Here is a 57671-nt window from a genome sequence, read left to right as displayed (position 1 = left end):
GAAAGTATATACAACTTCCAACGGTTTGTTGGGAGATCAGTTTAACTATCGATCGAGTTTTGAGACGGAGGATGGAACGATCTATTTAGGAAGTATTGATGGCTTTGTAGCGTTTAATCCGAAGACTTTTTCGGAGAACAAGTCTCTTCCTTCTGTTGTGATTACGGATTTTCTGTTGTTTGGTAAGGAAGTGTTTGTGGGTGATCCGGGAGCTCCGTTGGAGAAAAGTATCACGTTCTCTGATGAAATCGTACTTCGGGCCAATCAGAATTCTTTCTCTTTTCGGGTAACTGCATTGGACTTTCAGGCTCCGAAAATGAGTAAGATCATGTATAAGTTGGATGGTTTTGATACAGATTGGTTGACGGTCGGTGAAAGTCCTATCGTTACTTATTCCAATTTGCGTTATGGCAATTATATATTTAAGGTTAAGGTGTCTAATAGTGATGGGGTATGGAATGAAGAAGGAGTATCATTAAAGGTACAGATATTACCTCCTTTTTATCTTTCAATTTGTGCTTATTTCATATATGCTTTGTTGATAATAGGTTGCTCTCTGTATGCGGTTATGTATTTCAAGAGACGTAGTAATTACAAACATCGTCGGCAGATGGAGAAGTTTGAACAGGAAAAGGAGCGTGAGGTATATCATGCAAAGATTGACTTCTTTACGAATGTGGCCCACGAGATACGCACTCCGTTGACATTGATAAAAGGTCCGTTGGAAAATATTATATTAAAGAAACAGGTGGATGCAGAAACTCGGGAAGATTTGAATGTCATGAAACAGAATACGGAACGGCTGCTGAATCTGGTTAATCAATTACTTGATTTCCGTAAAACGGAAAGTCAGGGGTTCCGCTTGAACTTTACTGAATGCAATGTTACGGAAATCTTGAAAGAAACTCATAAACGCTTTACCTCTTTGGCAAAGCAGAAAGGGTTGAATTTTGTTTTGAATGTACCTGAACAGGATTTTTATGCACATATCAATCAGGAAGCATTTACGAAAATTATCAGTAACTTGTTGAATAATGCAGTGAAATATGCGGAAAGTTACGTGCATATATCGCTGGAAGTGCCGGATACAGATGATGATAAATCTTTCCGTATTCGTACAGATAATGATGGTGTGATTATCCCAGACGAGATGAAAGAGAAGATCTTTAAACCTTTTGCCCGCTTTAATGAGAAAGAAGATGGAAAGGTGACTACTGGAACGGGGATCGGACTGGCTCTTTCCCGTTCATTAGCTGAATTGCACCAGGGAACTCTTGCTATGGAAAAAGGGGAGAAAAGTAATATTTTCTGCCTGACTTTACCAATTATACAGGATATGACCATTACATTGACACCGGAAGTCGAAATGGATAAAATGAAAGAAGCTCCTGCAGAACATATTGACAAAAAAGATAATAGACCAACTATATTAGTCGTAGAGGACAATCCGGATATGCTTTCCTTTGTTGTACGCCAATTGTCAAAAGAATATATGGTATTGACAGCTACCAATGGGATGGAAGGATTGCAGCTACTGGATGGCAACTATGTGAATTTGGTGGTTAGTGATGTAGTAATGCCAGTTATGGATGGTTTTGAACTGTGTAAGACGATTAAGTCGGATTTGAATTATAGCCATATTCCAATTATTTTGTTGACAGCGAAGACAAATATTCAGTCTAAGATAGAAGGGATGGAGTTGGGAGCCGACGCATATATCGAAAAACCGTTCTCAGTGGAGTATTTGCAGGCTTGTGCTTCCAATCTTATTCAGAATCGGGAAAAATTGCGTCGGACTTTTGCGAAATCTCCTTTTGTGGCTGCTAATACAATGGCATTGACAAAAGCGGATGAAGAATTTATAAAGAAACTAAATGAGGTCATCCAAATCAATTATACTAATCCGGAGTTCAGTATGGATGATATGGCAGATAATCTAAATATGAGTCGTTCTAATTTTTATCGGAAAATAAAAGGAGTACTAGATTTGAGTCCGAATGAATATCTTCGTTTGGAACGTTTGAAGAGGGCTGCTCAATTGTTGAAAGATGGTGAGAATAGGATAAGTGAGATTTGTTATATGGTTGGATTTAATTCTCCTTCTTATTTCGCCAAATGTTTTCAAAAACAATTCGGGGTATCTCCCAAAGACTTTGCTAGCTAATGCCTGTTATTTGGCTCATTTCTTCGAGGGAAAACATTGATGCGGCTATAGCACATAGTGTGGTTCCTTATGTGGGATTGTTACCGTGTATTGCTTCATCACCACCATACATACCTTGTGATTGCCCGTGGAATTGCCGGACGGCACCTAAATCTAATAGAAAAGAATCTCCAGTCAGATTATAAAGCCAGTAGACAATTTGTAAATTTTTACAAGCACGATATTTTGTCTAGAAGGCCTAGTTTCCTAGCGGCTGACTGGGAAGAGTCTGCAGTTGATAGCGAAAATAGCGTGTCATAAAATTTATAACTCGTTTGTCTTTAGTTGCCGAATAATATTTTTTAGGAACTTTAAAAACAACCATTCTAGGCCACCGTTGTAGTCCTTTTTCGGGGGATAACTGCTAGAAGGGCTGAAAAAAATATCGGAGTGTTGGCTTTGTAAGGCCCATTTCACCCATGATTGGACTTTCTGCTTTAGAAGGCTATTATCCATAATGTAGGTCAATGGCAATATTCCATCGATCCAGTAAGGACCACGTTAAAATAGTGAATCTTATATTGGTTGATATATTCATGGTGACGTTGAGTGAGATAATTTATAATATTGCTTATTCTACATAATCGATCCAAACTTTCATCTTGCCGGGAAAACGGTTATCCCATGCATAATAGGGGATGAATTGATAGCTTGTACTGTCTGCAGCAGTAGCTGTTATACTTATGATACCGTTTAATAATTGGGGGGTGAAAGTTGCTTTATAGTCCATCGATGGGGATATGGTAGCTTTATTATATAACGGGTTGTCGACTTCCTCCATACAATACACTAATGGACCTCGTTGTAGACAACGTTTGCCGATGTTGGCTTTTACACGTGGGTTTGCTGACATTACTTTTATAGGCATTGGCATATCAAATGTGATACTATCGTTGGCATTCCAGCTTCGTTCTATTAACAAATACCCCCTTTCTTGCTTTGCTCTATATTCTTTCCCGTTGACAGCTAATGTGTACTTATCACACCATCCGGGTAATCGTAGTTTGATAGTGAAAGTTTGGTTTTGTGAGGGATTTACGCGTAATGTAACTTTGCCTTTCCATGGGTAGTCGGTCGTTTGGCTTATGTCTACGGGTATATTGTTAATATTAACGGTTGTTGTGCTACCAATATATAAGTTTATCCACAGGGCATTGGATGAAGTTGCATAAATATAATTACCGACAGAAGGCAGGAAACGTGAGATTTGGCTTGGGCAGCAGGCTGTACCGTACCAGGCTTTGCGGTGATGCGATCCGTCGGATTCGAGCGGATTAACATAAAAGAAGTGATCTGCGGACAGAGAGATGCCTGCTAAAGCTCCATTGTACATAGATTTTTCTAGTATATCAATATATTTACTGTCTCCTTTCAACATATTCATTCGTTGATTCCAGAATACCATGCCGACGGATGCGCAAGTCTCGCAATAAGCTTCGGCATTGGGCAGATCGTAATCTTCCGTAAAACCTTCATTCTTGCGAGAGGAACCAATACCTCCTGTTATGTACATTTTAGTGTTAACAACGTCATCCCAAAGACGATCTAATGCTTGTATGTAAGTTGTATCTTCGGTAATAGAAGCCAAGTCAGCCATTCCTGTAAACATATACATAGCTCGTACTGCATGGCCATTAATCTTGGATAGTTGAGCTACTGGCTTTAAGTCTTGATAATAATCCTTGTTTTCCCAGTCTCCTAGATTCTGTCCGCGTTGTTCAAGTAGCCAGTGGGAAAGATGCAGATACCGTTGATCTTTAGTCGCACGGTAAAGTTTTACCAATGCTAGTTCAATTTCTTGATGGCCAGGTACCCATTTCTTTTTCTGTTCTCCGAAGGTTTTATCTATATGGTCAGCATATTTGATTGCAATGTCCAATAAAGTTTTTTTGCCCGTAGCGTTATAATAGGCTATGGCAGCTTCTATTAAGTGTCCACAACAGTACATTTCATGTTTATCCATATTTGTCCAGCGTTGGTTTAGATCATTTAGAATAAAATAAGTCATTAGATAACCGTCTTTCTGCTGCGCAGAAGCTATTTTGGCGATAATCTCATCTAACTTCTCTTCTAGTCCATTGTTTGGGTGATTCATTAGAGAATAGGCACATCCTTCTATCATTTTATAGAGGTCCGAATCATCGTATACCAGCCCTTTAAATTCTCCTGTTTCTAGTCCTCCTGCAATAGCAAAGTTTTTAATTCGTTGTGTTTCTATTTCGCATTGGCGAATACATGCAGGTAATGTCGTTTCTGCATGTTTATTGATTCTCGGAAGCCAAAAACTGTCTTTTATTTTTACTTTTGAAAAATCTACTGGTTCATTCTTTTGAAAAGGAATTTCTGTTTGTGATGTATTGCATGAGAATATTCCTAATGCAAATATTGGTAAGAAAACTAATTGCTTTATTTTTTTCATGATGTTCCTTTTATTATTTAGTAAATAAGAATTATAGGTTTGTGGCAGATGATGGTGGATATATTTTTATTACTTTGGTAGTATATTTATCTTTTGTCTTAGCAAAGGTTATCCTGAAAGTATGCACTCCTTCTGTCGTGGTCTTAATTTCCTCATCTACTCCTTCAATGTATTTGTATCCTATTGGTAAATAAAGCTCAATAGAAGAGGTCGTTCCGGGAATTCCTTCTACGATAATTTCTAGAGCTTTATTGGTTAGTTTTTGACTTAATATTCTGATACCTTTTGATATTTCACCATATTGTGGAAGTTGGTAGGCAGGCAGAGCAGACATTCCTTCATGAAGTAAAACTTCCACTTGAGTTGTTTTATCTAAAAAGATTTCTGTGCTAATATTCATATATTCTCCATTATCCAGTAAATCGAAAACAACTTCTTTCCCATTTACAGATACTCGTTCAACTCGGCTTCCTGGTGCAAATGATGGGCTAAAGGTAGCTTGGATTGGTTGAGTAGATGAGAAAACATACAGGATTTTACCTGGTTCCTTTTTCATGTTGAAGGAAATTGAAGTGTCTGCTATCCGGAGTTTTTCTACTTGCAGGGTATTCCAATGAAAAGGGAGACGTGGAGCTAGCTTTAATCGTTTACGTGGGGCATCAGGAGCAAATCCTAACATTCCCTCTACGATGGGCTGTAATACCATTGTTTCTGACCAACATTGGTGAAGGGTTACACCGGAGGGCTTATACACAACGCCGTTAATAACCTCGGGAATTCTGCCATGGGATATTTCACGGTAATTTTGTAGATTGGCCATTATATGTGAGAAGCCTTGAATATAACGTCCGACTTCATATTCAGCTAATGCAGTCCACCCTGTGAATAAAGGCCATACGCTACCAAAATGATAAGCTGTAGGGTTAAAAATAGGGTGGCTGTCATTAATCATACGGACCCCCCAGTCAGTGGAGAAGTGGCTGGAAGCGAATTTTTCCATCATGTGTTCCGAGCGTTTTTTATCGGTTACGCCCATATAAACAGGAACGGTAACTAGCACAATACATTCATCTGTATAACTGCCATCTTTGTGTTTGCCATAATTATAGTAACCTTTTTCGTTCCAGAAGTTTTTGTTTATTATCTCATTTACTATATTAGCATCAGACTTATATTTGGCTTTGTTGACAGTATCTCCAACTAAAGAAGCTATATAAACTGCATCGTTCAGAGCGGCATTCCATAGTCCAGCGAGATAGAATTCGGTGTGTGAACCATATAGGTCTCCGCCTTCTAACCATCCATGTCCAACATTGCTGATTTCTATTAAATGGTCTCCATCCGTATCGGTAGAATAGCAATAATTGATTGCTTTTGTAATAGCAGGCATATGCTTTTTTACGAACTCAAAGTCTCCGCTTGCTCGTAGATAGCGAGCGATCAGATTTATAAATAGGGGAGTTGCATCTGACGCGTCGAAATGAACAGAACCACTGGTTGTTAGTTCATGATATATTTTTCCATCTATTTGTTGATAACGTATCAATGTTTCCAAGACTTTGCGGACAGTGGTAAAATCACCTATGTCAGTTAATGCAAATGCTGACCAAATTGCATCACGACCAAAGTACCAGGCATATCCGGGGCGTCCACTTATCTTGTGTGCTCCTCTCCAACCGCGGCGAGAAGATGAGTAGCCTGCCATTAAGGAAGTTCCTATACCGGGAGTATCGACGATAAATTGTGCTGAACTGATTGTTGCCCAACGAAAACCTTCATTAAATAAAGAGTCTGGCGTTGTGATCGACAGGTTATTATCTAAATATTCTTTATAATGATTGATACTTGTGTTAAAAACCGATTGTGGATTTTCGATCACTTGTGCGTAACTATTGAAAACCTTGGATAGTCCTTCATTACTGGCTATCATGAAAATATCCATTGTTTGACTTTGTTCTACATTATAACTTACTGAGCATCCAACTTGATGCTTGTCTGTCACAATTCCTTGTGGCTTTTTATTTGGATAGATAAAGTCATCAAAACGTCCGCTTAATAAAGGAGTTCCCGGTAGATTTGCCCCTATTAATGAAACAAATTCTTTATTACTGTCGTGGATAATAAAAGCATTGGCTTCTGAGGACCAATGATAGAATATGGTTCCTAACGCATATTCGTCATATGGCCACATAAAACGTAAGTTACTTTTATAATCAGTTATGATCCGATGGATGTTGTTACCTTTCCACTCATAGTGAGCTATTGTCACGGCATTGTCTATTTGTGAGGTCAGAACTTCCTTTAAATAAAAATCGTGGTCTTGATATGTACGTATGATAGCATTGGGGCGTAATTCAACGGTTGCATTATAGGAATCAAGGGAGACTAAGGTGTCACGTCCGCTTATATCCAGCCAAATCCGATAGTCACGGAGAGATAGAAACGGATGAACCCATATTTCTTCAATTCCGCTTTTCTCTTTAGCAATCAATACTGCTTTTTGGGAAGGTAAATCTATTGTGGTATTAGTTGCTTTCCAGCATATTTTCTCTTGAGTTTTCGGAATATGCCATTGAATTGGTTGAGATATTGCAATTTGGGGAGTTGTTGTTTTTTCTTCTTTGATATCTAATGGCTTTTTTTCCCAATAAAAAGTTTTGCTTCTCATCGGTTGGCCACTTAGATAACGAATGCAGTTATGGGTGAATTGATTTAATATTTCTGTATGAAAATTTTCTTTATTATAATACAGAAAGCCGCCAATAGCTAAAATAGAACCTTTGCCTAATTGCGTTTCCCATAGAATTTTATCTTCTGGATGATAATAGATGTACTCCCATAGTGTTCCTATTACTTTCGCTGTTGAGGCCATTGGCTTATTTTCTCCGAAAAAACCAAGTACACGACATTGATTATCGATTGTCCCATGCCAAGTGTATGCACCGCCGAATAGTTGGTCGAATAGTGGGTGTTCACGATAAGCATGAAAACCTACTTTGCGTCCAAAACCTTTATCTGTGGCATCAAAGATCTTATTTTTTATAGGTTCTGGTTCGATTTGCCATGTATTTAGTAAACGGACGGCTTCCATTGATAATATCAATTTACCTCCATTAGTGGTGTATTTTGTCAAAATGGGTCCCGTTTGTTTTTCTTGCTCTGAAATAGGCATACTGTCTATCCGATGATACCATACAACATCATAGTGAGATAAATCGGTAAGAGTGTCTATTGGAAGATATTCATAAGTAATATCTTTTTCTGAATCCAATAAATGACCTAAAGCAGTCAATTCCGATGTTTGTTGTTCTGTACCACCATCGGTCAATAGGGCTACTTTTAATGTGTGATCGTGACATGCTGTAAAAAGTAGAAGTAAGCAAAGTATATTTATGATATGTTTATCGAATATTTTCATAATACATATATTTTAATGTGGATGATTTTCTGACATATAAAATTCCAATAGTCCTCCATTCATAATCATTTTGTGAGTGATAAATGGTCTTGGTAGTTTTTTACCATTGTACGAGACAGATTCTACATAGATGTTCGTTTCTGATTGGTTGTGTATTAGAATTTCAAATTGTTTGCCATTGTTAAGATGGATAATTACTTTATCTAATACAGGAGAACCTAATGCATATTCTCCTGATGCTGGATTTACTGGATAAAAGCCCATCATAGAAAAAGCTAGCCATGCGCTAGTTTGTCCCATATCGTCATTTCCGCTGATTCCGTTATATGAATCGTTGTATTGCTCATTAATGATTTGCCGTATCAATCGTTGCGTTTTCCATGGTTTATCTACATAATTATAAAGATAGGCATTATGATGAGATGGCTCATTGCCATGTGCATATTGCCCGATGAATCCTGATGCATTTTCATTGATTTCATTTGTCGGGGAGATTGTAGTAAATAATTTATCTAAACGTTTTTCCATTCCCTCTTTACCGTTCATTAGTTGCATTAAACCTTTTATGTCATGTTGTACAGAAAATAAATATTGCCATGCATTTGCTTCACAATAATATCGTTTGTATCCGTCACCATCATAGCGGAATGGATCGAATGGTTCAGCCCAGGAACCATTACTCATGCGAGGACGGAAGAAACCAGTTTGTTTGTCGTAGATATTCCGGTAAGTCATACTTCGTTTTAGGAAAAAGTCTGCATCTTTTTCCTTTCCCATTTTTTTAGCCATAATTGAAGCACACCAATCGTTATATGAATTTTCCAGATGTATAGAGGCTACTTCATAACCCAGGTCATGTGGATAGAATCCATATTGTTCGACTTGAGAGAAGAAAGAACTATTGGCATGATCACGGGTAAGTGTTTTTTTGATAATTTCATAGGCTCTGTTCCAGTCAATGCCATGTAATCCTTTTATATATGCTTCGACAATGACGGAAACGGCATGATTTCCTATCATACAATAGTTATCTACTCCCCATAGCCCCCAAATTGGCAGATAGCCGTATACTTCTCCTTGTCTGATTAAAGAATTGATGATAGCTGGCATTCGTTCTTGTTGGGTAAGTAATAGTAAAGGATGAGTAGCTCTGTATGTATCCCATAAGGAGAGGTTTGAATAATATGAGTTGCCTTTACCGAGATTGTCTTCGGTATAATTGGGGAGGAGTATATCCCCGTTGGTATCCGCCATATCATTAGGATGCAAATAATTTCGATAGATGGCAGAATAGAACATTCTTTTATATTTGTTACTTCCTTCTATTGTTATTTTGGAAAGTTCTCGTTCCCAGTCTGCGTCGGCTTTATTTTGAATTTCATTGAAAGTTTTGTTTTCAGCCTGAGATTTCATGTTTTCACGGGCGTTTTGAGTGCTGACTGCAGATATGCCTACTTGAATTTCTAATGGTTCTTTGCTCTCTTCAAATGATAGAACAGCTAGGGGAGATTTATTATCTACTCCACAAATCAGATCGGTTGAAGGGTAGTAACGTTTATCGCGGAACATCCAATAGTCTGCTATTGGGCGAGAAAACTTGATTGTAAAATAGATCTTCCGTAAACGGGCCCATCCTGTCACTATGCGATATCCTTCAAGTGTATGAGGACCTACAACTTTAAGCTGGGCATCAATCATTTTGAATGGTAGCCATTTTCTCCTTTTAGAGAGGGAATGATCTAAGTCTACAAGGACTCGTGGAATAGCGTTGGGTTGATAAGTATATCGATGGAAGCCTACATTTCTTGTGGCAGTTAGCTCGACATTTATTTGTTTATTTAATAGTACTTGATAATAACCAGGAGATGCACTTTCTTGCTCATGAGAGAATGTAGAGTGTAAATGGTTCATGTTACTTGCTGTAAGCTTTGTAATAATGGAATCTTTTGTACCAGTGAAAGGCAGAATTAATATGTCATATAAATCGGAAATACCAGTACCACTTAAATGTGTATGACTGAATCCATAGATAATAGAATCTTTCCATTGATATCCGGAACATGTGTTAAAAATATCTTTCTGTGTATCTGGGCTCAACTGAATCATACCGAATGGGATTGTTGCTCCAGGAAAAGTATTAGAAGGCAGAGATAGTGAATCCTGGGATTCTGAACCTATAAAAGGGTTAACCCATACAGTTAAATCATTCTTTAGTTCTTGTTTAGTACTACAAGAATATATCATTAACAGCCCTAAGAGTATATAACTTGAAAATGTTTTCATATTATGTTTTTCGCTATGTATTGAACAACAAAAGTAGGATGTATAAAATGATATGTATTGTGATTTTTGCCAAAACGATATAAATATTTGCTATAAATAAAGGATGTACACTCATTCTAGATATTTGAGAAAGTATGATAGCTGTTTTTATATATATTAGAATGAGGGAAAAGGACGATTTTCTTATTCATTGAGACATATTTTCTATCTTTTTGTTTTGGTTTTACTTACATTTGGGCAGTCAAATAGAAGTGGAAAGAAGTTGTTTGAGTTGTTTTGGGGATATTCTCAAAAATCATCAGACTTGCTCCTGAAGTTTTATAGAACAAATACCTGATATTATGGAACGAACCTTTATTAAATATTTTGTAAATAATAGTACGGGGTCAGATAGAAATATTTTTTCCGTCGGTTTTGAGGAAATTTCTCCTGGATCCTCTTATCCGACATTAAATCATTCTATCGGTTATTATTTTGATGCGGATAAGGGACGTGTTTTAAGAGAATATCAGTTAGTATATGTTACCAACGGAGAAGGTGTGCTTGAAACAGAAAATGGTGGTGTGTTTACTATTAAGCGAGGGATGATATTTGTTTTGTTTCCGGGAGAGTGGCATACATATTATCCCAATTATGAGACAGGGTGGAGTCATTATTGGATCGGATTTGGAGGTTCAGAAGTTGAGGGGTGGATAAGAAAAGGATATTGCTCGAAGGAAACTCCGGTCTTTAAAGTGGGGATTAATGATGAGATTGTGTCTTTGTTCAGAAAGGCTATTTATGTGGCTAATGAAGAACAAAGTTTGTATCAGCAGGTACTTAGTGGGTTGGTTGTTTATTTGGTAGCATTAATGTGCAGTATAGATAAAAATCGGTATGTAGGGAATGATGATTTTTCTTCTAAGATAGATTATGCCTGTGTACTTATGCGAGAATTGGTAGAACAGTCGGTCTCTATGCAGGAAATAGCTGTAAAATCAGGTATGGGGTATTCTCTTTTTCGTAAACTGTTTAAGGAGCGAATGCTCTGTGCTCCAGTACAATATTTTCTGAGTCTTAAGATACAAAAAGCTGTTGAGTTGTTGACTGCTACTACTATTCCTGTGAAAGAAATAGCTTATCAATTAAGTTTTGATTCTCCGGCTTATTTTTCTGCTCGTTTTAAGAAACAAATGGGGAAATCTCCTGTTGAATATCGGGAAGAGTATAGTAGCAAATAGTTATACTGTTTTGTCAATAATTGAAAGTTCTTCTATGGGATAGTGCCTAAGTTTGTATCATAACTAAAAAGTGAAATTATGATACAAAAGAAAATGAAAGTTGGGCTTCTAGGGGTCGGGTTGGATACCTATTGGGGGCAGTTTGAGGGGCTTCTTCCCCGTTTATTAGCATATCAGCAGGAGATATGTGAAGGGATTGAGCGAATGGATATAGAAGTGGTGAATGTAGGAATGGTTGATTCGCCTTCAAAGGCAATGGAAAGTGCATTATTGCTTAGGCAGGCAAATGTTGAACTTATATTTTTATTTATCTCTACCTATGCTCTTTCATCTACGGTTTTGCCTGTTGCCAGGGAAGTTGGAAAACCTGTTATAATGTTGAATGTACAGCCAACTCCGTCTATTAATTATCGGAAGGTTAATTCAATGGATGATCGTGGTAAAATGACCGGAGAATGGTTAGCTCATTGTCAGGCTTGTTCTGTGCCAGAGTTTGCGAGTGTGTTTAATCGGGCAGATATTCGATATGATATTGTTACAGGATATTTGTCGGATGAATTTGTATGGAAAGATATTGCATCTTGGGTGAATGCTGCTTGCGTTGTTTATGGGATGCGTAATAATCGTTTAGGAGTCTTGGGGCATTATTATTGTGGAATGCTGGATGTTTATACAGATGTAACACGGCAAAGTGCTGTGTTTGGAACACATGTGGAACTATTGGAAATGTGTGAGCTGAAAGCATATAGGGATAGTGTGACAGAAAGCGAATTGAGATATAAATTAGAGGAATTTTATGATAGATTTAATGTAGATATAACGTGTGAACCAGAAGAGTTGGAAAGGGCTGCACGTACTTCTATAGCTTTAGATAAATTGGTAGAAGCTCATCAGCTAAGTGCTATGGCTTATTATTATGAAGGATTTAAGGGTAATGATTATGAGAATATCGTGACTTCAGTTATTGCTGGAAATACATTGCTGACAGGATACGGAATACCTGTTGCCGGAGAGTGCGAAATAAAAAATGCACAGGCGATGAAAATAATGTCATTGTTGAATGCTGGAGGATCTTTTTCGGAATTTTATGCCATGGATTTTGATGATGATATAATAATGTTGGGGCATGATGGGCCTGCGCATTTTTCCATTGCTGAAGAAAAGGTGAAACTTGTTCCGCTTCCACTATATCATGGAAAGCCAGGTAAGGGATTATCTATCCAAATGAGTGTAAGGCCAGGGGATGTTACTTTATTATCTGTTTGTGAAGATAAGAATGGGGTTTTTCTTTTGGCAGCTGAAGGAGAAGCTGTAAAGGGAGAAACTTTACATATTGGTAACACGAATAGCCGTTATCGTTTTCGTTGTGGAGCTCGCCGCTTTATGAATGAATGGTGCAAGGCTGGACCGTCTCATCATTGCGCGATTGGTGTAGGGCATAAAATAGGGGAGCTGAAGAAGCTTGCATTCCTTTTGGAAATACCGATTATTATAATTGAGTGAATTTTAGAATTAAATGTACTTGAACGATGGATAGAAGAACATTCTTAAAATCAGTAGGGGTTAAAGGAATGGCTGCAATGACTGCCTCAGTAGTAGGTACGGAAATGTTGGCTGCAGGAGATATTCCAGGTGAAAAACTGTCGGAGGCGCTCGAACGGAAAGTAAAGGCAAATCGTTTACCGGAAGATTTGAATATGCTAGTTGATGATATATCTTTGTTAAGTAAACCTCGTAATTTAACGGTGGCTTGCTATACATTTCCCAATTATCATGTTTCTGCTCTGCATAATAAAATTTATGGTCCAAATTGGACTGAATATAATCTTGTAAGAAGTGCTCGTCCCTGGTTTTCGGGGCATGCACAACCTAGAGGGCCTCTGTTGGGAGAATTGGATGAGAGCAAGCCGGAAACATGGGAGAAATACAATGAGTTGTGTAAACAGAGTGGAATTGATGTTCTTATTTGGGACTGGTATTGGTATAATAGCGAACCCTGTTTGCATGAGGCTTTGGAGAATGGCTTTCTGAGGGCTTCAAACAAGAATGATGTAAAGTTTGCGTGTATGTGGACTAATCATCCTTGGTATGTACTGTATCCTACTGCAATGACGAATGGACATAATGTTTATCCTCCTAGTTTTAGACCTGCGGATAGTTCACTGAAAGAGTGTTGGCAGAGCTTATCATATATAATTTCTAGATATTGTCATTTAGAAAACTATTGGAGAATAGACGATAAACCAGTGATTTGTATTTGGGATCCTAATCGCTTGGAGAAGATGATCGGAATGTCACAAACTAAACAGCTGTTTGCAGAGTTGGTAGGGTTTGCGAAAAAAATGGGACATAAAGGATTGCATTTTCATTCATCAGGCTTTTATTCTCCTAATTCTAAGGAAGTTGGTTATAATACAGCTGGTTCCTATAATCCTTTTACTTGGGTTGCTGATAATTATCAGCCCAAGAATGTAGAGCTTCCTGATTATGGCATAGCGGCTGCTGATGTTGCTTTTAAATTGTGGCCGAAACATCATCATGATTTTGATATCCCTTATCTGCCCTCTCTTTCTCCAGGGTGGGATTCTACTCCGCGATATATACCTCCATTGGTGAGACCTGACAAGCCTAACCGGGATACTTGGCCCGGCTGTGTAATTTTAGAAGGTGAAAATCCTGCATCTTTCAAAGCATTGGTACAGGCGGCTTTTGCCTATTTGAATAAGCATAAAGATGTACCTCCCATTCTTACAATCGCTTGTTTCAATGAATGGACGGAAGGCCATTATCTGCTTCCTGATAATCGTTTTGGATATGGAATGCTGGATGCTTTGGCAGAAGCATTAGGGAAAGGGGATAATCATTTGCTACATGGCAAATAGTTCATGTTGGCGGATTTTGTAGGTATGAGACATTTATTTTATTTATTGGGATATTTATTTTATTCTGTAATACTCAAATTGCCTACATTTGTAACATGGCAGATTAATAATTGCCATATGAAAAATTATATATAAACTCAGATAGATTTGAAATAATGAAGAAAGCAACTTTATTTTTATTGCTATTCTGTTTTGTTACTACGAGCTATTCGCAAGTATCTTTATCGAATAGTCTGAAAGACAAAAACCAGTTCCCAATTGTTACATCTGCATCAAAAGCGGTACTCTGTTATGATGATGCAGATGAAGAGGTTGTGAAACGAACTGCAAAGTTATTAGTAGAAGACATAAGCCGGGTTACTGATAAAAAGTTGCAACTAGTATCTAATTTACCTTCAAGGCAAGGATATATTGTTTTAGTTGGAACATTGGGAAAGAATAAGGCTATTGATCAGTTGGTTGCCACTAAAAGAATAGACGTTAGCAAGGTACTTGGTGGATGGGAGCAATATGCAATTGATTTGGTAGACAATCCTTTCCCGGGAATTAAAAAAGCGTTAATTGTAGCAGGCTCTGACAGGCGGGGTACAGCTTATGGGATGTTTTCTATTTCAGAAGTCATAGGTGTATCTCCTTGGTATTGGTGGGCAGATGCCCCAGTGGTTAAAAGAAAGTCTTTATGTTTGAATGTTAATGCTTTTTCTTCTAAGGCTCCTTCTGTTAAATATCGCGGAATTTTTATTAATGATGAAGACTGGGGTTTGAAGCCATGGGCTTCAAAGACTTTTGAGCCTAAGGTTGGAGATATAGGTCCTAAAACCTATGCAAAGATTTGTGAATTGTTGCTTCGTTTGAAGGCCAACTATTTATGCCCGGCAATGCATTCTTGTACGAAAGCATTTAATCATTATCCTGATAATAAATTAGTAGCAGATAGCTTTGCTATTGTAATGGGGTCCGTACATTGTGAACCGTTGTTATTCAATAATGCTTCAGAATGGGATCGTAAGACAATGGGAGAATGGAACTATGTGACTAATCGTGACGGTATTAATGACGTTTTGCGTAAACGGGTACATGAAAACGGCAAGTATGAGAATGTATACACATTGGCTATGCGCGGAATTCATGATGCGGTAATGGCTGGTAACTTGACCTTAGAGGAGCAGGCACGAGTCTTAGAAAGGGCTTTTGATGATCAGCGGGAGATTCTGTCAAGTGAGCTACATAAACCAGCCAATCAGATACCACAAGCATTTACTCCCTATAAAGAAGTATTGGAAACTTACGATCATGGCATGAATTTGCCTGAGGATGTTACCATAGTATGGTCAGAAGATGATTTTGGATATATGAAGCGTCTTAGTAACTCGAAAGAACGGCAGCGTTCTGGTCGTTCGGGAGTCTATTATCATGTTTCTTATTGGGGACCTCCCAAACATTATTTATGGATAGCTTCTACACCTCCGGCACTGATGTATGAAGAGTTGGAAAAGGCATATCGCTCGACTGCAGATAGACTTTGGGTTGTGAATGTTGGTGATATCAAGCCTGCGGAATATCACATTACTTTATTTATGGATATGGCTTATGATATTGAGCGTTTTAATTATGATAATATTAATGTTCATTGTGTAGATTTCCTCTGCCGGATATTTGGTGAGAAGTATAGGGCTGATTTTACAGATATTCAACAGACATATTTTAAACTGGCTTTTGCTCGTAAACCTGAATACATGGAGCGTAGAACTGATACAGAATTCTCGATCCAAAATTACAATGAGGTTGATAGGCGATTGGCGGATTATGAACGTATTGCCATGAAAGCGGAAAATATAATGAAAGATTTGGAAGAAGAGTTTATTCCGGCATTTTTCCAATTGGTATATTATAATGTAAAAGGAGCGACATTGGTAAACCAAATGACATTAGGCGGACAGAAGAATCGTTCTTATGTTGCTCAGCAACGATCAACTGCTAATCTTATGAAAGATAAGGTTAAGGTATATGGTGATAGCTTGGAACTGATAACGGAACAGTATAATTCACTATTAGATGGTAAATGGAAGGGTATGATGTCTTTGATTCATGGTGGAGCGCGTTCTTTTGAACGTGCTAGAGTTGATTCAGTCAGGTTGGCATCTATACCTGTGTTAGGTGTTTCTTGTGAAAGTGAGGATAATCAGAAAGGGGTAGTAAATATTCATACAATTCCTTGTTTTAATAAATATCTACCAACTTCTCATTATATTGATGTGTTTAACAAGGGAACAGGAATTTTGAAATGGAAAGCGAGTACCTCTGTACCCTGGATTTTAATAGATAAGAAGAAAGGAAAAACTCGTTATGAGGACAGAATTAATGTTTCTATCGATTGGGAGAAAGCACCGGTCGGAGAAGATGGAAATGGTTCGATAGATATCTATACGGATGAAGATGAAAAGAAGACTATATTTGTGTCTGTATTTAATCCGGCTACACCTTCTGTGGAAGAACTGAAAGGCTTGTATGTAGAAAATAATGGATATGTTTCTATTGATGCAGCTGGTTTTCATCGAAAGAAGGAAATAGGGGAGATTAAATTTGATATAGTAGAAGGGCTTGGATTTGATAATAAGGTCGTTCGTTTGGGAGATCCTTTTGTTAAAACTCCTTATTTGGATGGTTTAGTTTTAACATCTAATTATGTGGCTCCTGTACGTGGTAATAATTATCCGGTATTAGAATATGATTTTTATTCTTTTCAAACTGGTCCAGTTGATGTATATACATATATGATGCCTATTTTCCCATTGGATAATGAACATGGTTCACGTTATGGGGTGATGGTGGATAATAGTCCGGTGTATTTACCGGAAGCTGGTGCTTCTTATTATAGTACTCCATGGATTCAGAGTGTACTGAGAAATTGTAGAATCAATAAAACGACTCATTTTATAGACAAACCAGGTAAACATTCCGTAAAAATTTATTGTGCACATCCTGGTATGATGTTACAGAAGGTTGTAGTTGACTTCGGTGGTTTGAAAAAGTCGTATATGGGACCAGAATCAACTAAAGTAAATTAAAATAGAAATATGGTAAGATTAATTTTATGTCTGTTGGTTATGATACTATGTTCGCCAGTTGCTTGGACACAAGTATCTTTAACCAAAAGTAATAATAAGTCTAACGAGTTTGGACTGGTGAACCGGAAAGGGAATGCGAGCCTTTATGTTGATGGGCGGGACTTTGAGGTTGTAAAGAAAGCAGCTAAGCTTTTTTCTGATGATGTACAATTAGTAACAGGTCAGGGTATTCAAGTAGGAACTACCGAAAGCAAATTAGTTCGAAATAGCATTATAGTAGGTACACTTGGGCATAATGAGCTGATAGATAAATTAGTTACTAAAAAGAAACTGAATGTTAGTTTATTGAAAGAACGTTGGGAAAGTTATTTGGTAGAGATAGTCCATAATCCTTTTCCAGGTGTTAATAAGGCACTAATTGTTGTTGGTAGTGATCGTCGTGGCACTGCTTATGGATTGTTTTCTATCTCCGAACTAATTGGTGTTTCTCCTTGGTACTGGTGGGCGGATGCCCCTGTCGCAAAGTATAATGAGTTAAATATTAAAGTTGATAAGTTTGTTTCTAAAGAGCCTACGGTAAAGTATCGTGGTATTTTTATCAATGATGAAGACTGGGGCTTACTACGTTGGGCAAAAAAGACATTCGAAAAGGAACGTGGAAATATAGGTCCTAAAACATATGCGAAAGTATGCGAACTTCTTTTGCGTCTGAAAGCAAACTATTTATGTCCGGCCATGCATGAGGCTTCTACTGCATTTAATAAGATACCAGAAAATAAACTGGTTGCTGATAGTTTTGCGATTGTAATGGGATCTGTACATTGTGAACCTCTCTTGTTTAATAATGCTAGTGAGTGGGATAAAAAGACTATGGGCGAATGGGACTATATCAATAATAAGGATATGCTTAATAAAGTGTTAAAGCAGCGTGTTGTGGAAAATTCGGCTTATGAGAATGTCTATACTCTTGCTTTACGTGGCCTTCACGACAAAGCAATGAGTGGTAGCAACGATATGAAGGAACGTGTTAAAATGTTGGGAGAAGCTTTAAATGCCCAGCGGCAACTTCTAGTGGATGTTATCAAGAAGCCAGCTAATGAAATACCACAAGCTTTTACTCCTTATAAAGAAGTTCTAGATGTATATAGTGCGGGTCTTGATTTACCTGAAGATGTTACTATCATTTGGCCTGATGATAATTATGGATATATGAAGCGGTTGAGTAGTCCTCGCGAGCAAAAACGTTCAGGTCGTGCAGGGGTTTATTATCATGTTTCTTATTTGGGAAAACCGCACGATTATCTGTGGATGAGTACGACTTCTCCTTCATTGATGTATGAAGAGTTGCGCAAAGCTTATGATACAACAGCTGACCGTATCTGGTTATTAAATGTTGGTGATATCAAGTCATGTGAGGCTTCTATGAATTTATTTTTGGCAATGGCGTATGATATAGATTCGTTTGATTATAATAATATATCTCTTTATCAAGCTCGCTGGCTAGCTAATATATTTGGTGATAAGTACTATAATGATTTTGTGGATATAACGAATACTTTTTATCATCAGGCTTTCTCTCGTAAGCCGGAGTTTATGGGATGGGGATACCAGTGGGCTACTAACAGACATGGAAAAGAACGTAATACCGACACTGATTTTTCATTTGCCAATTATCGGGAGGCAGATTTAAGATTGGCTGCTTATGAACGTATCGGTGCAAAGGTTGGGGAGATATTGAATGAATTGCCAGAAGAATATAAGCCGGGATTTTATCAGTTACTTTATTATCCCGTGAAAGGTTGCGAATTGATAAATAAGATGGTACTGACGGGGCAAAAGAATAGGTGGTATGTTTTGCAACAGAGAGCGGCGGCGAACAAATTGAAAGAACAGGCGAAAGTATATTATGATAGTTTACAAACTATTACTCAAGGGTATAATTCTTTATTGAATGGTAAATGGGAACACGTTATGACTACCCGTCAAGGATTTGCAGCTTCTTATTTTGAACTACCACAATTGAGAACAGTGGAATTGTTCGATGTTCCTTCGTTGGGAATATGGGTAGAGGAAGAGGATGTGTTGAAGGGAAAAGCTAGTTTTCACCTGTTGCCTGTATTTAGTACCTATTTACGTCAATCGTATTACTTCGATGTATTCAATAAAGGTAAAGGGGTGTTAGATTGGAACATAAAAACTTCGGAAGACTGGATACAAGTTGATAAGAATCAAGGAAGTACAGATACAGAACACAGAGTCTGGGTTTCTATAGATTGGAAGAAGGTTCCTGTTGGAGAGCGAATTTCTGGTGTTATTGAAGTGTCCGCAGGCAATGCTGGAAAAGAGAATATATACGTTTCAGTATTTAACCCTGTGTCTCCTCTATTAACTGAAATAGATACTCTGTTTGTCGAGCATAACGGATATGTTTCTATTAATGCTGCTGATTATCATAGAAAGGTCGAAAATGAAGCTATTAAGATTATGACTATCCCTAATTTAGGATTTGAGAATGCATCTGTACAATTGGGTAACCCGATTGCTCCTGCACAAAAAACAGGTAGCAGTATTGTGCCGCGTGTAGAATATGATTTTTATACTTTCGGTCAAGGGTCGGTAGATGTATATACTTATGTGTTGCCCACTTTCACCTTGAGTGCAGATAAAGGTTATGCTGGTCATGAGGCGACTAACATTGAAACTCGTTATGGGGTGTGCGTTGACGATGGTCCAGTGATGAACCCGTCGACATCTTCTTTTGAGTATGCACAGATATGGTATGAAAGTGCTTTGAAAAATTGTCGTATCAATAAAACGACATTACATATTAGCAAACCAGGGAAACATACTGTAAAGGTTTTGTGTGGGGATGCTGGTACGGTTCTACAAAAGATTGTATTGGATTTTGGAGGTATGAAACGTTCTTATTTGGGGCCACAACCGACAAAGGCCAAATAACGTTTTAATATTATAATATTCCTTTTCATTTATATTATTATTTTCTATAACACCTGGATATCAATCAATTTGATATCCGGGTGTTAATGTGTTTATGCCCGATTTTAAAGAATTTGTTAACTGCTTGTTGGAGCTATTTGGTTCTTGTATAGTCTGGAGTGATGATTAGATACAGCTTTCTTTTGAATTAGAGCTCATTTGGGATATTTCTTCCATTTATTGGGATGTTTCTTTTATCCTTAGAAAAACAAATCGTATACTTTTGCTTTTGCAAATAATTATATTATTAACCATAAATAGTAAAACTTGTATATGAAAAACAAATTGTTGTTACTAATGTTGTGTGCATTCTTTTTGCTTAGTTGTGGGGATGATGAAGAAATGCGATATGCAAATATTTATTTCCCATTATCTACATGGGCTTCAAAATGTGATTTTTTTATTGCAAATTTTGATTATGCTAAAGATACTACCTATGTTGTAGGAGTATATTGTGGAGGGAGTCTTCCTGTCCCTCAGAATGTAAACGTATCTATTGGGTTATCAGTTGATTCTTTGAAAAAACTTCAGGTGAAAGAATCTTCTTTTGCTAATTATGAGGTGCTCCCTGAAGGGAGTTATGATATTACTCCTGCAGATACAGTGGCAATGATCAAAAAAAATACAAATCGAGGAGATTTGCGAATTATCTTCCATACAACTAAACTAGATCCAACAAAGCAATATGTGTTGCCGTTGCGTATCAAGTCAACCTCTCATTATGAATTGGCTCCGCAACACAGTTATCTTTTCTTTGGAATAAAAAAACAATAATTTATTTTTTAATATGATGAAAAATTATAGTAAGTTTCACTTATTATCGAAGCAGACTGTTTTCTATAAATTGATTTGTTTTGTCGTTTTTTGTAGTTGTGTTTTTTATACATTGGATGTATTTGCTCAGAAAAACAAGCAAATTGTAATAAGAGGGAAAGTCGTGAATCCTAAAGGTGAAGTACTACCAAATGTCCTAGTTGATGTAAAAGAAACTTTGTCTTTTGTTTTAACAGATAAAGAAGGTTGCTTTACAATAGCTGTGCCTAATGAAGAATCTTGTTTGATATTTACATTGGATGAATATGAAAGAACAACGGTACAGGTAGGAAAAAGCCGCAATATGCAGCTTACTCTTCTTAGAAAAGTAGAAAGGTATGAGGACAATCTTGTACATTTAATGTATGGTTCACAAAGAGAATCGAGATTGGTTACAGCTGTAGAAACAGTTAAAGGTGAGCAGTTGGAGGACATCCCAGTTATGTTTCAGAATGCTGCAATCGCTGGACTAATGATGGGAGTTCAAAGTATTCAGACTACTGGTTTGCCGGGCGCTGATAATGCTAATTTATATGTACGTGGGCAACGTTCATGGAGGAGTGGTTCACCTGTTGCATTTGTAGATGGTCGTTTACGTTCGTTCTCTTTAATTGATCCTCATGAGATAGAATCTATTTCTGTGTACAAGGATGCAGGTTCTCTTTCGATATTGGGCTTAAGAGGGGCAAACGGAGCATTTATGGCTACTACTCGTCGAGGGAAAGAAGGAAGACCTATAATACGATTTAATGCACAGTTAAGTCTTTCGAAACCTACACAAATGCCGGAATATTTAGATTCGTATCATTATGCCCAATTATATAATGAAGCCTATCTTAATGATAATCCAGGGAGTGAACCGGTGTATAAAAAAGAAGATTTAGATTTATATGCAAGCGGTACATCTCCGTATACTCATCCAAATGTAAATTGGATTGATGAGATTTTAAAAAAACAAACAATAGCGCAACGTTATAATTTGAGCATTCAAGGAGGAAGTTCTAAGGCAAAGTATTTTGTTAATTTTTCATATCAAAATAATGATGGGTTATATAAAACAGCAGGACTGAATACATATAATACGAATGCTAATTTTAAGGTGTATTCTATCCGTTCTAATGTGGATGTTTCTTTAACTAAAGACCTGCTATTATCCGTAGATTTGTTTGGACGTCAACAGTTAAGGAATAATCCAGGGGGATCTATGAGTGCGGAAGGATTGTTTAAAACTGTATATTCCTTACCTGCTAATATTTTCCCCTTGAATTATGGACCGGATAAAGTAGCAGGAACTAATGATTATCGTAAGAATCCTTATGGGATCTTGAATCATAGTGGATATTCCAAATATATTCACAGTACTATGGAGGCTTCAATGAAAGCAAATCAAAAATTGGATTTTATCACAAAAGGATTGGGTGTGTATGCTTCGTTGGCTTTCGATGCCCGTTTTGATAATACGATTAACCGTAGTAAAGCATATATGGTATATGAATATACAGGTAAGGATCCGATTACAAGTGAAGATCTGTTTACCACATGGGGAGAACCTGGAAAACAGGTGAATAAGAATTCATTTGGTGATAGTAAAGTTCGTATTTTTGATGTAGAAGCAGGAATGAATTATGCGCGTATATTTGGAGGAAAGCATGATATATCTGGAGTCTTGACTTTTAATCGTACTCAGCAAACTACAGATACACAACAAATGGCGAACTTTCATCAAGGATTGTTTGGCCGTGCTTCCTATGCATTTGATGCTCGTTATCTGGCGGAATTTTCTTTTGGTTATCAAGGTACTGAGCAATTACCACCGGAAAAGCGCTATGGCTTTTTCCCGGCTATCTCATTGGGATGGGTTTTATCTGAGGAACCTTTTGTTAAAAAGACCATAGGAAATGATTTGTTGAGCTTTGTCAAGTTCTATGGTTCGTATGGCTTGACAGGGACTGATGATGGACTTCCTTATTTTTATTATCTGCCTACAATGTCTAATAAAGGTTCGAGCCGTTATCATTTTGGAGTGAATGGAACCAATGTAGGAGGATGGGGAGAAAATAGTGTTTTCAACTCCAATGTAACATGGGAAGAATCATTAAAATTAAACCTTGGTGCAGATATTCGTTTATGGAAGGATCGCATTTGCTTGGGATTCAATTATTTTAAGGAAAAAACGTCTCAGATATTAACAACTCGTTATACCGTATCTACTCTTTCGGGATATGGTTTTGGAGGTCCATTGGAGAATATAGGTAAGACGGAAAATAAAGGTTATGAAGCTCGCATTGCTTATACCGATAAGTGGGGAGATTTGTGTTGGACGGTAGGCGGTAATTTCAGTTTTATAGATAATACTATCTTATATAATGATGAGCAACCATATCCATATGATTATCAGAAACGTACAGGTAATTCTATCAATGATTTGTATGGCTATGTGTCAGATGGATTATACATTGATGAACAAGATCGTCTGAATAGTCCAAAAACAGATTTCGGAGCCGCTTATGCAGGTGATATTAAGTACAGAGACTTAAATGGTGACGGCGTTATTAATGAGCAGGATCAGCGTAAAATTGGAGATGCAAATTTAGCGGAATGGAGTTATGGATTCTTTGTAGGTGCTGCTTATAAAGGATTTGATGTAAAAGCACTGTTTACTGGTGTAGCAGATCGGGATTACACTTATGGTGACCTTAATATTATGGCTTTCAAGAATGAAGCTGGTAATGGAAATGAATGGGGAGGTGGCAGTGTACAAAAGTACCATTGGAATAATCGCTATAATCCTAATGATCCTTCTACTTGGCATACGGCTAAGTATCCTCGTTTATCTTTGTTGGGAGGAACACACAACCGCTTGGATTCGGATTTTTGGCAAGATAATGGAAATTTCCTCCGATTAAAAACTTTAGAAATAGGCTACACGCTCCCACAAAATTGGACTCGCAAGATTAGAATATCAAAAGCACGTATTTTTTATACTGGATATAATCTTTTTACTTGGCACAAAATGCGTATTCTAGATCCGGAGAGCCAGCCGGGTGTATGTAACTATCCGGTGCAGAAAGTGTCAAGCTTTGGTTTGAGTCTTCAATTTTAATAGTAATGAATATGAAAAAACAGATAATGATATTGTTTGTCGGTATGGCATTATTGACTTCTTGTTATGATGCGATGAATGAAGTCCCTTTGGAGAGAATGCCACCGGAAATAGCCTTTAGAGATAGTTTGAAGGTTGAAATGTTCGTGAATGAATTGTATGTTGGACTAAATACTGGTTTAGGAGGATATAATCGTTTTGGAGGAGGATCGGCTAATCAAAATAGTTTCTTTGACTGTGTAACTGATTTAGGGGTACTTTCTCCGATAAGTACAAATACAGAAGTTAATAGTTTTACTCGAGCTACTTTTCATTCTGGTTCGGGAGGAAACAAGGATGCTCGTTGGGCGGAAACTTATCAGCTAATTCGTAAAACGAATATAGTTTTAGAATACTTACATTATTGCGAAAACCTGTCAAAAGCACGTATGGCGCAATACATTGGTGAGGCTAAGCTTCATAAAGCAATATTGCATTATGAAATGTTGAAACGTTATGGCGGCATTACCATAATGGATGAATTATTTGAGGGAGGTGATATCAATATACCTCGTAATACTTTTGAAGAATGCGTAGAGTATATTGTACGTTTATGTGATGAGGCTGTTATCGGGCTTCCTTTACGTTATCCTGATAATGATTATGGACGGTTGACCAAAGGAGCAGCTTTGGGATTGAAGGCCAGAGTTCTGCTTTATGCTGCAAGTCCGTTATTTAATGAAAGGCCAATAGCCAATACGACTGTGTTGCAACGTTATGATTCTCCTGATAATACGCGGTGGGAACGGGCGGCAAAAGCTTCGCTGGATGTTATTAATCTGAAGCTCCCCAATGGAACTCCGGCATATGAACTTTATCCTTCCTATGAGCGACTCTTTTTTACTCGAGAAGGTAATAGAGAAATGTTGATTATGAGGATGCAAGGGATGACCAATAATGTAGAAAAACGTAATGGACCTGCCGGTTTTTCTGGAGCTACGGGCAATACTAGTTTGACTCAGGAATTCATAGATATGTTCGAGTTAAAGAGCGGTAAATTGCCTAATGAGGATGAGAACTATGATCCGCAAAAACCGTGGGAAAATCGTTGTGAGCGATTTAAGGCATCGGTGCTTTATAACGGATGTCCATGGTGGGATGCTGAAGTTGAAACTTACGTTGGAGGAAAGGACTATACAGCATTAAACTCTACGGCCAAAGGTTGTGTAACTGGTTATACATTACGCAAACATTTGGATCCTGAAGTCAGAATATCTGGTGTTGAAAAGAGCACTTTCCATGATTGGCCAATACTGCGTTTCGCTGAGATTTTGTTGAGTTATGCTGAGGCTGCTAATGAGTATTATGCAACATCAGACGATGATATTGTGAATGACGATATGGTGTATACTTGTGTTAACTTATTACGTACGAGGGCAGGGTTACCTTCTGTAGCAGATAAAACGAAGGGAGAAATGCGTACTATTATCCATCGGGAACGTACAGTAGAGCTTTCTTTTGAGGAAATACGATATTTTGATTTGCGTCGTTGGAGAGAAGCAGAGACGGTGTTAAATCGTCCTGTTCATGGTGTACAGATAACCAAAGACGAAAGTACGGGAGAATTCGTTTATAGTAATCCGATTGAGATAGAAGATAGAATCTTCCCAGAACGATGCTATTATTATCCGATTCCTCAGAGCGAGATGAATAAAAATACGGAATTGGTTCAAAATCCCGGTTGGTAACTCAGTATTGTAGAATTAAATGAAAAACAAATTCATGAATAAGTTTCTATTAACTTTAATAATAGTAATAGCGGGAGGATTATTTAGCTCGCTATACGCCCAATCATTGACGGTTACCGGTAAAATTGTCGATATGAACGATGAAGTTATGCCGGGAGTGAATATTGTGGAAACGGGCACTACCAATGGTGCTATTAGTGATATAAATGGCAATTTCAAAATTACAGTCTCTAGTTCTAAAAGTGTACTGGTATTTTCTTTTATAGGATATGAAGATCAAGAGATAGCGGTTGGCAAGCAACGGAACTTAAATGTGAAGATGCTGGAGTCTGGAGTTGATTTGGAAGAAGTTGTTGTGGTGGGGTATGGTTCACAGAAAAAGGCTTCTGTTGTGGGGGCAATTTCTACAGCTGACGCTAAAGAATTGCAGAATACAGGAACAACGAACCTAACACAAGCAATTGGGGGTAGAATTGCGGGAGTTATTTCCCGTTCTCCTGGTGGACGTCCGGGGGACGATGATGCTTCAATATATATTCGTGGTATTGCTAGCTATAATTCTGGGACTTCTTCCCCATTGGTGTTGGTGGATGGAATTGAACGTGATTATTCACAAATTGACCCGGAGGATATTGAGACTTTTTCTGTACTGAAGGATGCTTCTGCTACAGCTGTTTTTGGGGTTCGTGGTGCGAATGGTGTAATTTTAATTACGACTAAACGTGGTGAGACAAGTAAACCTGTGGTAGATTTAAGAGCTTCATTTACGATGAATACTCCCATGAACTTACCTGATAAGCTAGGTTCTTATGACTTTGCTCGTTTAAAGAATGAAGCTTTGATGAATGTGGGAGAAGTACCTGAATATAATTCTTATGACTTGGATATGTATCGTACAGGAGCTAGTCCTTATACACATCCGGATAATGATTACATCGGTGATCTATTAAAGAATGTCAGTACAAAACAACAGTATAATTTGACTGTGCGTGGTGGTACGCCTTTCGTACGTTATTATGTGTCGGCAAACTATGTCGATGAAAAAGGTATTTACAAAACATTTGATAATGACGATTATAATTCGAATGTATACTTCAAGCGCTATGGTATGCGTACGAATCTAGACTTTAATGTTACGAAGACGACTGTGTTTGGTGTGGATCTTTCCGGAAGATTGGAAGAAAGGCATGATAATGATGCTGAAAAGGGGTTGTATGAGTCTATGGTACGTCTGCCGCCTAACTATCTGAACTATGTGAATCCGAATGGTACTTATGGTGGAAAATTGAATGTGGTAAACCCATATGCTGCGTTATCTAGATATGGTTATAATCATTCAAAACGTAATGTGTTTGAGGCAGTGATAAAGTTGAATCAAAAGTTGGATTTTATAACAAAAGGTCTTTCAGCGAGGGCTATGTTTGGTTTTGTATCTAACATGGCGTCTAGAAGAGATATCACAGAACGTCCGGAATTATGGGAATATACGAAAGATGGGCAATATGTAATTGTAAGTGAAGAAACGCCGGTCCGAATAGATACGTCTGCCGGTCCCCATCGTAGAAATATTACAACGGAATTTGCAGTTAATTATGAACGAAAATTTGGCGCTCATGCTGTTACCGGCTTGCTTGCTTTCAATCAATTGAGCCAGTATAATAATGAAGCACTCCCTATTGGATACATCAATTATGTGGGACGTATTACTTATGGATACAAGAATAAATATTTAGCAGAGTTTAATGCTGGGTACAATGGTTCGGTTCAGTTTGCCGAAGGTAAGCGTTATGGCTTTTTCCCTGCGTTCTCTTTAGGGTGGGTTGTTTCTGAAGAGAATTTTTGGAATAAAGATAGTAAAATTTTCGACTATATGAAAATTCGTGGGGCATATGGTGAAGTAGGAAATGATAAAATTGGTTCAGATAAATATTATTACTTGCAAACCTATCCGATGTTAACTTCTAATCGTCCTTCATTTGGTATTGATAATAATCCAGAAAATCGTATTTATGAAGGTAAAGAGGGGAATTTAGATGTAACTTGGGAACGTGCAAGGAAGTTGAATGTAGGTATTGATATGAGATTTTTTAATAGCAAACTGGCCTTGACTGTAGATGCTTTTACGGAAAAAAGAGTGAACATTCTCGACTATGACCGTTCTATATCTACTATATATGGTATGTTGGGGGCTACAGATGGTAATAAGGGTTTTCCACCGCAGAATTTAGGTGAAGTGCGGAATTCAGGTTTTGAGATTGATGCATCTTTTAATGATAGAATAGGAAAGGTCTCTTATTATGTTAAGGGAAATATGTCGTTTGCCCGTAATAAGGTTCTGAAAAAAGGAGAAGAACCTCAAACTTATTCGTGGACCTCTGCTATTGGTAGAAAAGTCGGACAACGTTTTGGTATGATTACAGATGGATTTTATAATACGCAGGAGGAAATAGCAGCTTTGCCATCCCGCTTTTCCAGTAACTTGAAACTTGGAGATTTAAAATATAGGGATATAAATGATGACGGAGTAATTGATAGCTATGATGTGGCTCCTATTGGAAAAACTCGTTTGCCGGAGATTATGTATGGATTCACTTTTGGAGGAAGTTGGAAAGGCGTTGATTGGCAAATTTTCTTTCAAGGAGCAGCTATCACTGATCTTTATGTAAATGGATATGGTTATTGGGAGTTTACAAATACAGGTAGTGTGATGAAACATCATCTAGGGAGATGGACTCCAGATAATAAAGAGAATGCTACATATCCTAGTTTATCTCCTACAACTTCTAAGCAAAACCATAGGTTGTCCACATTTTGGTTGAAAAATGGGAATTATTTGCGTTTGAAAAATATGCAGATAGGTTATACACTCCCTACTAGCTGGACAAAGAAAGCTAGGATAGCATCAGCACGTATTTATGTGAGTGGAACAAACCTGCTGACATTTGCTGGATTTAAAGAATATGATCCGGAGTCCAATGACGGAGGAAATACTTCCTATCCTCAGATGAGAAATTATAGTGTGGGATTGAATCTTAAATTTTAAAACTTGTCAAAATGAAAATAAAACTTTATACGATAGTAAACTTGGCTCTTTTTATCGTATTTCTGAGTTCATGTTTGGATGCTTCTTCTTTAATGGATAAGGAGGATGTGGGAGATTTGTATGAGAAAGATGTATTTAAAGATCCTACATATGCCCGATATTTTGTGAATGATATTTATTATTCATTACCTAAAGGTGCCGAAGTTCCAGGCTCGTGGGGAGGAGCATATTTAGATTGTGCAACGGATAATGGTGAAGCTCGTTCATTGGATTCTGATGCACAGCGGTTTAATAATGGAAATTGGAATGCTGAAAGTGTACCTTTGGGAAGTGTGTGGTCTACTAATTACGCAGCTATTCGTGCATGTAACAAATTCTTGGAAAACTATGACTATATTGAGGAGAGAGATGGAGTTGCAACTCGTTCTGATTTAGAATATTTGCGTGGTCAAGTAATCTTCTTGCGTGCTTTCTTTTATGCTGAATTATTAAAACATTTTGGTGGTATTCCAATTTTGGAGGAAACATTGCATTTTGGCTCTCCCGAATTGAAAGGAGCAAAACGTGCGACTTTTGCGCAATGCGTAGATTATATATTAGGGGAATGTGATGATGCTATTGCGATCTTTAGAAGTGTAAATAAAGACTGGGCTGGTAATAACTTTGGGCGTGCAAATGATGGGGTAGCATTATCATTGAAAGGGAAAGTACTTGCATTAGCGGCAAGTCCGTTATATAATCGTCCTTCGGACTATCCTCAGTATGATTCCGAGAGTCAGAATAAGGAATTATGGCGTTATTCTGATTATAAGAAGGAACGATGGAATGATGCTGCGAAGGCTTTAAAAGCCGTGATAGATTTGGGACGTTATGATTTATATAAGAAAACCAATGGGACTAAGTCTGCTTATGAGACTTACTTCGTTACCCGTAATACAGTGGAAGAGTCTATATTTCCTTTCTTAAAGGGACCTTCTATTGATGTATATTATAATAATTTACCTTTTAACTTTATGTTGGTTCGTGGTAAGGGTAGTCCAGTTTGTTATAACTTACCTACACAAGATTTGGTAGCAACCTATGAGATGCAGAACGGAATGTTGCCGGAACAAGATGGGTCTGGTTTTCGTCCATTGCATCCATTTTCAGGGCGCGACCCACGTTTAGATGCAACAATATGGTATGATGAGGCTACTTTCTGTGGTGTGGAGTTTAAGACTTGGAGACGTGATGTGGATTCGGATAAACCTTGGGGGAAGGATTATATCCGTGGATACTCTCGTACAGGATTCTTCTTGAAGAAGTTTATGGATAAAGATTTGAATCCGACAAATAATGTTACGGTTCCAAATTCTTACCCGATCATTCGTTATGCCGATATTCTTCTGTTGTATGCGGAAGCGTTGAATGAATATTATGATGATCCTGCTTTGGCGCCTGATGATGCTATTTGTTGGGCTATTTCTACAGTACGCGCCCGAGCAGGAATGCCTGATGTGCGTACTACCTTTACAAATCGCGGCTGGGCATTGACACAAGAAAATGTTCGTAAGCTGATTCAGAATGAACGTCGTGTAGAATTTGCTTTTGAAGAACATCGTTTTTGGGATATACGTCGTTGGATGATTGGAACAGAAACTCAGAGAGTCGTTCATGAACAAGATATCATTTTGAAAGAAGACGATAAGACTAAGGAGTATAATATAAGAGAAATTGAAAGGCGCAGTTATGAAAATCACATGAATGTGATTCCTATTCCACAGTCGGAGATTAATAAGAATAAGAACCTGATTCAGAATTGGGGATGGTCACCACGTGTGATCGAGTAATTAATTTTAAAGAATAAAACGATATGAAAAATAGAATCTTTTTATTTTTAATGGTTGCGCTGATGGCTTTGTTTGTTACTTCTTGTAAGGAAGATGAAATAGTAGAATCATCAATACAGGTAACTACGCAAGGGTTTGCTCAAATAGGGCAAAATACAGCTTTTGTAAGTGGGTATGTTGCGAAGGGGATGATTACAGAGAATATGCCGAAAGGATTTTGTTGGAGTGAAAGCCCTTCTCCTACCGTGGACGATAATAAAATTGAGACTTTTGAAATGCTCAATGAAAATGGTTATATGTTGCAACTTAGTGGCTTAACGCCATCCACAGAGTATTATGTTAGAGCTTATGTGAATACTGGCAGTCATATTTATTATGGTAATGAATTGACGTTTACAACAAAAAATATTCCTGGTAATGGCTGGTGTGTGATTGATGATATTACTAAGATTACTCCGACCACAGCTACTGCATTGATGCAAATAGCGGATAATGGTGGGTCCGAAGTATTAGAGTATGGAGTGTGTTATACCGAAGCAGACAATCAGCCTGTTCCTCCCCTTGAGAATGAACCGACTATAGATGGAAAAAAAATTGTTGCGGAAGCTGGTGGATATGCGTTTAATGCATTTTTAGAGGGCTTGATACAAAATACTTATTATTTGGTACGTCCCTATTTTAAGACGAAAGATAGAATTGTGTATGGTGAGACTGTCTGGTTTGTAACTATGAATTTTGTTAAAACTGGTGATGTGTTTCCGGGATATCGGAGTGCTTATTTGTATGGTGAGGTTTTGATGGATGCTGGTTCTGCAACAACAGAACGTGGCGTTTGTTGGGGAACAACTCATGAACCTACAATTGAGACTGACTCTTATCAGAAAATAGACAAAGGTGTTGGGGGCTATTATTCTATTGTTGGAGGATTGGAGAAAGGACAGACTTATTATGTGCGTGCCTATGCAAGAAATATGGACGGCGTGTTCTATGGTTTACCTGTTGAATTTACAACACGTACAGGAGATATTGTTCCAGGTATGACTTTGGAAGATATGATCTTGGTAGAGAAAGGAATATTTGATATGGGAAATCCGAATACGGATACGGAAGCGTCTCCGATCGATAATAAGACAATGGGTAAAGAACCTGTTCATAAAGTACAGCTCTCAAAAGATTTTTATATGTGTAAATATGAGGTAACTGTTGAGCAGATGTGTACATTTTTAAATGTTTATCAGAATAGGAATAGTCGGACACAACCGGTAAAAGCATTGCATAATAGTAATACGAATGCTTGGAGTTTTGAGTACTCGGGAACAGCTCCTAATTTAATTTATAAACCTCGTGCAGGTAAAGATCGATATCCTGTTGTAAATGTGACTTGGCCGGCTGCAGAGCAATATTGTGAGTGGTTATCTGCCGAACTAGGCGTGAAGGTTCGTCTGCCAAGTGAAGCAGAATGGGAATATGCAGCTCGTGGAGGAAACAAGAGCAAAGGATATTTATATAGTGGAAGTAATTCTGTTAGTGAAGTATCTGTCTCGACAGATAATAGTAAAGGAACAGCACCTGTAGGTACAAAAAAACCGAATGAACTTGGTATTTATGATATGTCTGGTAATGTAATGGAATATTGTAGAGACTTTTTTGATTGGAACTTTTATGATGTGCATTTGGAAGAGACAGTTGTGGACCCTATCAATGCTGGAAAACTGACGGCTGATGGTAAAATGGTCGTTCGTGGAGGAAGTTTCAGACATCCGACGTATTTGAAAGTTTATACACGTGGCTGCAATCAGCATAAAGGAGAAGCAGGTAATCATAGTGGTTTTCGTTTTGTAATGGAACAGCTTCCATATAATTTGTAACAAAATAAATTAAAGAAGGGGTACTGGATGTATTTTTTAGTACCTTCTTCTTATATCTATAACCTTTTTAATATTTAAGACTATGAATCGATTAGTACAATTCTTATTTTTGTTTTTCTCATTACCATTAATGCTTTCCTGTGATGAAGCAGATGATTCCCAAACTTTGGAGAATACAGTGCAGATGTTAGTTGGCAAAGATTATTTGTCGGTATTGCCTGTAACTGTTCAGGTTGGTAATTTGTCCGGAACATTTACATTGAATATCGCAACTAATCTGGCATGGACTGCAACGACGGAGGACAAATGGATTCAACTATCCAAAAACGAAGGTGGAAAAGAACTATTAGATGTAAGTTATACTGCTAATGACGATGTGACGTCTTTCCGTAAAGCTAAAATTACGTTTTCAGCAAAGGGGGTAGATGATGTGGTAGTGGAAATAGTGCAAAGTGACAAAACTTTCACAAACCCGATAGCAGGTATACCCGATCCATGGATTATCCAACATCAAGGGACCTATTATACTTGTAAGGCTCACGGTGATGGAATTAATATTTCTAAATCAGATAAGTTGACTATTATAAGTTCAACAAAAGCAATTTGGACTGCACCTAAAGATAATGGAAATATAAAGCCATGGAACGCTTCACACGTATGGGCGCCTGAATTGCATTTTGTAGACGGCAGATGGTATGTATATTATGCAGCGGGACGTCCGTCATCAGAAAGTGGAAGCTATAAAATGCAGCGTACTGGAGTACTTCGTTCTAAGACGAATGACCCTATGGGGGAATATGAGGATATGGGGATGATTTATACAGGTGACGAATATACTGATAATGTTATACCTACCGTAGATAACACTTGTTATGCTATTGATATGGGGATTGTGAATATTGCTGGTAAATTATATGCTGTATGGTCAGGTACTATTAATAAAGAATCGGGTGGTGATCAGCGTATCTATATTGCAAAGATGAGTAATCCATGGACTATCTGTTCTAACCGTATTGAGATTTCCAAGCCTGACCAACCGTGGGAGTTGATAGAGCCTTCGGCAAAAGTAAATGAAGGACCAGCTTTTTTACAACGTGATGATAAGTTATTTGTTGTATATTCTTGCAATGGTTCTTGGACAAAATACTATCGTTTAGCTTATCTTATGCTTAATATAGGTGACGATCCAATGAATCCGACAAATTGGAAGAAGTCTTCGCACGATGTATTCTATAGATGTGATGATACAGTAGATAAAGATGGAGTGAACGGAGTGGGACATTGTAGTTTTACAAAATCGCCTGATGGAACGGAGGATTGGATTGTTTATCATGTGAAGAATCGGAATCATGGTAGTTATGAGACTGGACGTTCCACGTTTATTCAACGTTTTACATGGAATATGGATGGAACTCCGAATTTTGGGACACCAGTGGGATGGGGGGAACCTATAGTTGTTCCTTCCGGTGAATAATTAGGTTTATTATAAGAATAGTTATTTTGTGATAAAGAGCATATTTTTGTAAAGTAATTGAGCAGAATGATGAAAATAAGAAAAAATGTATGTATGCCTATTTATTTGTTGACGATACCGATATATAGTATTGCACAGCAAAGTATGAATAAACGAGATAAACCTAATGTATTGTTCATTTGTATAGATGATTTAAGACAAGAGTTGGGATGTTATGGCTCTATGGTGAAAACTCCAAACTTAGATAAGCTTGCTGATGAGGGCAGCCTGTTTTTTCATCATTATGTCCAAGTTCCTACTAGTGGAGCGTCGCGAGCCAGTATGTTAACTGGTAGGTTACCGAGGAAGGAACGAGATTTGTCTAATGAAGCTTGTAAGATAAATATATCCGGTAAAGAGGAGAGTGAACAACCGGAGACAATGTTTCATCACTTGAGGCGTAATGGATATTATACAGTGGGGATCGGTAAGATCAGCCATTATGCCGATGGCTTCTTGTATGGTTATACGCAGTTAAAAAGCGAATGTCTTGAATTGCCTCATAGTTGGAATGAGATGCTTTTTGATGCCGGAAAATGGGAGACGGGTTGGAATGCATTCTTTGGGTATGCTGATGGTAGCAATCGACAAAGTCGTAATCTGCAGGTTTCTCCTTATGAATGTGCGGAGGTACCGGACGAAGGTTATCCAGATGGGTTGACGGCTAATTTGGCACAGAAAAAACTCAGAGAACTATCGGACAGGCAGGGGCCTTTTTGTTTGGCGGTAGGATTTTTCAAACCTCATTTACCATTTACTGCTCCTCAAAAATATTGGGAATTATATAAAGAATCAGAAATTCCACTGTCTCCTGTACCGCAAATACCTGAAGGTACTCATAAATTTGCTTTGCACAATAGTAATGAATTTAATGGTTATTTGTTGGGAGATGAGAAAGCTTCTTTGAATAAAAGTATTTCGGAATCTTATGCCCGAAGACTCCGACATGCTTATTTTGCTTGTATAAGTTATGTGGACGCCCAAGTTGGTAAGATTTTGGATGAGTTGGAGCGACTTGGAGAAAAGGACAATACTATTGTAATAGTATGGGGAGATCATGGTTGGCATTTAGGAGACCAGCGTGTATGGGGGAAACATACATTGATGGATGTTTCTTTGCGTAGTACGTTAATAGTAAGAGCTCCATCTGCTTGTAAAGCAGTTAAAAATTATCGTATTGTTAGTGCTGTTGATATTTATCCGACTTTAATGGAGTTGTGCAACCTTTCAATCCCAGAAGGAATGGATGGACATAGTTTTGTTGAGTTACTGGAAAATCCTAATCAAAGTTTATGGTCTGATGCTGCATATAGTTATTTTAATAATGGTATTAGTGTCAGAGTTCCTAATTATAGATTAACGCGATATTGGCATAAGGGGGAATGTGTAACGGAATTATATAATTATCGTTTGAAAGGGATGGAAAAAAAGAATATATTTAGTACAGAAAAGAAAGCAATTGTTGATGAACTTATAGATGTATTGGAAAGGAAATATAACTTTTTTCATAAAGCCAAACCTTAAAATTCTATTCCTTATTTTATTATGGCGTTAATTTGGGACGCATTTGTGCTTTTCCGAGACATATGTTTTACTTTGTTATGATTATCTTACCTAATTTTGCTTTCACTAAAAGGATGTTTGTTTTTAAATTAACCACTAATTTAGTTAATATCATGAAAAAAAACTACAAAAAAATTAATGCTAGGATTAGGTTGCTTTTATTATTCCTAATTTCTACGGTGTATATTCAGGCACAATCGACTCGAAATGTCGTTGGAACTGTAAAAGATGCTTCGAATGAGCCTCTGATTGGAGTGAATGTTGTTGTTAAAGGTGATGCAACTTTGGGTACAATCTCTAATATGGATGGAGAATATTCGTTAAAGATCCCCCGTAAGAAGGCTACTTTGGTATTTTCTTTTGTTGGTTATAAGACAATAGAGAAAGATATTGATGCTAATGTAACTAAACTAGATGTTATACTACTTGAAGATACAGAGTTGCTTGACGAAGTCGTAGTAGTAGGCTATGGTACAATGAAAAAGAAAGATGTGACAGGGTCTGTAGCACATATTGGAAGTGAAGTATTGGATACTAAGGTTGCCACTAACGCTGTTGATTTTCTTAAAGGTAATATTGCGGGTGTAAATATTAGTGTGGATAATAATGCTTCAGGAGGAGGCTCAATTGAGGTACGTGGACCTGCTTCTTTGAAGGCTTCTACTTCTCCTTTGATAGTTTTAGACGGTAATATTTATTATGGTAATATTAGTGATATTAATCCTAATGATATTGAGAGCATGGATGTTCTGAAAGATGCTAGTTCTACGGCCGTTTATGGCTCTAAGGGATCCGCAGGAGTTATTATGATCAATACCAAAAGGGGAAAGACTGAGAAGCCTGTTATTAATCTTAGTGCAAAGGTAGGTGTAACTACTTTATTGGATATTCCAGATCTTCCTACACCAGAACAATATATACAAAGACGTGCTGACTACTGGAAAACCTTAGATTATTTTAAACCAAGTGCAAATCAGAAAGGTGTAGGCTATTATGATAATCCTTACAACTTACCGGATGGAGTGGATATGGATCAGTGGGCTTCTTACGATCCTTCTTTTTCCGGTGATTATGTGGAGACTTGGTTAACTCGTCTTCAATTGTCTAATGTGGAAATTCAGAACTATAAGCAAGGAAAGGTTGTAGATTGGCGAGACCATGTTTATCGTTCAGGGTTACGACAAGACTATAATATGTCTATTTCGGGAAAGTCGTCAAGAACTAATTATTATGCATCTTTGGGGTATACGAATAATGAAGGTTATAAAGTGGGTGACAGTTTCCAAACAGTGAGAGCTCGTGTTAATTTAGATACGGATATAACCAAATGGTTGAAGGTTGGTTTGGCTGCTCAGTTTGCAGATAGAGGAAATAAAGATATTGTAGCAGATACGGGAAATGCAGATGTGATGAGTCCTTACGCTAGTATGTATGAAGAAGATGGTAGTTTGAAAAAGTACCCGACAGATGATGCTAGAATTGTAAATCCTTTGTTGGCAGGTTCAGTTGACAAAAAATTCTATAAAACACAGACATTGAATTCTACCATTTATGGAAAGCTAACCCTTCCTTACGGATTTAGTTGGCAAACAAACTTTAATGTTCGATATGGTTGGAGAAAACAATATTATTATAAGTCAGATGATAAACCTAGTATTTCTAAAGGTGGTGAGGCTGAACGTGATGAATATTCTGATTACGAATGGGTTGTCGATAATATGTTAAAATGGAATTATACGATTGCTGACATTCATACGATTGATGCGACTTTTGTATATAGTGCTGAAAAGTATCAGTTTTGGAATACGGTAGCCTCTAATTCAGGTTTTGTTCCTAGCGGGGTTTTAGGATTTCATAATTTGCATGCAGGTATTAATCCTGTTATTAAGACGAATGATGAAGTGCAAACTGGTAATGCCCTATTAGGACGTTTGAATTATTCATTGATGGATCGTTATCTGTTAACTGCTTCTGTACGTAGAGATGGTTTTTCCGCTTTTGGTATAGAGAATCCTTATGGCACTTATCCTGCATTCGCATTGGGATGGCGTATGTCAGAAGAATCTTTCATTAAAAATCTGAAGGTTGTTGATAATTTGAAACTTCGTTTTTCTTGGGGGGAAAATGGTAATAGAGACATCGGACGTTATGCTGCTCTTTCTAAATTGAATGTAACGGATATGATTATTGATGGGAAACCAGTGAAAGGGGTATGGACGGATAATCTGTCTAATAATAAGCTGAAATGGGAGAGAACACGTGCCATGAATCTAGGGCTAGATTTTGGATTGTTTAAAGGGCGTTTGAGTGGTATATTAGATTTGTATTATAACAAAACCTCTGATTTGATTGTCGATCGTTCATTGCCTACTATTGTGGGGTATAATAGTGTGATTGCCAATTTGGGACAGGTGGATAATAAAGGACTGGAACTGACTTTGACAAGTGTTAATTTGAATATTCCGAAAAAAGTATACTGGACTACTACATTCATCTATTCTACTAATAAGAATACAATCAAGCATTTGTATGGTAATATGGTTGATGTGAAGGATGAAGATGGTAATGTAATCGGTCAACGTGAAGATGACGATGTTCAGAATGGATGGTATATTGGGCATGGCATCAAGGATATCTATTATTATAAATGGAATGGTATTTGGCAATTGGGTGAAGAGGAGGAAGCTAAAAAATATGGGAAACAGCCTGGAGATCCTAAATTGCTTGATTTAGATAATGATGGTCAGATTACAGAGAAAGATAAAGTTTGGTTAGGTTCGAGAACACCGCGTTATCGTATGTCATTGCGGAGTGATTTGAGATTATTCAACTGCTTGGACTTCTCATTTGTGCTTCGTGGAGAATTCAACTTTCTGGGAGAAGATAATTTAGCAAGAAATGAAGATAATCGTTTTTTCGATCGTTCGAATTCTATTATGACTGAATACTGGACACCTTGGAATCCAAGTACGGAATATGCCCGTTTGGGAGCTAACTGTGGTAATCCGAGTGTTTTGATTTTTAAGAAGAGGGATTATGTGAAAATGCAAAATATTTCGTTGGCTTATACATTTCCGAAAACTTTCTTGAAAAAATTCTCTATTGAGAATCTCAAAGTTAGCTTGAATGTGGATAATGCGTTCGTTCTGACTAAATGGAATTATTACGATCCGGAGAATATGGGTACTTGCCCCCGTATTTGGACATTGGGTGTAAATGTGACTTTGTAATTTATAAAATAGAAGAAAAATATTCAGATGAAAACAATGAAAAATATAATTAAATGTTTGACAGCTTCTTTATTGGTTGTAAATCTGTCATCATGTGTTGATCTTGATCCTGAACCATTATCGTTTTTCGCTCCGGAAAATACATTTATGGATAAAGAAGGGCTTGAAGCCTTACTTATTACTTCTCGTAAACAGATAAAATGGGAGTGGTTTGGTGATGCTTTTAATGCAGGTTATTGTGAAACACCCTTGGTTTATGAATATGCTTGGTCGGATATATCAGTAATGGGAGCTCCGGAGGTGAAGGAAATTCATAATCTGGAAACTCAACTTACTCCTACCACTAATATGGCCTTACATCTTCGTTATTGGGATTTAGCTTGGAATGGTATAAAATATGCTAATACACTGATTAGTCGTGTTCCTAAATCAAATATAGATAATGAGGATGATAAGAATCAGTTGTTGGCAGAAGGGTATTTTCATAGAGCATATTGGTATTATTTGTTAGTTAATCAATGGGGAGACGTACCTTTGTTATTAGAAGAGGTGACAGGACCAAAGTTGGATTTTTATTCAACTTCCAGAATGAAAATCCTGCAACAAATGAAAACTGATATGGAATTTGCTGTAAAATGGCTTCCCAAAAACGTACAGCCTGGTTGTGTAAGCAGAGCTGCCGGTGAACATTTATTAGCAAAAATATATCTTTGTACAGGTGATTTCCAATTTGCTGTGGATGCGACAACTAGATGTATCAATGATTATGGGTTGCATTTGATGAAAGAAAGATTTGGTGTGAATGCTTCTGATGCAAGTTTGGATGTTTTCAATGATTTGTTTCAGGAGGATAATATAAGTGCATCTGAAAATAAGGAGGCAATTTTTGTTGTTCAGGAAAGATATGGTATAGAGGGTAATGTCGCTCCTAAAGGGTCAGCACGTATGCGTAATTTTGTTCCTTATTGGTGTAATGGTGCAGCAGTGAAGACTCCTGATGGCAAACAGGGTACTACGTATGATGCAGGTCCTTATGAAGGATATGAATGGGTAGAAAAATTAGGACGTGGTATTGCAAAGATCCGTCCGACAAACTATTCTCAGTATGCTATTTGGGGTAAATGCGGAAATGATATAAGACATAATGATAACAATTGGTTTAACATTTCTAGACTTACATATAATCGCCCGGCTTCCAAAGGTGGTAGTGAAGAATATTTCGGGAAGCCTATTGAGCGGGCATTTGTAAGTGATACAATGCGTTGTTATTTTTCTTTTCCAACAGTTAAAACATTAATTTATAAAGATGATATTAATGTGGGTAAAACTCCTACCGGAGGCTTTACTGATACTTATGTATTTCGTTTGGCTGAAACGTATTTGATGAGGGCGGAAGCCTATTATTGGTTGGGTAATTTACCGTTGGCAAAAGAAGATGTGAATGAAATTCGCCGTCGTGCCAAAGCTCCGGAACTGCCATCTGTTACTTTGGACGATATATTGGATGAAAGGGCAAGAGAATTATACATTGAAGAACATCGTAAAGTGGAATTAACTCGTATTGCTTTCCTTAAAGCGCAGCTAGGTCAGGACGGTTATTCCTTAGGTAATTTCTCAGAGAAGAACTGGTATTATGATCGTATTATGGAAAAGAATAATTTCTTCGCAGAAGAATATTTTTATTCTACAAATGCTTTCATTATGAAACCTTACCATGTGCTTTGGCCAGTTCCTCTAACGGCCATAACTTCAAATACTCAGGGACGTATTAACCAAAATATCGGTTATTTTGGTGCAGAAGATAATATTCCAGTAGAATAATAGTAATTTGTCTCAATAAACGGACCTTGAATATTCAAGGTCCGTTTATTGAGACGTTTCTTCCATTTATTGGGATATTTATTTTATTGTATACATTCAAATGTGTCTATCTTTGTGTTAGATAATTTAAAACTAAATAATACCTAGAAACAATGAAGTATCAGCTATTAAGTCGCATAGGAAAATGGGTCGTTTTCCTGTTAATAATAGGATTAGTACCTGCCTATGCTCAAAAAAAAGGAAAAGAAAAAGTAAATCGTTTGCCGGATGATTTGGAAACACTTGCAGGAAATCCGGCCTTGTTAAAGAAACCGGAAGGATTGACTGTTGCGGCATACGCTTTCCCGAATTATCATCCTTCTGCGTTACATAATAAGATATATTCCCAAGGATGGACGGAATATAATTTAATTAGAAGTGCACGTCCTTGGTTTGAGGGACATCAGCAGCCACGTACTCCTTTGTTGGGAGAATTGGATGAGAGTAAACCTTCGACTTGGGAAACTTATAATAAACTTTGTAAGCAAAGTGGGATTGATGTGCTTATTTGGGATTGGTATTGGTATGATGGTAAGCCATGCCTACATGAAGCTTTGGAAAATGGCTTTTTGGAGGCCAATAATGCAAAAGACGTGAAATTTGCCTGTATGTGGACTAACCACCCTTGGTATGTGCTGTATCCTACGAAACGTACTGACGGGAGTAATGCATATCCTCCTAGTTATGATGCTCCTGATTTCTCAAAGGAAGAATGTTGGAAAAGTCTTTCTTATATGATTTCTCGTTATTGTCATTTGGATAATTATTGGAAAATAGACGGAAAACCGGTGATTTGCATTTGGGATGCTCGTCGTTTGGAGACTAAATTAGGAGTTGCGGGAGTAAAACAATTATTCGCAGAATTGACAGACTATGCAAAAAAAATGGGTCATAAGGGGTTGCATTTCCATGTTACAGGTTTTAGCTGTGGAAATATGAAAGAAGAAGGTTATAGTACCGTAGGATCTTACAATCCGATGGACTGGATTGCTGGACGTTTTCAACCAAAAGAGGTCGAGCTGCCAGATTATGGTACTGTGGCAGCTGATGTTGCTTTCAAACTATGGGATGAGCATCACGGGCAATTTGATATTCCTTATGTTCCGGCTGTGGCTCCGGGATGGGATTCTACTCCGAGATACATTGCTCCGAACAATCGTCCGGAAAAGCCGAATCGTAGTCAATGGCCTGCATGTACTATCTTTAAAAATGAGAATCCAGCATCTTTTAAAGCATTTGTACAGTCTTCTTTTGTATATTTGAACAAACATCCGGAGGTTCCTCGTATCTTGACTATTGCCTGCTTTAATGAGTGGTCTGAAGGGCATTATTTGCTGCCGGACAATCGCTTTGGCTATGGTATGTTGGATGCGTTGGCAGAGGCTTTAGGGAAAGGTACTAACCATACGAAACATGGAAAATAAATATATGAAGAGATTGTTGTTGATGGAAGCTTTTATTGCCATAAGCATCTCGCTTATGGCAGGAGAACCTAGTAAGACTTATAAAAATCCAGTTGTTAATTATAGCTTACCAGATCCTACAGTTATTGAAGCGGAAGATGGATATTTTTATCTTTATGCGACGGAGGATATTAGGAATCTTCCAATTCACCGTTCTAAGGATTTGGTGAATTGGGAGTCTGTCGGTACAGCTTTTACTACTGAAACGCGTCCAACTTTTGAACCTAAGGGAAATCTTTGGGCTCCGGATATTAATAAAATAGGAGATAAATATGTATTATATTATTCAATGTCTCGTTGGGGGGGGGAGTGGACTTGTGGTATTGGAGTAGCTACAGCAGATTGTCCTGCAGGACCTTTTAAAGATCATGGGATGATGTTTAGAAGTAATGAAATTGGGGTTCAAAATTCGATAGACCCTTTTTATATTGAGGACAATGGGAGAAAATATCTTTTTTGGGGAAGTTTTCGTGGAATTTATGGTGTAGAACTAAAAGAAGATGGTTTAGCTGTTAAATTGGGGGCAGAAAAAAAACAAATTGCTGGAACTGCATATGAAGGAACCTATATACATAAGAAAAACGGTTATTACTATATGTTTGCTTCTACCGGAACCTGTTGTGAAGGGCTAAAAAGCACATATCAGACTGTGGTAGGGCGTTCTAAATCATTGTGGGGACCTTATCTTAATAAGCAAGGTAAAACAATGTTGGAGAATAATCATGAAGTATTAATTTCTAAAAATAAAAGTTTTGTGGGAACAGGGCACAATGCAGAACTGGTGACTGATAAGGCTGGTAATGATTGGATATTATATCATGGTGTGAGTGTTGCCAATCCCCATGGAAGAGTTTTATTGCTAGATAGAGTGAATTGGAAAAAAGGGTGGCCTGTCGTGAAAAATAATTCAGCTTCTACAGAGGCTAAAAAACCGAAATTATAATAGTAAGCCTATATAATCACAATAGGATTAGTCATAATAGAATGGCAAAGAGATTGTTTATAGCGTTGTTTGTATGGATTTTGGGAGGTGTATTAGCATCTGCCCAAAATCAGTTAACAGTTGTTGTTCCGTTTGGAACAACTTATTTTCCGTTTGAGGAGGTTCGTTTGTTAGATAGCCCTTTTCGCACCCTTCAGCAGAAAGGCAAGGAGTATCTGCTTTGGTTAAATCCAGACTCTTTGCTTCATTTCTATCGTATAGAAGCAGGACTTGCTCCCAAGGCAGCACCTTATGCAGGCTGGGAGTCTCAAGATGTGTGGGGAGCTGGCCCGTTGCGTGGTGGATTTCTTGGATTCTATCTTTCGTCCGTATCCATGATGTATCAATCAACAGGCGATGATAATTTGTTGCAACGGTTGAAATACATATTAGAAGAATTGAAATTATGCCAGAAAGCGGGAAAGGATGGATTTTTGTTAGGTATTAAAAATGGTAGGGAGTTGTTTCAGGAGGTTGTATCAGGGAAGATAAATACTAATAACCCTACAGTGAATGGAGTTTGGGCTCCTGTTTATCTGATAAATAAAATGTTACTTGGGCTTTCGTCTGTTTATACACAGTGTAAACTAAAGGATGCATTGCCTATTTCTGTTCGTTTGGCAGATTGGTTTGGGTATATGGTGCTTGATAAACTTACTGATGAACAGATTCAACAGTTGTTAATTTGTGAACATGGTTCTATAAATGAGTCTTATGTTGATATTTATGAGTTGACAGGAGAAAAACGTTTTCTTGATTGGGCTCGGCGTTTAAATGATCGTGCTATGTGGGTTCCTTTGTCTGAAGGTAAGGATATACTTTTCGGTTGGCATGCTAATACACAAATTCCAAAATTCACAGGATTTCATAAATATTATTTGCATACAGGGGATCAGCGCTTTTTGTTAGCAGCTGAAAACTTTTGGAAGATTGTGGTACAGAATCATACTTGGGTGATAGGAGGAAACAGTACAGGTGAACATTTTTTCCAAAAAGAAGAGTTTGGAGAGAGGATACTTCAGATTGGAGGTCCGGAGACCTGTAACTCGGTGAATATGTTGCGTTTAACCGAATCTTTGTTTAGCCAATATCCTGACGCCTCTAAAGCTGCTTATTATGAACGGGTGTTATTTAACCATATTTTGTCTGCTTATGATCCGATAGAAGGTACATGTTGCTATTTTACTTCAATGCGTCCGGGACATTATCGTATTTATGCTTCCCGTGATAGCTCTTTTTGGTGCTGTGGGCATACGGGATTAGAAAGTCCGGCTAAGCTTGGAAAATTTATATATAGTCATGAGAAAAGTAGTGTTAGAGTGAACTTGTTTATTCCTTCTGTTCTTTCATGGAAAGCAAAAGGACTTGAACTGATCCAACACAATAATCTTCCAGAGTCAGATTTGGTGAATTTTACTTTGACTTTAAAGAAGAAACAGAAATTGGCTCTTCGTATCCGTAAGCCTGAATGGACTAATCACGTTTCCTTTATGGTGAACGGGAAGATAATAGATCAACCTTTGCTTGATAAAGATGGATATTGGGTCATTGAACGGGTTTGGGGTAAGAAGAATGTAATAACTTTGCAATTTTCACTACATGTATATGTGGAGCATTTAATTGGGTCCAAACAATATATTGCACTATTGTATGGTCCATATGTACTTGCAGGGCGTTTGGGTAAAGAGAATTTGCCCGTTACTTTTTTGGGAAAAATGAATAATACAGCAATGAATAAAATAGATTTAGACAAAGTGCCAACTTGGAAAATCCCTATAGAACAGATTCCTGCCTATGTGGAGCCAAACTCGGGAGATGCATTAAGTTTTAGGATAAAATTGGAGGGATTTGAGAACATGGTGTTGGAGCCATTTTATAAAATACATTTTGAACGATATGCTGTTTATTGGCCGGTAAAGTTTACGGGGCTTAATTAATGAATTTGTAGTAAAAAAATAAGTAGGTATGAGAATGATGTTAAGGACAATAATGGGTTGTACAATGGTTTTGACCAGTACGGTTATTTGTATGGGAGCAGTGAAGTATATTCCTGAAACTGTGAAGGTTGAACTATCTCTGAAGGTTCCTGGAAATGATGCAGTATCTTATCAACTTCGTCCCAATGAACTGAAGGATAGTTATTTTAGTTATGAATGGTGTTCGGATGAAAAGTTACCGATAACGGTTTTTCATAAAGTGGAAGAACAAGGCGAGCATACGCAATTGACGGTACAACTAACTGCTGCTCAGGATGTGTATTTTCATTATAGTCAACAATTGCGTACAGCTTATCGACATGATGATTGTCTGTTCTATATGCCAGGATTTTGGTATCGTCGCAATCTGCGTTCTCCTAAGGAGGCTCCGTCATTCCATACATCAGACAGCTGGTTGGTTCGTGAAGATAGATTAAGTGCGCCATTGACAGGTATATTTAGTGAGAAGGAAAAGCGGTTTGTTGTAGTGAATCGGTTGGATAAGTTTACTACAGATGCGTTGGCCACTCATAAAGAGGGAGAGATCATTCTTGCTGGAAAGACTTCTTTAGGTTTTACAGGGTTTGAGAATCGTAATGGAGTATCTGCTCTTTCTTTTGGTTTTCCTTATCGGGAGGCCCCTAAGAGTTATATTCGTAAGCTGACTTTAGCTCCTGAAGTAACAGCTTTTCAGCTTTTAAAGAAGGGAGAGTCTATTCTGTTGACTTGGAGTATTTTGGAGGGGAATGCGGATGATTTTTCTGACTTTGTTCGTTCTATGTGGGAGTATTGCTATGATACGTATGCTCCGTGTATAGTAAAGACTCCTCACTCTATAGCGGATGTAAAAGAAACACTTAGTGGCTTTTTTGTCAATAGTTTGGTTACAGATCGACCTTTGATTTATAATTCAGGCATACACTTAAAAACAAAAGATTGTGTAAGTAATGGGCAGGCAGAAGTTGGTTTTGTCGGTCGTGTTCTTTTGAATGCATTTAATGCATGGGAGTATGGTTGGCAATGTAATCGAGAAGATTTAAAAGCTAATAGCGTAAAAATATTTGATAGCTATTTGGAAAATGGCTTTACTAAAGCGGGTTTCTTTAAAGAGTTTGTAAATTTTGATAAAGGTTATTATGAACCGATTCATAGTATTCGACGTCAGTCTGAAGGCATTTATGCTATGCTTCATTTCTTGGCTTATGAGAAAGCAAGTGGACGAAGGCACCCTAAATGGGAGCAGTGTGTAAAAAAAATGCTGGATATGTTTTTACAATTGCAGAGTCCTGATGGTAGTTTTCCTCGTAAGTTCCGTGATGATTTTACGATTGTTGACCAAAGTGGGGGAAGTACTCCTTCTGCTACGTTGCCTTTAGTGATGGGATATAAGTATTTTAAAGATAAACGTTATTTGATTAGTGCAAAGCGTACGGCAGACTATTTGGAGAAAGAACTGATCTCTAAGGCTGATTATTTTTCATCTACGTTGGATGCGAATTGTGAAGATAAAGAGGCCTCACTTTATTCTGCTACTGCTACTTATTATCTTTCATTGATTACTAAGGGAGAAGAACATAAACATTATGCTGATTTGACAAGAAAGGCTGCTTATTTCGCTTTATCCTGGTATTATGTATGGGATGTGCCTTTTGCACCAGGACAGATGTTGGGTGATATAGGGCTGAAGACTCGTGGATGGGGAAATGTTTCTGTCGAAAATAATCATATTGATGTTTTTGTTTTTGAGTTTGCATCTGTGCTCCGATGGTTATCAGAAGAATATGATGAGCCTCGCTTTGCAAATTTTGTTGAAGTAATTTCTACTTCTATGCGTCAATTATTACCATATGAAGGATATTTGTGTGGGGTTGCAAAGTCCGGTTTCTATCCAGAGGTCGTTCAACATACAAACTGGGATTATGGTAAAAATGGAAAAGGGTATTATAATGATATTTTTGCACCAGGATGGACGGTCGCTTCTTTATGGGAATTGTTTACTCCCGGACGGGCTGAACGATTCTTACTTGATTAAATTGAATTATGCTCTTATTTATCAGCTAGTAAGTTTTCTACAGATTCTAATGACTTTACTAATCTTATATTAGAAACTTTAATATTAATGTAATGGTGAAACATTTGATTTTCTTTTTAGTCGTATTATTTAATTGTTCGTATCTGTTTGCTCAATGGAAACCGGTGGGAGAGAGAATTAAGACAGACTGGGCAAATAAGATAAACGTAGAGAACGTGTTACCCGAATACCCACGTCCTATTATGGAACGTACCGATTGGATGAACTTGAACGGATTATGGAATTATGTCATTTCTCCATTGGGGCAGGCTGTCCCACAGAAATATGATGGACAGATTTTGGTTCCTTTTGCTGTAGAATCCAGTTTGTCTGGAGTCGGAAAAATGTTGGGGGAGAAGAATGAATTATGGTATCAACGTAAATTTACTGTTCCTTCTAAGTGGAAAGGGAAGAGGGTCTTATTACATTTTGGAGCTGTTGATTGGAAAACGGATATTTGGGTGAACCAGGTTAAGGTTGGTCAACATACTGGTGGTTTCACTCCTTTCTCATTCGATATTACTCCTGCTTTGTTGAATGGAGAGAATGAATTAGTGGTGAAGGTTTGGGATCCTACAGATAAAGGTTTTCAACCTAGGGGAAAACAGGTTAGTAAACCTGGGGGAATATGGTATACGCCAGTCAGTGGTATTTGGCAGACTGTGTGGCTGGAACCTGTACCTATGCAATCTATTATAAATCTTAAAACAACCCCTAATATTGATGTGAATAAACTGACTGTAGAGATTGTAACAAATGAAAAGAATACTTCAAATAAAGTAGAAGTGAAAGTATTTGAGGGTAAGCAGTTGGTAGCCAAGGGAAGTTCAATTAATGGTATGCCTGTTGAAATTATGATGCCGGCACGTGTCAGATTATGGTCTCCGGACTCTCCTTTTTTATATGATATGGAGATTAGTTTGTTTGCAGCTAATAAGTTGGTTGATAAAGTAAAGAGTTATGCGGCTATGCGCAAATATTCTACGAAGCGAGATAGAAATGGTATTGTACGTTTGCAATTGAATAATAAGGATTTATTCCAGTTTGGTCCTTTAGATCAGGGTTGGTGGCCTGATGGCTTATATACAGCTCCTTCAGATGAAGCATTGATTTATGATATCCAGAAAACAAAAGATTTTGGATATAATATGATTCGTAAGCATATTAAAGTGGAACCAGCACGTTGGTATACACATTGCGACCGTTTGGGTATTATAGTATGGCAAGATATGCCGAGTGGTGACAAGAATCCGGAATGGCAGAATCGTAAATATTTTGAGGGAACAGAGGTAAAACGTTCTGTTGAATCAGAAGCGATGTTTCGTAAGGAATGGAAGGAAATTATTGATTGCCTTTATTCTTATCCTTGCATTGGAACGTGGGTACCTTTTAACGAAGCCTGGGGACAATTTAAGACCTCCGAGATTGCAGAATGGACAAAGCAGTATGATCCATCCCGTTTAGTGAATCCTGCCAGTGGAGGTAATCATTATGCTTGTGGTGATATGCTTGACTTACATAATTATCCGGGTCCGGAAATGTATTTGTATGATGCCCAACGTGCAACGGTACTTGGAGAATATGGGGGGATTGGGTTGGTGTTAAAGGAGCATATTTGGGAGCCGAATCGGAATTGGGGATATATTCAATTTAATACTTCTAAGGAGGCTACAGATGAATATTTGAAATATGCTGATATGCTAAAAGAGATGATTTTTCGTGGATTTTCTGCCGCTGTTTATACACAGACTACGGATGTTGAAGTAGAAGTCAACGGTTTGATGACGTATGACCGCAAAGTGATTAAATTGGAGGAGCAACGCTTGAAAAAGGTGAATATTGAAATATGTAATGTGTTGAAGTAACAGTATTTTATATAACACTTGACAAAGCTCTAAAAAAGATGTATATTTGTACTTCAAGGTTATAAATAATTGGAATAATAAACAGAAAAATAGATGAATTTGAGCTTTAAAATAGTGCAAAGATATGACAATTATGTTTCTTCTCCGTAGTGAATGCTGGGAGATGAAAGACTTTATATAGAATGGAGGCTGTAAACTTTATGGGGGTTACAGCCTTTTTTGTTGTGAAAAAATCATGAATAAAGTTGAATTCTCTATTTGATTGTTCTTAATAAACTCAGATACCGTTTATAATAAACTACTCAAAAGTTTGTTATAAACGGTATCTAAGTTTACATATTAAGTTGTAAATATATTCGTACTATCTTGCTCCGCGTTCGGGAGTATGTCTTATAAACGGTAATTATAGTATACGAATAATGAGGTAATATGAGTTAACAAGACACGACTCTCTATCCTGCCCAATTTTCTCTATCCAGATTCCGATAACTTATGGCTTCCGCCAAATGAACGGAAAGTATCTGTTCACTTCCTTCTAGATCGGCAATGGTACGTGCTACCTTCAATATCCGGTCGTAGGCGCGGGCGGAAAGATTTAGACGGTCCATTGCATTCTTTAATAAAGAGAGACCTTGTCCATCCGGTTGGGCGTATAGTGACAGCAATTTGCTATTCATTTGAGCATTGCAGTAGATTCCTGAATACTCAGTATAGCGTTTTTCTTGTATCTGACGTGCTTGGATGACACGTTCACGAATAGCGGCACTGGATTCTCCTCTCCGTTGGTCGGAGATCTTATCAAAGGGAACGGGAATTATTTCAATTTGTATATCTATCCGGTCAAGTAAGGGGCCTGAAATTTTATTCAAGTATTTCTGCACTTGTCCGGGACTGCATACACACGCTTTGGTCGGGTGATTGTAATAACCACATGGGCAAGGGTTCATGGAGGCTACCAATGTGAAGCTGGCAGGATAATCTATACTGCTTTTTACACGGGAAATGGTGATGCGCCTATCTTCCAACGGTTGTCGTAGTACTTCGAGTACGTTTCTACTAAATTCTGGCAATTCGTCAAGAAATAAGATCCCGTTGTGAGCTAAGCTTATCTCTCCAGGCTGGGGAAAACTCCCTCCTCCTACCATGGCGGTTTGTGAGATGGTGTGGTGTGGATCTCGAAAGGGGCGCTGGGTTATTAGTGATGAATTGCGGTTTAGCTTTCCAGCTACGGAGTGTATTTTGGTTGTTTCGAGACTTTCTCCTAAAGAAAGTGGAGGAAGGATGGAGGGTAATCTTTTTGCCATCATTGACTTTCCACTTCCGGGTGCACCTACCATAATCAAGTTGTGGCCACCGGCTGCTGCCACTTCGAGGGCTCTTTTCACATTCTCTTGTCCTTTTACATCGGCAAAGTCAAATTCAAAGTTACTTTGTTGGGCATAGAACTCTTCCCGAGTATTAACTATGGTTGGCGCTAATTCTCGCTCATTATTGAAAAATTGGATGACTTCTTTAATATTGCTGACACCATAAACTTTCAATTGATTGACTACGGCAGCTTCTCGGGCATTTTGTTGGGGAATGATTAATCCTTCGAAGCCATCTTCACGAGCTTTAATCGCAATAGGAAGAGCTCCCTTGATAGGTTGTATGCTTCCGTCGAGACTTAGCTCTCCCATTAATAGATAGCGGGGAAATTTTTCAGAAGATATAGTGCCGTTGGCTCCTAGAAGACCGATGGCAAGCGGTAAATCATAGGCTGAGCCTTCTTTACGAATATCTGCGGGTGCCATGTTGACTACCAGATTACTGGTCGGTATCTTATAACCGTTAACTTGGAGAGCGGAAATTATGCGTTGATGGCTTTCTTTGACCGCAGAATCCGGAAGGCCGACGAGATAGAACATACAGCCACGCGAGCTGTTGACTTCGATTGTGATGAGTGTTGCATCAATACCTTGAACAGCCGCTCCGAATACTTTGATTAACACGTTTGGTTACTGATTATTTTTTCTTTTTGTTGTCTTTCTTATCTTTTTCTTCTGCTGCGGAGACGACTTCTTCAATTTTCTTCTTTAACTCTTCTCCACTAAGATTTTTAGCCAGGATTTTTCCGTCTGCCGACAGAAGAATGTTTGCGGGAATTTGCTTGATGGTATATTGTTTGGCAATCTCTGAATTAAGTCCGCTGAAATCACAAACTTGCTCCCAATCTAACGTATCGCGTTTTATTGCGTCTTTCCATTCTTTTTTGTCCACGTCGAAGGAGACACCGAGCATACCTATATATTTACTCTTTTTGTATTTCTTATAAAGTTCCTTTAGTTCATTGTTGTTACGACGGTTGGATATACTATCTCCCCAAGAAGCCCAGAAGTTGATTAAAAGGTTTTTCTTTTTGAAGTCTTCTGATGTGCGGGTAATTTTTTCTCCTTTGGCATTAGGCAAACTAAAGAAGGGGGCATATTTCCCTATTTCGTTTTTTTCGGCTTGGGATATGGTTTCGTTCAACTTCTCAATATATAATTTATCTTGCAATATTCCTGTCATGACTTCAATTAGTTTTTTTATCTTATTGAAGTCCGGAGATTCTTTTTGGACAAAATATCTATCTAGTAAATAGAGGCTTACGAAAGATGAATGATGTTGCTGTATGAATTCTTCAGCTTTTTGTTCCACATCTTTTTCGGACGGGTTATTTAAACCGCTCAGTTCTTTTTGGAAAGCTGTAAATTCTTCATTGTATGTATTGCCATCGATGGTTAGGGCTTCCAAACTACCGGTATCTCCCTTTATTTTGATTTTATTCCCTTTATCAAGGAAAATAGGGTATTCTATCTGATTCTTAATGAGCAGAAAAGCGGAGGTAATAGTGTCTATTGGGGTTGAATAAGAGAATTTGTCGTCTTTGGTGAAAATAGTATCTATTTGGTCGCGCAATTCGTCCATACCGTATAGATAAAGTGTATCTGTTCCCAATCCTTCGATTTCTCCGGTTATGCTTACTTCCTTAGAAGACTTGCTGCAACCGAATAGACAGATGGCTATGAGGATTAAAATGCTACTCTTTTTCATTGCTTTTATTTCTTTTCTGCGAAAGTACGGTTTTTTGCAGATAAAAAAAAGAATTGCCCGTCATTTGTAATGACAGGCAATTCTTAATATTTAAAATAGAGTGGTAATTCTATTATTTAACGATGTTCATGAAATCTGCATTTGTGAAGTATTTTGCAAATTCCAAGTCTGTAGCTGCTTTCTTAGCCAATGAAGAATCTTTAGCAACTGCGCTCTTCAAGCTGCTTGTTACCATAGAAGAATTGTTAGTTCTAGCGCCTAAAACAGCCATCAAGTAGTCTGTGTAAGCATCCGGTCTTTCTACGTTAGCCAAAGTGTTTTTAGCTTTGTTGTAGTCTTTTGCCAAGATCTGAGCCAATGCGGCACTATTAGTCTTAGAGTCACCGAATGAGTTTACAGCTCTTTCATATTGACCTTGAGCGATGTACAGGTTACCCATAGATTCGCCAAGTTCTTTAGTACCGGCAGCTTTACCGAAGTAAGCTTCTGCAGTTGCTTTGTCACCCTTCATCAAAGAAACCAAACCTAAGTTCATGTTCACTTCAGGAGAAGCGTTTACGTTAGCTGCTTTCTTGAAATAAGATTCAGCTTTATCGATGTTGCCAGCTTGATAAGCTAATTTACCCAAGTTATTGTAAGCACGGTAATCGTTCGGGAATTGTTTTGTAGCTTGAGTATAGATAGCTTCTTGTTTAGCAGGATCGTTAGTCAGTGTAGCTGCGTACAGCAATTCTTCGATATTCAATTCAGAAGGATTGGAAGAAGCCAACTTAGCGATTTCTTCGTCAGACTTACCGATGATTTCGTAGTTCAAAGTCAAACGAGAACGACGCAACTGCGGAAGAATAGTGTTAGCCAATTCTTTGTATACAGCAGAGATGTTTTTGATTTCGCTTTCTCTTTGAGCAGGATCTTGGTACATTGCAATAACGCGAAGGATCAACTCTTTGTCTTGAATGTTAGACTTAGAAACCAGTTCTTGGAAACCTTCCCAGTCCTGTGCTGTATATTTTGCATCAATCGGAGCATCGATTTTTGCTTTCTTCAGGTCTTTGTTCAACATCTTAGTAGTGTTGTTCTCACGGTTTTCAGCCAGTGTAGTATTCAAGCTTACACCACCATCTGGAGAAGCGTATGCAGATACTTCGATGTTGCTGATCTTCTTGTTAGCTGCTTCGTTTACGTTAGCAACTTCTTTGTTGAATTCTTTAGCAGTCTTCAACTCGCTTGAACGGATGTTAGCTTGTTGGATCAAGAACATGATGTTGGCATCGTGCTTTTCTTTGATGATACGTTGGAAAGCGTCTTCGCCCAATGCAGGATTAGCATTACCTAAAGTATTGTTAACTAATTCTGAAGTGGAAATTACACCATCAGCTATTTTCACAGCAGGAATAGTAACTTCTTTTTTACCGATAGTAGCCTTGAATTCGAGGTATAACTCGGACTTAGCCATTTCCGGAACATAGTCAAAAGAGGTTTTCATTGTGTAGCTACCACCCATCTTATAAGAGATAGATTGGTCGTTACCTTCCACCTTTTCACCTTGGAAAGTAGCCGGTTGGCCTTTAGCTTCACCACCATTCCATTTCAATACCGGAGTAACTTCTACAACCGCTTTCTTGTTGAAATACTTTTCAGGGAATTTACCATTGATGGTAGCAGGAACTTTACCACCTACTGCTTCCAGCACTTGCGGAGTAACAGTGAAGTAATCAGCTGACAGCGGACCCATTTTTTTGCTGCAAGAAGAGAATAATGCAACAACCATTGCCATGAGTAAAGGCAAGTACAACTTCTTAGTCATTTTAGGTATAAATTAAATGTTTGTAATTGAAATATCGTCTATTCACAAATCTTCTTCTACTTTACGCAGAAAAAGTAACGCAAAGATATTAATTCTTAATATAAATATATGGATAAGGGGGCGATTTTATCATAATTTAATGAAATAATGACTCTTTTTCTTTCCGATACTTAATATTTCGGGGATGATGTTCAATTATCTCACTGCGAAGCACATTGCGGTCGATGTGGGTGTAGATTTCAGTTGTTGCGATTGATTCATGTCCGAGCATACATTGGATTGCCCGTAAATTGGCTCCGCCTTCCAGTAAATGAGTCGCAAAAGAATGGCGGAAGGTGTGCGGGCTGATGTTTTTGGTAATACCTGCTTGCTGTGCTAGTTCTTTTATCATGTGGAAAATCATAATTCGCGAGAGTCTTTTACCTCTTCGTGGGCTGATAAAAACAAAATCTTCATGTCCGCTCTTGACTTCTATCTGATTCCGGTCTGTAAAATAGAGCTTTATCTCATTAATGGCTTTGGGGGAAATCGGAACAAGACGTTGTTTGTTTCCTTTTCCTTCTACCTTGATGAACCCTTCATCAAAATAAAGGTCGGATAGTTTAAGATTGACAAGTTCCGAAACGCGGAGCCCGCAGCTATATAGGGTTTCCAGAATAGCTCTGTTCCGCTGTCCTTCGGCTTTGCTGCGGTCTACAGTGGCAATGATCCGGTCAATTTCCTCTACTGTCAGTACTTCCGGGAGTTTGAGGCCTATATTAGGGCTTTCCAACAGCTCGCTGGGATCTGCTTCCAGATAGTCTGCCATGATCAGAAAGCGGAAAAATGATTTGATACCCGACAGAATGCGTGCTTGTGAGCGTGGATGAATGCCGATGTCGTGCAGGCCTGCCGCAAAACGTTGGAGGTCAGCCAGGCATACATCCAAGATATCAATCCCTTCTAAGGTCAGGAAACTTAATAGCTTGTCTAAATCTGTAAGATAAGCTTCCAGTGTGTTAGGAGATAAGGACTTTTCCAGTTTAAGATACTGCTGATACTTTCTGATTATCAGCGCTTGTTGTTCCTTCTTCTGTTTTTTTTCGTTGATTTCCATTTCTTTTCTCTATCTTTGCACCTTGAAATATTGTTCTTTGGATACAAAGGTATAAAAAAACAGGATTGTGCGATGAAGATACAAATTATTAATGGCCCGAATATTAATCTGTTGGGTAAGCGTGAACCTTCTATTTATGGAAGCGTTACATTTGAAGATTATCTTGCTGAGCTTCGCAAAAGATATGCTGACTTGGAGATCGACTATTTTCAATCGAACATTGAGGGAGAAATGATAGACTGCATCCAGCAGGTCGGATTTGACGTGGATGGCATTATATTGAATGCCGGTGCATATACGCATACTTCTATTGCTTTGCAGGATGCAATTCGTTCTGTGACATCTCCCGTGATTGAAGTGCATATTTCTAATGTACATAGCCGTGAGGATTTCCGGCATATATCCATGATTGCTTGTGCTTGTAAAGGGGTTATTTGCGGGTTCGGATTGCACTCGTATCGTTTGGCTCTGGAGGCATTGTTAGAGAATAAATAAAGATTATAATATATAAATAGGTAGAAAGACTATGTTATTGAAACAGACTAAAATTGTAGCTTCCATTTCGGATAGACGTTGTGATGTGGATTTTATCAAACAATTATTTGATGCCGGAATGAATGTGGTGCGTATGAATACTGCGCATGCCAGCCGTGAAGGTTTTGAAGCTTTGATTGCAAATGTGCGTGCGGTGTCCAACCGTATTGCGATTCTGATGGATACTAAAGGACCGGAGGTTCGCACGACTGCTAATGCGGAACCAATTCCATATAAGATAGGGGAGAAAGTGAAAATAGTTGGTAATCCGGAACTTGAAACGACCCGCGAATGTATCGCTGTCTCTTATCCCAACTTTGTGCATGACTTGAATATCGGTGGTACCATTTTGATTGATGATGGTGATCTGGAATTGGAGGTTATTGATAAGACTGCCGATTATCTGCTTTGTGAGGTGAAAAATGAAGCTACTTTAGGAAGTCGCAAGAGTGTGAATGTGCCGGGTGTCCGTATCAATCTTCCTTCTTTGACGGAGAAAGACCGCAATAATATTCTTTATGCTATTGAAAAAGATATCGATTTTATAGCCCACTCTTTTGTGCGTAATCGTCAGGATGTGCTTGATATTCGTGAAATTCTGGATGCTCACAATAGCGATATCAGAATTATCGCTAAGATAGAGAATCAGGAGGGAGTGGATAATATCGACGAAATTCTGGAAGTGGCTGACGGTGTTATGGTCGCTCGTGGTGACTTAGGTATAGAAGTGCCTCAGGAACGTATTCCGGGTATTCAGCGTGTGTTGATTCGTAAATGTATTTTGGCTAAGAAACCGGTAATTGTTGCGACTCAGATGCTTCATACGATGATCAATAATCCTCGTCCGACTCGTGCGGAGGTTACGGATATTGCCAATGCTATCTATTATCGTACAGATGCTTTGATGTTGAGTGGGGAGACTGCTTATGGCAAGTATCCGGTAGAAGCTGTGAAAACGATGACTAAGATTGCAGCTCAGGCTGAGAAGGATAAGTTGGAGGAAAACGATATTCGCATTCCTTTGGATGAAAATAGTAATGATGTTACGGCATTTCTTGCTAAACAAGCTGTTAAGGCTACATCTAAACTGAAAATACGTGCTATCATTACGGACAGTTACAGTGGACGTACTGCTCGTAATCTGGCTGCCTTCCGTGGTAAATATCCGGTATTGGCTATATGTTATAAGGAAAAGACCATGCGTCATCTGGCTCTTTCTTATGGGGTAGAGGCAATCTATATGCCGGAATTGGCAAATGGGCAGGAATACTATTTCGCTGCTTTACGCCGTCTGTTGAAGGAAGGTCGCTTGCAACCTTCCGACATGGTAGGATATTTGAGTAGTGGTAAAGAAGGTACGCAGACTTCATTCCTCGAAATCAATGTGGTGGAAGATGCTTTGAAGCATGCGGAAGAGACTGTTTTGCCGAATAATAACCGCTATTTGTAAAAAGCTATATGCAAGAGACTGAGTCTATAGACGAATATATTTTGCAGCATATTGATCCCGAGAGTGACTATCTGAAAGCACTCTATCGGGATACGCACGTAAAATTACTCCGTCCCCGTATGGCTTCCGGGCATTTGCAAGGGCGGATGTTGAAAATGTTTGTGGAAATGATTCGGCCTCGCCAGATATTGGAAATTGGAACGTATAGCGGGTATTCCGCTCTTTGTCTGGCTGAAGGGCTTCAGAAGGGCGGAATGTTACATACGTTTGAGATAAATGATGAGCAAGAAGATTTTACTCGTCCGTGGCTTGA

Annotated in this window: 31 protein-coding genes and 1 pseudogene (2 of these 32 only partly in view); 24 read left to right on the top strand and 8 right to left on the bottom strand. The window is 38.0% G+C overall.

Annotated features, from left to right (window positions below):
* On the top strand, positions 1–2164 hold the 3' portion of the coding sequence (locus tag GD630_RS14285) for a hybrid sensor histidine kinase/response regulator transcription factor (protein WP_143866291.1). It extends 1847 nt beyond the left edge of the window; 2164 of the gene's 4011 nt are visible here — the last part of the coding sequence; its start codon lies beyond the left edge, outside the window; the stop codon is at positions 2162–2164.
* 1 nt (position 2165) lies between these two features.
* On the opposite strand, the pseudogene GD630_RS21370 reads toward GD630_RS14285, so the two are convergent.
* The 4 genes and pseudogenes from GD630_RS21370 to GD630_RS14270 all read right to left on the bottom strand — a co-directional run.
* A pseudogene (locus GD630_RS21370) lies at positions 2166–2704 on the bottom strand (beta-L-arabinofuranosidase domain-containing protein); the annotation flags it as partial.
* Positions 2705–2774: 70 nt separating this feature from the next.
* A complete protein-coding gene (locus GD630_RS14280) occupies positions 2775–4613 on the bottom strand; it encodes a glycoside hydrolase family 127 protein (RefSeq protein WP_394368260.1) in 1839 nt (612 codons plus the stop codon).
* 40 nt (positions 4614–4653) lie between these two features.
* Entirely contained in the window at positions 4654–8040 is a 3387-nt protein-coding gene (locus GD630_RS14275; RefSeq protein ID WP_143866287.1) for an amylo-alpha-1,6-glucosidase, read from the bottom strand.
* A gap of 12 nt (positions 8041–8052) precedes the next feature.
* Positions 8053–10323, bottom strand: a complete 2271-nt coding sequence (locus tag GD630_RS14270; RefSeq protein WP_143866285.1) for a GH92 family glycosyl hydrolase — start codon at positions 10321–10323, stop codon at positions 8053–8055.
* A 341-nt stretch (positions 10324–10664) separates the two neighbouring features.
* On the opposite strand from GD630_RS14270, the gene GD630_RS14265 reads away from it, so the two are divergent.
* From GD630_RS14265 to GD630_RS14170, 20 genes are all read left to right on the top strand, one after another.
* Complete coding sequence (locus tag GD630_RS14265; protein WP_143866283.1) at positions 10665–11543, top strand: AraC family transcriptional regulator; 879 nt, start codon at positions 10665–10667, stop codon at positions 11541–11543.
* 78 nt (positions 11544–11621) lie between these two features.
* Complete coding sequence (locus GD630_RS14260) at positions 11622–13046, top strand: L-fucose/L-arabinose isomerase family protein (RefSeq protein WP_143866281.1); 1425 nt, start codon at positions 11622–11624, stop codon at positions 13044–13046.
* A gap of 26 nt (positions 13047–13072) precedes the next feature.
* The gene (locus GD630_RS14255; RefSeq protein ID WP_143866280.1) at positions 13073–14425 is read left to right on the top strand and encodes a glycoside hydrolase family 99-like domain-containing protein; all 1353 of its coding nucleotides are present in this window, start codon (positions 13073–13075) and stop codon (positions 14423–14425) included.
* A 155-nt stretch (positions 14426–14580) separates the two neighbouring features.
* Positions 14581–17493 (top strand): glycosyl hydrolase 115 family protein, encoded by a 2913-nt coding sequence (locus tag GD630_RS14250; protein WP_143866278.1) that lies wholly within the window; start codon positions 14581–14583, stop codon positions 17491–17493.
* 9 nt (positions 17494–17502) lie between these two features.
* A complete protein-coding gene (locus GD630_RS14245; RefSeq protein WP_143866276.1) occupies positions 17503–20451 on the top strand; it encodes a glycosyl hydrolase 115 family protein in 2949 nt (982 codons plus the stop codon).
* A gap of 312 nt (positions 20452–20763) precedes the next feature.
* Entirely contained in the window at positions 20764–21264 is a 501-nt protein-coding gene (locus GD630_RS14240; protein WP_143866274.1) for a DUF1735 domain-containing protein, read from the top strand.
* 13 nt (positions 21265–21277) lie between these two features.
* Entirely contained in the window at positions 21278–24406 is a 3129-nt protein-coding gene (locus GD630_RS14235; RefSeq protein ID WP_143866272.1) for a SusC/RagA family TonB-linked outer membrane protein, read from the top strand.
* A gap of 11 nt (positions 24407–24417) precedes the next feature.
* A complete protein-coding gene (locus GD630_RS14230; protein ID WP_143866271.1) occupies positions 24418–26133 on the top strand; it encodes a RagB/SusD family nutrient uptake outer membrane protein in 1716 nt (571 codons plus the stop codon).
* Positions 26134–26167: 34 nt separating this feature from the next.
* Positions 26168–29176, top strand: coding sequence for a SusC/RagA family TonB-linked outer membrane protein (locus GD630_RS14225; protein ID WP_143866269.1), 3009 nt, complete (start codon positions 26168–26170; stop codon positions 29174–29176).
* Between the two features lie 11 nt (positions 29177–29187).
* Positions 29188–31005, top strand: a complete 1818-nt coding sequence (locus GD630_RS14220) for a RagB/SusD family nutrient uptake outer membrane protein (protein WP_143866267.1) — start codon at positions 29188–29190, stop codon at positions 31003–31005.
* A 23-nt stretch (positions 31006–31028) separates the two neighbouring features.
* The gene (locus GD630_RS21365; protein WP_238482921.1) at positions 31029–32873 is read left to right on the top strand and encodes a formylglycine-generating enzyme family protein; all 1845 of its coding nucleotides are present in this window, start codon (positions 31029–31031) and stop codon (positions 32871–32873) included.
* Between the two features lie 82 nt (positions 32874–32955).
* Positions 32956–34347: a family 43 glycosylhydrolase gene (locus tag GD630_RS14210; RefSeq protein ID WP_143866265.1), complete on the top strand. Its 1392-nt coding sequence runs from the start codon at positions 32956–32958 to the stop codon at positions 34345–34347.
* A 66-nt stretch (positions 34348–34413) separates the two neighbouring features.
* On the top strand, positions 34414–35910 hold the full coding sequence (locus GD630_RS14205) for a sulfatase (RefSeq protein WP_238482920.1): 1497 nt from the start codon (positions 34414–34416) through the stop codon (positions 35908–35910).
* 191 nt (positions 35911–36101) lie between these two features.
* A complete protein-coding gene (locus GD630_RS14200; RefSeq protein WP_229092494.1) occupies positions 36102–39179 on the top strand; it encodes a SusC/RagA family TonB-linked outer membrane protein in 3078 nt (1025 codons plus the stop codon).
* Positions 39180–39206: 27 nt separating this feature from the next.
* The gene (locus tag GD630_RS14195) at positions 39207–41000 is read left to right on the top strand and encodes a RagB/SusD family nutrient uptake outer membrane protein (protein WP_143866261.1); all 1794 of its coding nucleotides are present in this window, start codon (positions 39207–39209) and stop codon (positions 40998–41000) included.
* 152 nt (positions 41001–41152) lie between these two features.
* A complete protein-coding gene (locus tag GD630_RS14190) occupies positions 41153–42463 on the top strand; it encodes a glycosyltransferase WbsX family protein (RefSeq protein ID WP_143866259.1) in 1311 nt (436 codons plus the stop codon).
* Between the two features lie 22 nt (positions 42464–42485).
* The gene (locus GD630_RS14185) at positions 42486–43445 is read left to right on the top strand and encodes a family 43 glycosylhydrolase (protein WP_394368259.1); all 960 of its coding nucleotides are present in this window, start codon (positions 42486–42488) and stop codon (positions 43443–43445) included.
* A gap of 41 nt (positions 43446–43486) precedes the next feature.
* The gene (locus GD630_RS14180) at positions 43487–45421 is read left to right on the top strand and encodes a glycoside hydrolase family 127 protein (RefSeq protein WP_143866257.1); all 1935 of its coding nucleotides are present in this window, start codon (positions 43487–43489) and stop codon (positions 45419–45421) included.
* Between the two features lie 28 nt (positions 45422–45449).
* Positions 45450–47492: a hypothetical protein gene (locus GD630_RS14175; RefSeq protein ID WP_182505624.1), complete on the top strand. Its 2043-nt coding sequence runs from the start codon at positions 45450–45452 to the stop codon at positions 47490–47492.
* 92 nt (positions 47493–47584) lie between these two features.
* Positions 47585–49396, top strand: a complete 1812-nt coding sequence (locus GD630_RS14170) for a glycoside hydrolase family 2 protein (protein ID WP_143866256.1) — start codon at positions 47585–47587, stop codon at positions 49394–49396.
* A 452-nt stretch (positions 49397–49848) separates the two neighbouring features.
* On the opposite strand, the gene GD630_RS14165 is transcribed toward GD630_RS14170, so the two are convergent.
* The 4 genes from GD630_RS14165 to xerD form a co-directional block, all read right to left on the bottom strand.
* Positions 49849–51387, bottom strand: a complete 1539-nt coding sequence (locus GD630_RS14165; protein WP_143866254.1) for a YifB family Mg chelatase-like AAA ATPase — start codon at positions 51385–51387, stop codon at positions 49849–49851.
* A 13-nt stretch (positions 51388–51400) separates the two neighbouring features.
* Positions 51401–52471 (bottom strand): DUF4369 domain-containing protein, encoded by a 1071-nt coding sequence (locus GD630_RS14160; protein WP_143866252.1) that lies wholly within the window; start codon positions 52469–52471, stop codon positions 51401–51403.
* A 112-nt stretch (positions 52472–52583) separates the two neighbouring features.
* Complete coding sequence (locus GD630_RS14155) at positions 52584–54278, bottom strand: tetratricopeptide repeat protein (protein WP_182505623.1); 1695 nt, start codon at positions 54276–54278, stop codon at positions 52584–52586.
* Positions 54279–54414: 136 nt separating this feature from the next.
* Positions 54415–55374, bottom strand: a complete 960-nt coding sequence (gene xerD / locus GD630_RS14150; protein ID WP_143866250.1) for a site-specific tyrosine recombinase XerD — start codon at positions 55372–55374, stop codon at positions 54415–54417.
* Positions 55375–55446: 72 nt separating this feature from the next.
* Here xerD and aroQ point away from each other — a divergent pair, with 72 nt between their 5' ends.
* The 3 genes in view from aroQ to GD630_RS14135 are tightly spaced (at most 31 nt apart) and all read left to right on the top strand, a layout consistent with a single transcriptional unit that may run on beyond the window.
* On the top strand, positions 55447–55869 hold the full coding sequence (gene aroQ / locus GD630_RS14145) for a type II 3-dehydroquinate dehydratase (RefSeq protein WP_143866248.1): 423 nt from the start codon (positions 55447–55449) through the stop codon (positions 55867–55869).
* Between the two features lie 31 nt (positions 55870–55900).
* A complete protein-coding gene (gene pyk, locus GD630_RS14140) occupies positions 55901–57358 on the top strand; it encodes a pyruvate kinase (RefSeq protein WP_007762152.1) in 1458 nt (485 codons plus the stop codon).
* An 8-nt stretch (positions 57359–57366) separates the two neighbouring features.
* Positions 57367–57671 carry the beginning of an O-methyltransferase gene (locus GD630_RS14135; RefSeq protein ID WP_143866246.1) on the top strand. 334 nt of this gene lie beyond the right edge of the window, so only the first 305 of its 639 coding nucleotides appear in the window; its start codon is at positions 57367–57369; its stop codon lies beyond the right edge, outside the window.

This window comes from Bacteroides zhangwenhongii (assembly GCF_009193325.2).
Classification (GTDB): Bacteria; Bacteroidota; Bacteroidia; order Bacteroidales; family Bacteroidaceae; genus Bacteroides; species Bacteroides zhangwenhongii.
This window is presented reverse-complemented; position numbering and strand designations above follow the sequence as displayed.

What these genes read in the sequence shown, in the direction of transcription:
- GD630_RS21365 (WP_238482921.1), top strand. Translation starts at nt 31,029, where the DNA reads ATGAAAAATAGAATCTTTTTATTTTTAATGGTTGCGCTGATGGCTTTG.
- GD630_RS14175 (WP_182505624.1), top strand. Translation starts at nt 45,450, where the DNA reads ATGAGAATGATGTTAAGGACAATAATGGGTTGTACAATGGTTTTGACC.
- GD630_RS14250 (WP_143866278.1), top strand. Translation starts at nt 14,581, where the DNA reads ATGAAGAAAGCAACTTTATTTTTATTGCTATTCTGTTTTGTTACTACG.
- pyk (WP_007762152.1), top strand. Translation starts at nt 55,901, where the DNA reads ATGTTATTGAAACAGACTAAAATTGTAGCTTCCATTTCGGATAGACGT.
- GD630_RS14180 (WP_143866257.1), top strand. Translation starts at nt 43,487, where the DNA reads ATGGCAAAGAGATTGTTTATAGCGTTGTTTGTATGGATTTTGGGAGGT.
- GD630_RS14220 (WP_143866267.1), top strand. Translation starts at nt 29,188, where the DNA reads ATGAAAATAAAACTTTATACGATAGTAAACTTGGCTCTTTTTATCGTA.
- GD630_RS14210 (WP_143866265.1), top strand. Translation starts at nt 32,956, where the DNA reads ATGAATCGATTAGTACAATTCTTATTTTTGTTTTTCTCATTACCATTA.
- GD630_RS14265 (WP_143866283.1), top strand. Translation starts at nt 10,665, where the DNA reads ATGGAACGAACCTTTATTAAATATTTTGTAAATAATAGTACGGGGTCA.
- GD630_RS14230 (WP_143866271.1), top strand. Translation starts at nt 24,418, where the DNA reads ATGAAAAAACAGATAATGATATTGTTTGTCGGTATGGCATTATTGACT.
- GD630_RS14195 (WP_143866261.1), top strand. Translation starts at nt 39,207, where the DNA reads ATGAAAACAATGAAAAATATAATTAAATGTTTGACAGCTTCTTTATTG.
- GD630_RS14225 (WP_143866269.1), top strand. Translation starts at nt 26,168, where the DNA reads ATGAATAAGTTTCTATTAACTTTAATAATAGTAATAGCGGGAGGATTA.
- GD630_RS14235 (WP_143866272.1), top strand. Translation starts at nt 21,278, where the DNA reads ATGATGAAAAATTATAGTAAGTTTCACTTATTATCGAAGCAGACTGTT.
- GD630_RS14270 (WP_143866285.1), bottom strand. Translation starts at nt 10,323, where the DNA reads ATGAAAACATTTTCAAGTTATATACTCTTAGGGCTGTTAATGATATAT.
- GD630_RS14275 (WP_143866287.1), bottom strand. Translation starts at nt 8,040, where the DNA reads ATGAAAATATTCGATAAACATATCATAAATATACTTTGCTTACTTCTA.
- GD630_RS14155 (WP_182505623.1), bottom strand. Translation starts at nt 54,278, where the DNA reads ATGACTAAGAAGTTGTACTTGCCTTTACTCATGGCAATGGTTGTTGCA.
- GD630_RS14205 (WP_238482920.1), top strand. Translation starts at nt 34,414, where the DNA reads ATGATGAAAATAAGAAAAAATGTATGTATGCCTATTTATTTGTTGACG.
- GD630_RS14170 (WP_143866256.1), top strand. Translation starts at nt 47,585, where the DNA reads ATGGTGAAACATTTGATTTTCTTTTTAGTCGTATTATTTAATTGTTCG.
- GD630_RS14160 (WP_143866252.1), bottom strand. Translation starts at nt 52,471, where the DNA reads ATGAAAAAGAGTAGCATTTTAATCCTCATAGCCATCTGTCTATTCGGT.
- aroQ (WP_143866248.1), top strand. Translation starts at nt 55,447, where the DNA reads ATGAAGATACAAATTATTAATGGCCCGAATATTAATCTGTTGGGTAAG.
- GD630_RS14185 (WP_394368259.1), top strand. Translation starts at nt 42,486, where the DNA reads ATGGAAGCTTTTATTGCCATAAGCATCTCGCTTATGGCAGGAGAACCT.
- GD630_RS14245 (WP_143866276.1), top strand. Translation starts at nt 17,503, where the DNA reads ATGGTAAGATTAATTTTATGTCTGTTGGTTATGATACTATGTTCGCCA.
- GD630_RS14240 (WP_143866274.1), top strand. Translation starts at nt 20,764, where the DNA reads ATGAAAAACAAATTGTTGTTACTAATGTTGTGTGCATTCTTTTTGCTT.
- GD630_RS14190 (WP_143866259.1), top strand. Translation starts at nt 41,153, where the DNA reads ATGAAGTATCAGCTATTAAGTCGCATAGGAAAATGGGTCGTTTTCCTG.
- xerD (WP_143866250.1), bottom strand. Translation starts at nt 55,374, where the DNA reads ATGGAAATCAACGAAAAAAAACAGAAGAAGGAACAACAAGCGCTGATA.
- GD630_RS14260 (WP_143866281.1), top strand. Translation starts at nt 11,622, where the DNA reads ATGATACAAAAGAAAATGAAAGTTGGGCTTCTAGGGGTCGGGTTGGAT.
- GD630_RS14255 (WP_143866280.1), top strand. Translation starts at nt 13,073, where the DNA reads ATGGATAGAAGAACATTCTTAAAATCAGTAGGGGTTAAAGGAATGGCT.